Origin of the sequence: Rhodococcus sp. OK611 (assembly GCF_003050885.1) — a bacterium.
Lineage (GTDB): Bacteria > Actinomycetota > Actinomycetes > Mycobacteriales > Mycobacteriaceae > Rhodococcus_G > Rhodococcus_G oryzae.
The window spans coordinates 1-44,342 of sequence record NZ_QAOZ01000027.1 but is presented as its reverse complement, the minus strand read 5'-3'; the positions used below and the strand labels follow the sequence as shown (position 1 = coordinate 44,342).

Genomic DNA, 44,342 nt, shown 5'->3' with positions numbered 1-44,342 from the left:
TTGTCGTGGTGCAGCTCCATGATCTTGCCGGAGATGTGCGGCTCGAGGGCGGCGTAGTCGTAGGGCAGTTCAGGCAGCGAGTAGACAGACACGAGGGTCCCTTCCTTACGGGCGCGCACGCCCGGCGTGTACCAAGTTCGATTTTGGGTCGATCCTTCTCGGGCATAACCCAATCTCATTCGTACACCGTCCGCAAGATTTGCGACCAAGCGGGCGCGGATGCGAGTGACGCGTCCAGGGGTGGTCGCCGGACGCCCCGATTTCCGGCACCGGTTCGTCCGGTCGGTGAACAAAACCTTAATATTGGGTGGTGCTCCGACTGCAACACGTTTCCGTGCGCGCGTCATCGCCGCCTCGGATCGAGTTCGGCGGAGCCAATCTCCTTCGCGCGATCGCGGTGCTCGCCGTCATCTATTCGCACATCTCGTACTACCTGATCGACGACCTCGGCTCCGGCTGGTGGCTGATCGACGGCGTCTACACGGTGCTGGTGGCCGGTGGCGGACTCAACCAGCACCTTTCCTTCCTCGGTGTTGCGATCTTCATGATGCTCACGGGGCTGATGCTCACCGCGTCGGCCACCCGGCACACCCCTGGGCGGTTCCTCTTCAACCGGGTCGGCCGGCTGCTTCCCGCGCTGTGGGTGGCGCTCCTGATCGCGATCGTCCTGGTGCGCCTTGGCATCAATGGGATGTTCAGCGGCCAGGACGGGATCTCGAACTCCGAGGCGGCGCTCAGCTTCGTGCTCGGCGGGTTCTTCCTCACGCCGGAGGTCGCGGTGCTCGGGGTGACCTGGACCCTGGTCGTGCAGGTGCTCTTCTACCTGTACTGCGTCGCCGCCCGGCCGCTGCTGAGGACGATCCCGATCGCGGTACCCCTCGCGGGGGCGGCCCTGTGCAGCGCGGTCCTGCTCTACAACCTGTACGTGCCGCAGCCGTACGCAGTGCCGATGCTGTCCAAGGTCGCCGCGACCCTGCCAGCGGTGTTCATGGGCCAGATCATCTACCTGGGCTGGGCGCGGCTGGCGAACTGGCGCTGGATCATCGTGGCGACCATGGCGCAGGCCGAGGTGGTGCGCCTGGCCACCGACAGTCACGTCTACTGGGCGGGGGACCGCTACCTGTGGACGATGGTCGTGGTCACCTGCGCGGTGCTGGCCCTGGTGCGGTACGACGGCTACCTCGGTCGGCTCAGTGTCGTGCGCTGGACCGCGACCCGCAGCTACGCGATCTACCTGCTGCACACGCTGATCCTGTACCGGGTGTACGAGAACACCGTCGGCCACCTGGGCCGGACGGGAGCGGTGCTCGCCTTCCTGCTGGTGACGGCCGGGGCGGCGGAGCTGCTGTACCGGTTCGTGGAGGTGCCCTCGAGCCGATGGATCGGCGCGCAGTCACACCGCTTCGGGCGGTCCGATCAGAGCACGACGAACGCGACGGCGCCGGCGACCACGAGGACCAGCACACCGATCAGCACCGCGAGCGCGACCGACTGAGAGCCGGGCGCGGACTGTTGGTCGTGCCCGGCGGCGGGTTCCGGCGCGAGCCACGGCGGGCTGACCGGTGGCGCGCCGAACTCGGTGTCGGCCGACGGGGTCGCGGACTGGCTTGAGATCGCGGGCGCGGTCGGTGCCGGGATCACGGGCTCGGCAGGCGTCTGGGGAGCGGCCTCGGGTTCGGCGAGCCTCGGGGCAGCCACGGTCGGTGGCGTCGCGGGCTCGGCAGGAATCGGGGCCACGGTCGGCTCCGCGACGACAACCGGCGGCTCGGGGCGAGGACCCTCGGGTCGCTGCCGCGCGGGTTTCGGAGCAGGCCGCGCGGCGCCCCACTTGAACGGCGGCGGGAACGGCGATCCCTGCGCATCGCCCTCGGGTTCCTGAGGTGACATCTACGCCTCCTGCGACGACGGTCGGCCCCCCAACTGCACCGGCGAGCTTACCGAGGCGCGCGGCCTCCGAGCCCGCGCAACGACGATGGAACCGCCGCGGCTGCGGCCGCGCGTAGCATCGGATCATGTCCTGGTACGACGACATCCTCGGCCGCACGGCGGCGAAAACAGCGATCGTGAGCGCCGACGAGGCGCTGCCCGGCCGGACCCAGCCGCTGCGGGTTCCCGACGCCCACTACGTCAACGGACACCCGCTGACCCCGCCGTTCCCGGAGGGAATGCAGACCGCGGTCGTCGGCATGGGCTGCTTCTGGGGCGCCGAGAAGGAGTTCTGGCAGCTCGACGGTGTGTACAGCACCGCGGCCGGATACGCGGGCGGGTTCACCCTCAACCCCACGTACGAGGAGGTCTGCTCGGGCCGGACCGGGCACACCGAGGTGGTGCTCGTGGTCTTCGATCCGGCGGTCATCGGCTACGCGAGCGTGCTGCAGCAGTTCTGGGAGAACCACGACCCCACGCAGGGCCTGCGGCAGGGCAACGACCACGGCTCCCAGTACCGCTCGGCGATCTACACCACCGACGACGCGCAGCAGTCGATCGCGCACGCCACCGCGGAGACGTTTGCGGTCCGGTTGGCCGACGCCGGGTACGGGGCGATCACCACCGAGATCGCCCCGCTCCGCGAGTTCTACTACGCCGAGGACTATCACCAGCAGTACCTCGCCAAGAACCCCGGCGGTTACTGCCCGGTGCATGCCACCGGCGTCAGCTGCCCGGTCGGCCTGCTGAAGCAGGACGAGGTGCCCGCGCAGAAGGACATCCAGCCGCCGAGCTGACGCGTCGCCCTCAGCCGAGCTGCGGCATGACCTCCTTCGCGACCAACTCCAGGTGGTCGAGGTCATCGAGGTCGAGGGTCTGCAGATAGATGCGGCTCGCCCCGAGCTCGCCGTACCGGCCGATCTTGTCGACGAGTTCGGCGGGTGAACCGGCCGCTCCGTTCTCCCGCAGTTCGGCGACCTCCCGACCGATGCGCGCGGCGCGGGCGGCGAGCTCGCTCTCGGTGCGGCCGCAGCAGAGCACCAGCGCATTGGAGTAGGCGAGCTCGGCGGGGTCGCGGTCGATCGTGCGGCAGGCCTGGCGCACCCGTTCGAACTGGGTGGCGGTGCCCTCGAGGGAGACGAACGGCAGGTTGAACTCGTCGGCGTAGCGGGCCGTCAGTTCGGGGGTACGGCGCTTGCCCATGCCGCCCATGATGATCGGGGGCCCGGCGTGGTGGAACGGCTTCGGCAGCGCGGGCGAATCCTCGATGCGGTGGTGCGCGCCGTCGAACGAGAAGGACTCACCGACCGGGGTCTCCCACATGCCGGTGATCACCGCCAGCGATTCCTCGAGCCGGTCGAAACGCTCCTTCAGCGACGGGAAGGGGATGCCGTAGGCGAGGTGTTCCTCCTCGTACCAGCCTGCGCCGATGCCGAATTCCACCCGGCCCTCGCTCATCGCGTCCACCTGGGCCACGCTGATCGCCAGCGGCCCCGGGTAGCGGAACGTCGCGGAGGTGACCAGCGTGCCGAGCCGGATCGTGGACGTCTCGCGGGCGAGCCCGGCAAGGGTGATCCAGGCGTCGGTGGGGCCGGGCAACCCGTCGGAGTTCATCGCCAGGTAGTGGTCGGATCGGAAGAAGGCGCCGTAGCCGAGGTCCTCGGCGGCCTGCGCGACGCGCAGCAACTGCCCGTAGGTGGCGCCCTGCTGCGGTTCGGTGAAGATTCTCAGCTCCATGCGTGCCAGCCTGCCGTATCCGGCGCGGGCGCGCATGCACCACAACGCGGGCGCCCCGCGCGCCGGGGGAATCGTTTCCGCCTCCACCGACGAGCCGCCGTCGAACGTGACAGTATCGATGGTGTGAGCTTTGGTGACGTGCCCTCGGTGCCCGCTGCGGAGGTACCGGCCGAGCTGTCCGACTCGGTGATCCTGCTGGACGTGCGCGAGGACGAGGAGTGGGCGGACGGGCATGCGCCCGGTGCCCTGCACATCCCGATGGTCGACGTGCCCGCGCGGATGGCCGAGATCGACATGGACGCCGAGGTGTACGTGGTGTGCCGGTCCGGCGGCCGGTCGATGCGGGTGGTCGAATACCTCAACCAGGTCGGGTTCGATGCGGTGAACGTCGTTGACGGGATGGTGGCCTGGCAGAAATGTGGCCGGCCGTTGACCGCTGACGGCGGGCGGTCGGCAAAGATCTACTAGATGAGCACCGTTCAGGTCTGTGCGCGCTGCGCCGCCCGATGGCCGGTTGTCGGGGGCCCGGCGCAGTGGTGCCCACGGTGCCACGGCGTGCTGCTCTCGCCGACGGATCCGGCGCGCCCGGAACCGCCGAACCTGCGCAACTTCCGATGGGTCGCCCGTCGGCCAGGGGCGGCCACGAGCCGGGTCCGCCCGGCCCGGACCCCGGCCCAACCGGGCCCACCGTCCTACCGCGAGATCCCCCGATGGGGCCTGCGTGACGTGCCCCCCGCTCCCGACCGGGAACCGGTGGCCGGGCGTCGTGAGCAGCTCGCCGAGCTGGCTCCCGCGCTGCTCAGCGCGGCGGCGGCGCTGTTCGCGCTGGCCGCACTCGCCGAACTGTTCCGCTACGGGCTGCTGCTGCGCAACCGGAGCACCCTGATCGGGCCGGGGCTGCTCGCGGTGTCCGACGGGCTGGTCTCCGCGGCGGGTCTGCTCGCCCCGATCGTCGCCGTGTGCGCCGCCGTGGCCACTGTCGCCTGGCTGGTTGGGGCCCGGCGCCGCGCCTTCGCCCGCAGCGGACACGTCGACCCGCGCCGCCCGTCGACGCTCGCCCTCGGCTGCCTGGTCCCGGTGGTGAACCTGGCGATGCCGGGGGTTTTCCTGACCGAGCTGGACGAGCCGGACCCGCAGACACGCACGCTGTTCCGGGTGTGGTGGGTCACCTGGGCGTGTGGCGGCGTGCTGTTCGTGGTGAATCTGTGGTGGCGCACGCTCGACTCGCTGCAGGCGCAGGCCGACGGGGTGCTGCTCGCGGCGGTCACCGATCTGGTGGCGGTCGCGGTCGCGGTGCTGACGCTGTTGGTCATCCACCGCGTCGAGGGTCTGAGCCCGACGGGGAAGCAGCGCGAGCTGACCCGCTGGCTGGTCGCGGTACCCGAGTCGGCCACGTCCGCCGGGACTGCCGAGCCCGCCGGGACTGCCGAGCCGGCCGGGACTGCCGGGCCCGCCCGGACCCCGGAGCGCGTGGAAGCGGGGGCGCCGTGACCCCCGAGCCCCGCGTCGTCGCGCACCGCGGCGCATCCGCCGCCCTGCCCGAACACACCCTCGCCGCGTACGAGCTGGCCCTCGACCAGGGCGCCGACGGGCTGGAATGCGACGTTCGGCTGACCCGCGACGGGCACCTGGTGTGCGTTCACGACCGGCGCGTCGACCGCACGTCCACGGGCACCGGGCTGGTCAGCGAGATGACGCTCAAGCACCTCAACGAGCTCGAGTTCGGTGCAAACGGGGAGCCGGTGCTCACCCTCGCCCAGCTGATCACGCTGGTGCTCGATCACACCAGCCGCCCGACCAAGCTCTTCATCGAGACCAAGCACCCGGTCCGCTTCGGCGGGCTGGTGGAGAGCAAGGTGCTCGCGGAGCTGTCCCGGTTCGGGCTGTCCGCACCCGCGTCCGCGGACCACTCCCGCGCCGTCATCATGTCGTTCTCGGCGGCCGCGGTCTGGCGGATCCGTCGGTCGGCGCCGCTGCTGCCCACGGTGCTGCTCGGGGAGTCGTCGCGATACCTGGGCGGCGGCGCGGCGACCACCGTTGGCGCCACCGCGGTCGGCCCGTCCATCAAGTCGCTGCGCGAGCACCCCGAGATCGTGAACCGGGCGGCCGCGGCGGGCAGGGCCACGTACTGCTGGACGGTCGACGACTTCGAGGACGTGCAGCTGTGCCGGGAGCTCGGTGTCGGCTGGATCGCCACCAACCATCCGGGCCGGACCAAGGAGTGGCTGGCGCGCTGAGGCCGCAGCCGCGTGTCGGTCGAGGATTCCTCGTGCCTCCTCGACCGACACGGCGTTGAAGCAATCACCGGCTTCCGCAGCCCGGTGGCCGTGATGATCAGCCCCGGATGGCGCGGCGGTCGCGGTCCGGATCCGCAAGGATCAGGACCCCGATGGCGGCGACGGCGGCGAGGACGCCGATTGCCTGGAACGCCGAGCTGTATCCGGCGGCCGGGGTGGCGGCATGGTCAACGATGACGCCAGTGGCATAGGGCGCAATGAGGCCACCGACAGCCATCGTTGCGAGGAACACGCCCATGGTGCCGGCTGTCTGCTGAGGTGGGCACAGTTCGGAGATGGCGGCGTTGAGAAGCGGGAAGGCCATGCTCACGGACGCATAGCCGATCGAAAGGGCTATGACCGTCACGATGGGCACGTCGAAGAGGGGCAGAGCCGCCAGGATGGAACCGCCGACGAGTACTCCGACGCACGGAACGGTGATCCGTGAGATTCGGGACCGCCCCCCCGCTGCCATCGACCGGTCGGTCAACGTGCTCGAGACGATCATCAAGACGAGGGCGACGACGGATGGAATCGCGAACATGGACCCAGCCTGCATTGCGCTGTAGCCGAGACCCTTCTCGAAATACGAAGGGAGCCAGGTCAGCACGACGGTAGTCAATGCGTAGACAAAGATGGTCAGCACGGAGCAACTCAGGAACGTGCGGGTCAGGAAGATCTTTCGCCACGGAACGCTCGGCTCCGCATTCTCGTCGTCGTGGTGCGACTTCGACGTCTTCCCTGTGTAGGGGCCTTCCTGCCATCCGATCAGCCAGCAGACCGACCATGCAAGGCCGAGGAAGGTCAACGTGATGACAGCTGTCCTCCAGCCGTAGCTGACGGTGAGATAGGTGAGGACCGGGGCGAGCAGGATCTTCGCGACTGACCCTGATCCCATGAGGAACGCTCCTGGCAGGCCGCGCTTGGCGGGTGGATGCCAGGAGTAGGCCGCAGTGTGCATGAGCGCGGAACTCGGGCCCTCGGCGAGGCCAAGGAGCATCCGACCAACGATGAGGGTGACCAGACTGGCTGCGACCACCAGGGGTAGCAACACCACCGACCACACCGCGGCCAGGATCAGCAGTGCCCAGCGCAACGTCAGATACTTGTTCAACGGTCCCGCGAGGAACCCCCCGATCGTGAACGTCAGGAAGAAGAGTGAGCCGACCATGCCGATCTGGGTGGAACTCAGACCCAGTTCTCGTGCCAGCGGCTGGGCGATGATGCCCAAGATGGCCTTGTCGGCGAAGTTCACGACGTAGAGGAATACGACGAGTCCCGTCATGCTCCAGGCGCGTCGCCGGTTGTCGGCTCGGGCTTGGGCAACTATCGGATCTACAAGCTGTTCAGCGGTCATTCGGTCATTCCTTCGGGCTAACGTCTGGACCCTCGTGGGCTGAAGTTCTTGGATTCGGGTGCGTCGACCAATGCAGTTCTGGCGCGCCTCAACTGTGTCGCAGAACACGTTTCTGCTCACTAGAGGAGATTTATAGCAGAGTGGATGCAGGCCGACAAGACTCGACGCTCGCAAAACCGGACCTGGCCATCTGTTGAGCGGATTTCTCGAATCCGGCGATCGCCGATCGAGTAGATCGCTTGCGCGTTAACGGGTCTCGAGGCGGAAGCCTCAGATTTCGCCCCGGTTTCGCGCGTTCACCCTCCAGTGCTGCCATCTGCCGGATGGGGCCTCGGGGGGCGTTGGACGCCAGTGCTGCGTAGGTGGTCGTCGACAGAGCTCGCGGCCGACGGCAGCTGCGGGCCCGCGCTCGAGTCCTACCGGATCCACTGTGCTAGCCGACCGAAAGTAGTTGACTCAATCGGTGTCGCGGTGCAGAATCAATTTCTGTAAACCAGAAACTTTCTCTCTGAAGTGAGGTCCCATGCGCGACGCGGCCGACGTCCTCGCCAACGTCCGGCGGGGCATGCTCCCCGCCCACATCTACAACGACGCCGAGGTCTTCGAGGCGGAGAAGGAGCGCTTGTTCAGCCGGGCGTGGATGTTCGTCGCCCACGAGTCGGAGCTGCCGCAGGTCGGCGACTACGTCGTACGCCGCGTCATGGACAACTCGTTCATCGTCAGCCGTGACCAAGCCGGCGAGATCCACGCGATGTTCAACATGTGCCTGCACCGCGGCATGCAGGTGTGCCGCGCCGAACAGGGCAACGCCTCCCACTTCCGCTGCCCGTACCACGGCTGGTCCTACAAGAACGACGGCCGCATCGTCGGCATGCCGTTCCACAAGGAGGCATACGGCGGCGAGGAGGGCTTCGCGCGCAAGGGACAGCGACTGCTGCCGGCACCCAGCCTGGGCATCTACAACGGGCTGATCTTCGTGTCGATGGATCCGGACGCCGAGCCACTCGAGGACTTCCTCGGCGACTTCAAGTTCTACCTCGACTACTACACCAAGCAGAGCGCCAGCGGCGTCGAGATCCGTGGACCGCAGCGCTGGCGGGTCAAGGCCAACTGGAAGATCGGCGCCGAGAACTTCGCCGGCGACATGTACCACACCCCGCAGACGCACACGAGCGTCGTCGAGATCGGCCTGTTCCGCGAGCCGAAGGCGGAGAAGCGCAAGGACGGCAACACGTACTGGGCCGGCAAGGGCGGCGGCACCACGTACAAGCTGCCCCCGGGAACCTTCGAAGAGAAGATGAACTACGTCGGCTACCCCGACGAAATGGTCGAGCGAATGAAGGAGCAGTGGTCCCAGGAGCAGATCGACGTCATCGGACGCGACGGCTTCATGATCTCGGCTGCCTCGGTCTTCCCGAACATCAGCCTGGTCCACAACTGGCCGAAGGTCGCCGAGGGCGACGACGTCCTGCCCTTCATCTCGATCCGCCAGTGGCAGCCGATCAGCGCCGACGAGACCGAGGTCCTGTCCTGGTTCGTCGTCGACAAGGAGGCCCCGGAGGAGTTCAAGAAGCTCTCCTACAAGGCCTACCTGATGTGCTTCGGCTCCAGCGGCATGTTCGAGCAGGACGACGTCGAGAACTGGGTCTCGCTGACCAACACCGCCGGTGGGTCGATGGCCCGCCGACTGCTGCTCAACGGCCGCATGGGCATGCTGCACGACGACAGCCCCGTGGTGCAGCCCCTGACCGAGGACGAGTTCTGTGGTCCGGGCGTCGCGCATGTCGGCTACGGCGAGTACAACCAGCGGCACCTGCTCAACGAGTGGGCCGACTACCTGGAGAAGCCGGCGCCCGTGCCGGCCAACATCCACGTCGGCGCGCCGCAGGTCGACGGCGAGTGCAGCAGCGAGACCGCGGCGCAGTGCAGCAGCGAGAAGGCGGAGGCGTAGCCATGAGCACTTACATCCCCATCGATTCCGCCAGCTCCCCGCTGGGCCAGGCCGCGTCGACGACGACGGCCGTGGGCGCCTCGCTGGCGTTCGACGACCAGCGGCACCTGACGGCGCACCGCTGGCTGGTGGACGAGTCCTACCTCCTGGACCAGCAGGACTACGACGCCTGGCTCGACACCCTCGCCGAGGACATCCACTACTTCATGCCCATCCGCGTCACCACCGCGCTGGGCACCGGCTATGACACGGCCAAGGACATGGCGCACTTCGACGAGGACAAGTACTCGCTGAGCCGCCGCGTCGCGCGTTTCGACACCGGCCACGCCTGGGCCGAGGACCCCCCCTCGCGCCTGCGTCACCACCTGTCCAACGTCCGCACCTTCGCGACCGAGAACGAGAACGAGCTCGTCGTGGAGTCGGCAGTCCTGTTGTTCCGCAGTCGCGGTGACGTGCTGGAGCCCTCGCTGCTCTCGGTCGGTCGCGTCGACCTGCTGCGTCTCGAGGACGGCGCGTGGCGTCTGGCCCGTCGGCACATCGCCGCCGACGAGTCCGTGCTGCGCATGCAGAACCTGGCGGTGTTCCTGTGAAGCTCTCCTGGGAGGGCGAGGCGGAGGACGCCGCGGCGGCGGCCCGGGCAAACTCGCGGCTCGGTGTCCTGCAGGACCAGCGCGACGGCGAGACCATCGTCATCGCGAACGAGTTCTCGGACATGCGGATCTCGAAGGTGCACACCCGCAACGGCGTGCGGCTGCTCATCGAGTCGCCGAAGTCCGGTCAGTGGATCACCCTGGACGCGCTCGAGCTGGAGGCACTGACCTGGCAGAACGAGACGACGCTCTCGGCCATGGTCGGCAAGCCGTTCCAGTCGCTCATCGCCACCGAGGACGCCTCGTGACCGGCTGGCTCGACGGCAAGCGCGCACTGATCGTCGGGGCCGGCTCGGGCATCGGCCGTGGCGTGGTCGACGCCTTCCTCGCGGAGGGTGCCAGCGTCGGTGTGCTCGAGCTCGACGCGGCCAAATGTGAGGCCCTCGCGGCCGAGCACCCCGAGGTCGAAATCGTGCAGGGCGACGCCACCAAGGCGGCGGCCAACAATGCCGCGCTGTCGGCGGTCGTGGACCGCTTCGGCGGGCTGGACGTCCTGGTCAACTGCGTGGGCATCTTCGACTTCTACCGCAAGCTCGAGAGCATCGACGCCGACATGCTGGACCAGGCGTTCGACGAGATGTTCGCCGTCAACGTCAAGTCGCACCTGCACAGCGTGAAGGCGGCCATACCCGCGCTGCGCGAGTCGGGCGGCTCCATCGTGCTCACGGAGTCGACCTCGGCGTACTACCCAGGCCGCGGCGGCACGCTCTATGTCTCGTCGAAGTTCGCGGTGCGCGGGCTGGTCACCACCCTTGCGTACGAGCTGGCGCCGGACATCCGCGTCAACGGGGTCGCCCCCGGCGGCACCCTGGGGACCGATCTGAGCGGGCTCTCGACGCTGGGCCTGACCGACAACCGGCTTGACGGGCCGGACCGGGCGAAGGAACTCGCGGGCCGCAACCCGCTTGGCGTCGCGCTCGACGGCCTCGACCACGCCTGGAGCTACGTATTCCTCGCCTCCGAACGGGCGCGCGGCATCTCCGGCCGCGTCGTCCACTCGGACGGCGGTATGGGCATCAAAGTCTGAGCGCCGTGTTCCGCGCGACCTACTGAAGGAAGGATTCCAAATGGCAATTCTCAAGGCGAACCTCGAATTGTGCCAGGGCTACGCGAACTGCGTGGTCGCGGCTGACGACGTCTACGACATGGACGACGACGGCCTCGTGGTGCTGCTCAAGACCCGCGTGGACGAGTCCGACCGGCAGCGGGTCGAGACCGCGGCGAAGAGCTGCCCGGCCAACGCCCTCTGGCTGGAGGACGAGTGAGCGGCGGAGTTCTCATCGTCGGCGGCTCGGTCGGCGGCATCCGCGCGGCCCGCGCGCTGCGCAATGAGGGCTATGCCGGGGCCGTGACGGTCGTCGAGGCCGAGTCGAATCTGCCGTACGACAAGCCGCCGCTGTCCAAGGCCCCGCTCGACGGCGACGCACACGTTCCGCTGCTCACCGCGGAGGAGGCGCGCGAGCTCGACATCGAGCTCGTATTGGGCAGGGCCGCAGTCGAGTTGCGTCCGCAGGACAGGCAGGTCGTGCTGGGCGACGGGGTTGTTCTCGACTACGAGGAGCTGGTCATCGCGACCGGCGCGGCCGCCCGGCCGGCGCCGTGGTCGGGCCCCGGCGTGCACGTGCTGCGCACCATCGCGGACGCCCGCGCGCTGCGGGAGAGCCTGCTGGGCGCGAGTCACCTGCTGGTCGTCGGCGCGGGTTTCATCGGCGCGGAGGTCGCCTCCCTCGCCCGTAAACAGGGCATCGAGGTCACGATCGTCGACCCGGCGCCCACCCCCATGGCGCGAGTGATGGGAGATGAACTGGGCCAGCGCTTCTCGCAGCTGCACCGTACGCACGGGGTGGACACGCGCTTCGGTGCCACGGTCGATACCCTCGAGCATGTGGAGGGCGGCATCAGGGCCGAGCTCTCCGACGGGTCGAGCGTCCTTGTGGACGCCGTCGTCGTCGGTATCGGCGCGGTACTGAACACACGCTGGCTGGAGTCCTCGGGCCTGGCGCTGGAGGACGGCGTGGAGTGCGACGAGTTCGGCCGTGTGGCCGGCGCCGAGCACATCTTCGCCGTCGGCGACATCGCCCGGTGGTACCAGCCGCGACAGGAGAAGGCGGCCCGCGTCGAGCACTGGACCAACGCGGTAGAGCAGGCGAACTGCGTGGCGCGCAACATCTTCGCGCCCGATGCCCCCGTCCCGCACGACCCGGTGGCCTACGTCTGGAGCGACCAGTACGACTGGAAGATCCAGCTGTTCGGCACCCGCGACATCACGGGCACCCCGGTCGTCGTGGAGCAGGCGGAGCCCTTCCGGCTTGCCGCGATCTGGCAGGACGCGGATGGGCGGGCCAGCGGCGGGTTGACCGTGAACTGGCCCAAGGCCTCGGTCCAGCTGCGGCGCACCATCGCCGCCGGCGGCCCGGCCGACCAGGTCCATGCACAGATCGCCGGCACGGCGGTGCGGGCATGAGGCCCGGGGAACTCGACGAGCTCCGGGCGCTGGTCGCCGAGGGCTGCCGGGTGCTCGCCGCCCGGCAGCTGGCCCCGGGGATCTTGGGGCACATCAGCTTCCGAATCGACGAGTCGCGGATGCTGATCCGCTGTCGGGGGCCGCAGGAGCGCGGGCTGCTGCACACCACCCCCGAGGACATCCGCCTGGTGGGGTTCACCGGTGAGCCGGGTGCTGCCGGTGAACTGGACGGCGGCTACACCGTGCCGTACGAGTTGCCGCTGCACAGCCGGATTCTCATGCGCCGTCCGGATGTCACCTCTGTGGTTCACGCGCACCCGCACAATGTCGTAGCCGCCGATCTCGCGGGGCTGCCCATCCTGCCCATTGTCGGGGCCTACGACATCCCGGGAGCGGTGCTGGCGCACGGCGGAGTGCCCGTATTCCCCAGGGCCGCTTTGATTCACAACCCTGCCCTTGGCGACGATGTGGCCGATTCCCTGGGTGATCGGCCGGTTGTGCTCATGCGCGGCCATGGCCTCACGTCCACCGGCGCGTCGGTGCAGGAGGCGGTGCTTCGCGCCATCTCTGTCGACGTGATCGCCTCGCTGTCGTTGTCCATCGTCTCGGCGGGCGGCACGCTGGTGCCGATCGGTGCCGAGGATCTGGCGGACTTGCCGAACCTGGGTGCCGGTCTCAATGTGGGCGCCGCTTGGCGCCACGAGGTGTCCCGGCTCGACTAGCGCCTCGGGTGGCGCGCCGTTGGCCCGTTCGGGATCGCACCGGCAATTTCCTTATCGGCGCTGCCGCCGAATTCAGTTCAGCTTCGTTGCTGATCTGGTCTGCCTGCCCACGGCCCGAACAGGCGCTAGCAGAAGAAATATCCTCTGCACAAGGAAACTTCAATGTATCAGCGCAGGTTGAGCAACTGCTTCTTATGCTTATCGATCGCTAGTGAAGTCCTTGACTCGGCGGCCTGTATGGCTGTTCAATGCTCGAGACCGCCGGTTCGATGTGGGTCAGGCCACAACCTGAAGGGACGTACCGAAGATGCTGAGGAAAGCTGTTCCAGTCCTCGCAATCGCCTCGATGCTCGCGTTGACCGCTTGCCCTTCGGATCGCTGCCGCACGGCACGCAGAAGCGCATCGAGTTGGCGCGAGCGCTGGCGATGGAACCGCGGCTGATCATGATCGATGAGCCCGTCGCAGGTATGAGCCACGACGAGACCGCCGAGATGACCGAGACCATCGTGCAGGTGAACCGGGACCTCGACGTCGCCATCCTGCTCGTCGAGCACGACATGAAGATTGTCATGGGCATCTCGAACCGCGTCTGTGTCCTCAACTTCGGTCATAGAATCGCCCTCGGCAGGCCCGCCGAGGTCATCCGCGACGAGGCAGTCGTCGCGGCTTATCTGGGAGCTGCATGATGAAAGACGGAAAATTTGTAATCTGCGCGATTGCGGGAAGCCTCCGCGCAGAATCGTGGAACCGCAAGCTCCTCGAGGCGACCGCGGCAATGGCGCCAGAAGATGTCGACGTGCGGATCACGAGGCTGCTGGGCGAGATCCCGATGCTCAATGAAGACGATTTCGGCAAGGAGGCAGAGAGTGTCCACGCACTACGTGCCGAGGTCGAGGCCGCTGATGCTCTGCTCATCGCGACACCGGAATACAACGGTGGCGTCCCCGGTGTTCTGAAGAACGCGCTCGACTGGCTCTCGCTTCCGCTCGGACGCTCGGTACTCGAGCGCAAGCCGGTGGCGATCATGGGCGCGACGCCCGGCCGCCTCGGCACCGCGCGCAGCCAGTTCGAACTGCGTCACACCTTCGTCTTCTCGCGGTCCCCGGTGCTGCCGGGCCCCGAAATTCTCCTCAGCTTTGCGCCCAATCACTTTGACGAGCAAGGCAAGTTGACGGATCCCATCGTCCTCGAACGGGTCGATTTGATGCTCACGCATTTGAAGAAGTACGCAAGTCTCAATGAATACGAGGTTGTCTGACCATGACCGGCGCCACCACCAGCCCGACCGTCCACAAGGAATTTGTCAGCAGCGAGTCCCCGGGCGCGAAGCGCGCGGGGGCCGGCGGCTACCCGTGCCAGGGGCTCTACTACACGCCCGCCGGCAAGAAGCCGCGGATCGCGATGATCGCCACGCACTACCAGATCGACTTCTCGGAGCACTACATCGCCGAGTTCATGGCTGCGCGTGGTATTGGTTTCCTGGGCTGGAACACCCGCTACCGCGGCTACGAGGAGCTCTTCAATCTCGACCAGGCACTGGTCGACATCGGTGTGGGCATCCGCTGGTTGAAGGAACATGCAGGTGTGGATCAAGTTATCCTGCTTGGCAATTCCGGCGGCGGGTCGCTGATGGCGGCCTACCAGGCGCAAGCTGTCGAGTCGTGCATCCGTCCCGCCCGCGATATGGAACCCGCGTTGGGTATCGACGAGCTCATCCCCGGTGACGCCTACATCTCCCTCGCCGCGCACGGCGGCCGGCCCGATGTGCTGACCTCGTGGCTGGACGCGGCCGTCGTCGACGAGAACGACCCGACGCTGACCGACCCCGAACTCGACCTGTTCAACCCCGAGAACGGCCCGCCCTACTCCGAGGAGTTCATCGAGCGCTACCGCGCCGCGCAGGTCGCTCGCAACCACCGGATCACCGCGTGGGCCCGGGAAGAGCTTGCCCGGATCACCGCCGCCGGCTACTTCGACCGGCACTTCGGTGTTCCGCGTACCTGGGCGGACCCCCGCATGGTCGACGCGACGCTGGAGCCGAGCAGTCGGCCTGCGGGCGAGTGCTACCGCGGCCTGACTGCCGTGGCGAATCGCGGCGACCGCGGCATCGGTGCCGGGAGCACGCTGCGGAACTGGCTGCACATGTGGAGTCTCGAAGAATCCCAGTGTCGCGCGGAAATGCACATGGAGAAGATCACCGTGCCCGCGTTTGTCATCAACCCCGAGGGCGACACGGGGGTGTTCCCCAGCGATGCGGACGCGCTGTACAACGCCATCGCCAGCACCGACAAGCAGCGCAGGGACCTGCCGGGCGATCACTACTTCGTCGAGCCGGCCGGCGCCCGCGAGAAGGTCGCCGAGGTCATGTGCGACTGGATCGCCGAGCGCTTCCCCAGGGCGCACTGGGAATGAGCACCGAGAACGACGAGCTGGGGCTCGCACGCAAGCAGCACTGGGTCAACCAGGTTGCACGGCACGCCTTCGAGCGTGGCGACCTCCCGGCCATTGTGTTCGGCGACTGCCGGATCACCTGGGCGGAGCTCCAGCAGCGAGTGGTTGCCGTCTCTGCCGCCCTCGCCGAGCGCGGCGTTGGCCGCGGCGACCGCGTTGCGCTGCTGATGGGTAACCAGGCCGAGTACATCGAGATCATCATCGCCGCCAACCGGATCGGTGCTTTTGCCGTGCCGATCAACTTCCGGCTGAGCGTCGGCGAGGTGGCGTTCACCCTCGACAACAGCGGGTCTGTCGTCCTCTTCGTGGACAAGCAGGCGAGCGCCTCCGGAATCGCCGCGGCCGCGGAGGCCGAGGGCCAGGTCCTGGTCTTCCAGGTCGGTGAGGGAATCGACGAGAGTGCCGGCGGCGCAACGCCGTACGACGTCCTCGTCGCCCACCCCGGTTCGGGCGCCCCGATCGCCGTGACCGAGGAGTCGGAGCCTGCGCTGCTCATGTACACCTCCGGCACCACCGGACGCCCCAAGGGTGCTGTGCTCACGCATCGCAACCTGGCTGCGCAGGCGGCCACGAACGTGATGGCGTTCCGCTTCGAAACGCACGACGAGGTCAGCCTCTGCGCCGCGCCGCTGTTCCACATCGGCACCCTCGGCCTGGTGGCGCCGGCGATCCTGATGGGCGCCACGATGGTCATCCTGCCGAGCGTCTCCTTCGACGCGGGCGCCCTCCTCGACGTCGCGGAGCGTGAGCGGGTCACTTCGACATTTCTCGTGCCCACCCAGTGGCAGGCGGTCTGTGACGAGCAGGAGCGGATGCCCCGTGATCTGTCCCGGCTCCGTGTCAGCTCATGGGGCGCGGCGCCGGCAAGCGACACGTTGCTCCGCAGGATGGACGAGGTGTTGCCGGGTGCGTCGAGCCTCGCCCTCTTCGGGCAGACCGAGATGTCCCCGGTCACATGCGTGCTCGAGGCAAAGGACTCGCGCCGCAAGCTCGGCTCCGTCGGCCGCCCGGCTCCCGGTGTCTGGGCCCGCATCGTCGACCCCGACATGGTGGATGTTCAACCCGGCGAGGTCGGCGAGATCGTCTACCGCGGCCAGGGGCTCATGTCCGGGTACTGGAACAACCCGGAGGCGACGGCGCGGGCCTTCGCCGGCGGCTGGTTCCACTCCGGTGACCTGGTGCGGGTGGACGACGAGGGCTTCATCTATGTCGTGGACCGCGCGAAGGACATGATCATCTCCGGCGGGGAGAACATCTACTGCGCCGAGGTCGAGAACGCGCTGGCCGGCCACCCCGACATCGCCGAGGTCGCCGTGATCGGTAGGGCGCACGCGACTTGGGGCGAGACCCCGGTCGCGGTGGTCGCGCTGAAGCCGGGCGCGGCGGATCTGACCATCGAGGAGTTGCGAACCTGGGCCGGGGACAGGTTGGCTCGTTACAAGCTGCCGACTGACCTCGTGGTGGTCGATTCGCTGCCACGAAACGCCTCGGGCAAGGTCACCAAGAACGTGTTGCGCATCCCTGCCGCTACCCTACCTGCGTGACTGCAAAGGAAGATGCACCTCCGAATCGTCCGCAGTACCCGATCGAGTCCGTCGACAACGCGCTTCGGATCCTGTTGCTGCTCGGCGATCGTCGCAGCATCCGGCTGACCGAGGTGAGCGAGTATCTCTCGGTGGCCTCGTCGACTGCGCACCGGCTACTGGCGATGCTGCAGTACCGCGGTTTCGTTCGTCAGGTCGAGGGCTCGCGGGCTTACGAGCCGGGCCCGGCCCTGACGACGATTGCGTTCGCGGTCCTGCGCCAGACCGACGTTCGGGCGCGGGTGCATCCGGTGCTCGAGCGGCTCTCGGCCAGCCTGGGTGAGACGGTTCATCTGGCCCGGCTCGACGGGAACACGGTGACCTTCGTGGACTCGGTCGAGAGTGCTCGGGCGGTGCGCGTCGGGTCCCGCATGGGCATGACCATGCCTGCGCACTGCACGTCGTCGGGCAAGGCGCTGCTCGCCACGCTGGAAGACAGTGGGGTGCGCGAGCTCTACCCCAAGGAGAAGTTGACGGGTCTGACCACACACTCGATCACCAAGCGGTCGGTTCTGCTGCGCCAGCTCGCGGAGGTCCGCGTGGCCGGGTTCGCCACGAGCGACGAGGAGTCCGAGGACGAAGTTGCGTCGGTGTCGGTCTCGCTCGGGGAGTACGGCGGGGCGCGCTATTCGTTGAACGTCTCCACGCCCAAGAGTCGGATGTCCGACGTGACCCGCGAGGAGATCGCCGCCGCACTGGCCCAGGCGGTGGACGAGGTCGCCGCGTTCTTCCTGTGATCTCGGAATAGCGCGAATCTACCTGCGCGGCAAGGGCAAGGCATGAAAAAGCCCCGTCGATCGAATCGATCGGCGGGGCTTCCTCGATCGCGTCTCTATTCAGGCAAAGACCTTGCGAAGTTCGCCGGCGTCCAGGTATTCCTCGATGCGGCGGACCTTGCCGCCGTCGACGAACACCCGGAAGATGGTGGGGACGTTGACGGTCTTGTCCCCGATGGTCGCCCGGATGACGTGCTGGCGCACAAAGCCGTCCTCGATGGCGGTACAGCGGGCTTCGTCGTAGCCGAAGTCGTCGTAGCGAGTGGGGATGCCCGAGAGGATGCGGAGGTTGTCCTCACGGGACTGCTCGGCGTTGTCCCAGTTGTGCCAGATCTTCACGTCCGCGTGATAGATCTCGTCGAGGACGGCGATATCGCCTCGACTGAGGGCGGTGAACATCTTGTCTGCGAGCTCGAGCATTTCGCTCACCCGGCCGCTCCAATGGGGGCGCCGAGGCCGCCGTCCGCGGTCCGGGGCGCGTGTGCGACGTCGTCCTCGCGTAGCTCGCGGGTCCACGCCGCGAACTCGAGCAGGATGCCGTCCGGGTCGAAGAAGTAGATCGACCGCACGAAGGTGGAGTCGCTGTCCTCGAAGCTGATCCCGCGCTCGGACTTGTCGTGGTTGAGCATCGGTCCGGTCTGCACACCCTTGGCCTCGAGCTTGGCCTTGTACTCGTCGAACTTGTCGAGCGGGATCTTGAACGAGACATGGTTCATCGAGCCGTGTGCCGACGCGATCTCCTTGCCGATACCGGGGATGGCCGCGGGCGCCGCGATGCCGGGGGCGTGCGGGGCGGCGTCGGCGAACCAGAAGAACGCGATGAACTGGCCGCCTCCCATGTCGAAGAAGAAGTGCTGGCCGCCACCGGGCAGGGAGAGCGTCATCGACAGCTTCATGCCCAGGACGTTGGTGTAGAAGTCGACGGTGCGCTCCATGTCCTGGCACACCAGCGCCAGGTGGCACACGCCACCTAGTTCGAATTCCGTGTTTGTCATGTCACATTCTCCTCGCTGCGTGTCGGCCGTCTCGCCGGGCTCTCGGCTCGACGGTAGGTCCGAGTGTTCGGCTAGTCAAGATCTATCGACCGCTAAGTTGCGAACGGTCGGTGAGTAGTGGTGACCGGAGCCCGGTGTCACCAGGCAAAACCGGATTAATGGGAGGCCGACTGAAGGCCGGGTGGTGGCGGAACGACCTGGTGGATGCGCCACGTCCCACCGGGGCCGTCGGTGCGGGTCGGGTCAGCTGAACACGGTGCTGAGCTGGCCGCGGTCGAAGTACTCCTCGATGCGGTGGATCTTGCCGCTCTCGACGTACACGCGCAGGACCGCGGGGACGTTCACGGTCTTCTTCCCGACCGTGGCCTTGATGACGTGCTGACGGAGGAAGCCGTCCTCGAGGGCGGTGTGGCGGATGTCCTCGTAGCCGAAGGCGTCATAGCGGCCGGAGATTCCAGCGAGGGTCGCGAGGTTGTCCTCGCGGGACTGGTCGAGGTTGTCGAAGTTGTGCCAGACGGTCACGTCGTCGCCGTAGAAGCCGGCCACCGCGTCGATGTCGCCGTTCGAGACGGCATTGAAGAACTGTTCCGCGAACTCGAGGATGTCGCTCACTGGAGTACTCCTGACTGGGCGCCGTCGCCGGCGCTGAGCTTGTTTACGGGGGCATGAGAGATGTTGGTATTGCGCAACTTGCGGGTCGGGGCTGCGCACTCGAGCGGGATGTCGCCCGAGTTGACGAGGTGGATCGACGGCGCGCAGTGGTCCCGCTTCTGGGTTCTGTGGCTGCCGGCTCGCACTCGCCTCGTGCTGTGACGCGCATCGCTCGGACGTCTCACGGAGACCGTATTGCCGTCTGTTTGGTTCGTCAAGACCTAACGATCGCTAAGTTTCGAACGAAGAGGTGTTCGTGCTGGTGGCGAGAGGGTGCCGGTTCGGTCGCGGGATACCGTGGTGATCATGGAGCGGGTGGGACGAATCGGTGGGGAAGGCCTGGGCGCGAGGATGCGCGCAGCGCGTATCGAGCGCGAGGTCGGGCTCCGGCAGCTGGCTCAGGTGGTCGGCATGAGCCCGTCATCGTTGAGTGAGTTCGAGAACGGGAAGAGCCTGCCGGGTCATGAGCGCTTGCAGGCGCTCTCGGCCGCGCTCGAGGTACCGCTGGATCTGCGTCCGCCCGAGCCCGCGGGGCCACGGTTCGACGACTGGCGAGACTTCGAGCCGCTTGACCTCCCTCCGGTCTTTCGGACGGCGCTGGAGGTCTTTGTGGAGGTCGGCTACCACGCTGCCACCGTCAGGATGATCGCCGACCGGTGCGGCTTGTCGATGGCAGGCGTCTATTACCACGTGGAGAGCAAGGATGTGATGCTCACTGAATTGCTGCAAGGCGCGATGGCCGAGCTCATAAGTCGATGTGTGGCCGCAGACGCCGAAGCGGATTCACCCGATCAACGGTTGGCGAACCTCGTCGAGTGCGTGATCCTTTTCCATACACACCGTCAGGCCTCGGCGGTGCTCGCGTCCACTGAGTTACGGTCGCTCGACGAGCCCGGCCGATCGCTACATCTCCAGGCGCGAACGCAGGTCCGGGGCATTGTGCAGGCAGCCGTGGAGGCCTGCCGTGCTGCGGGGCGGGTCGGAACCGTGCCGGCGACGTCGACGGCCACAGCGATCGTCACGATGTGTGTTGCCGTGGCCGATTGGTACCGGCCGGGGATCGGTCAGTCGCCGCACGAGATCGCACGGGAGTACACGGACCTCGCGCTGGCAATGGTTGGTGCCGGCTCGACCGATATCTCGGGTTCGCGGGACTGACGACTCAACGCGCGGCGATCTGCTGGATCGACGCTGAAGTGCTCTACGCAGTGCCTTTGCCGACGGCTGCAGCTTTTGTGCCTCAAGCCTTGACTTGCGTTATCGGCCCGTGCAACTCTGAAACAGAGAGATGTTCTGCTTTGCAGAACGATGCGGTGCCTGGGTGATCAGTCCCGCGGAGAAGCTGTCGCCAGTAGAACTGGCCGGATCCGAGGAGCGCGCAGTTGACCGCGATTGTCAAGGGGCACCCGTCGACGAATGACGACTCGTATCAGCTCAACACGACCACGCTGATCCGTCATTCGGCCCGCAACTACCCTGAGCGCGAGATCGTCTATCGCACCGGCGACGGGGGATGGGGCCGCTACACCTATGCCGACGCGTACGCGCGCATCAAGCGGATTGCCAACGCTCTGACCGACCTGGGCGTGAAACCCGGTGACGTGGTGGGGATCCTGGACTGGAACAGTAAGCGGCACTTCGAACTCTACTGGGCCATCCCGGGCACCGGAGCGGTGATGCTGCAGATGAACCTGCGCCTGGCGCCCGAGGACGTGGGGTATGTCGCCACCCACGGTGGCGCGTCTGTCGTCCTGGTGGACGAGAGCCTGCTGAGCGTCGCAGAATCGGTGGCGCCATTTGCGCCGGAGGTCACCTGGGTGGTGATGTCCGACAAGCCCCTCTCGGAGATCGCCACCACGTTGCCGAACGTCCGTCATCTCGAGGACCTGGTGGCGAAGGCGTCCCCGGAGATCGACTGGCCGATGATCGACGAGAGTTCCGCGTACAGCGCCTGCTACACGACCGGCACCACCGGCCGGCCGAAGGGCGTGTACTACTCGCATCGAGCGATCTACCTGCACACCCTGACGCAGGCCTCGTCCTACGGGATGAGCGCCGCCGACGCGGTCATGCTGATCACGCCGATGTTCCACAGTCAGTCCTGGGGTCTTCCGCAGTCTGCCGTCTACGTCGCGGCCAAGATCGTTCTGCCCGGCCGCTATTCGGCAGAGGACACAGACTTGTTGGCGGACGTGATGATCGCCGAGAACGTGACGGTCGCGAACGGCGCCCCGGCGATCTTCCAGCCGATGCTCGACTACATCGAGACGCTCGACGTCAAACCGGACTTCAGTCGCACCCGACTGCTGTCCGGCGCCACCGAGCCCGCACTCTCGCTCATGCGTGGGTTCCACGACCTGACCGGCGCCGATTTCATCCATGCGTACGGGGCTACCGAGACTGCGCCGATGGCTTTCGTCAACTACGGCCGCAAGGTCACCTTGCAGGGCAAGGTGACGGAAGACGAGTGGTGGAGCATCAAGCGCTATCAGGGTCTTCCCGCGGGCGGTGTCGATGTGCGGATCGTAGATTCGGAGGGCAACGACTTGCCGCACGACGGCAACAGCAAGGGTGAGGTCCTGCTGCGGGGGCCGTGGATCACCGCGCGGTACCACAAGCTCGATGACGACGCCGACAGGTTCCTCGACGGTTACTGGCGAAGCGGCGATATCGGGACCATCGATCAGAACGGCTACCTCAAGCTCGCGGACCGGCTGAAGGATGTCATCAAGAGTGGCGGCGAATGGATTTCGTCGATCGATATGGAAAACGCGATCATTGCCCATCCTCGGGTGGCCGAGGCGGCGGTGATCGGTGTCGAGCATCCGAAATGGCAGGAACGGCCCGTCGTGATCATGGTGACCACGGACGGAGCGGAAGTCGAGCTCGCGGAGGTCCACGCGCTGCTCGAAGGCGCCTTTGCCAAGTGGCAGCTTCCTGACACGGTCGTGTATGTCGACAAGCTTCCTCGCACGAGCGTCGGAAAGCTCGACAAGAAGGTCATGCGCGTGGAGCACGGTGATATCTATCGAGCCACTCGGCGATGATCGACAGACAGGGCGCTGTGTGAGCGACTGACGTGCAGCGCACGCGAAAATTGTTTCCTCGCTGAAGAATTCAGACCACCGCGGAAGGTTGTCGGCCGAGAGTGCGTAGGCCGACGACCTTCCGCTCTTGTATGGAGCTGCCTGTCGTCGCCACGGGCTGAATCTACGAGTCTGATTCTGGTAGAGGGAAATTCGAACCTCATAGCTCGGCTCCTGCCCTCGATCGGCGTCCAGATTCCTCTTCTCAGAAGAACCGGTTTCTGATACCGTCCACGGAGTGACGGCGCTCACCTTCGCAATCGAGGAGAGTCAATTGACCAAGCGGATCGCATACTTGGACCTGAAGGGCGGCGCGCAGCGGGAGGGGACTCGGATTCCCGAGCACCTGATCACGCCCGGCTTCGCCATCGACGTGGTGGATACCGTGATTCGGGTTACCCCCGTCGATGCAACCGACCTGCTTCTCGCCGATCTGACGTACGCGGAAGCGGCCATCCGAGCCGACCGCGACGGGTATGCCGGGGTCCTGATCGGCGGGGTGCCGGACTACGGTCTCGCGGCCGCGCGTGCGGCTGTGGACATTCCGGTGATCGGTAGCGGTCAGGCCAGCCTGCTGGCGGCGGCAGCGCTTGGCGGCCGGTTCAGCATCGTCACGATCTGGCCGGAGACGATGAGCTTCGTCTACGAGCGACTCCTCCGTGAGAACCCGGTGGGGCAGCAGTGCATTTCGGTGCGCTACGTCTCGACTCCGGACGAGCAGGGCACGCTGGCCGACGAGGACAACTTCCTCACCCAGATGAGGTCCGGGCGCGAGCATATGATCGAGCGCATCCTCGCCGAGATCGAGCATGCGGTGCAGGACGGCGCCGAGTCGGTCATTCTCGGCTGCAACTGCATGAGCCCGGTCGCCGATGTGCTCATGTCGCGCGCGAGCGTCCCGATCGTGGACCCGACCACCGCCGGATATCGGCAGCTCGAATCGATGGTCGCGCTTGGCTTGCAGCCGGCACGCGATCATCGCGTGCCCAAGTCGGATCGCCATCACGTCCTGGCGGAGATGATGAAGGCGGCAGAACTCGCGTTTGGCGATGACCAGGAAGATTGCCCTGTCTGTGTGCTGAATGACGACGGAACCGCTTCCTGCGAACTGCCGGCGCGCGAGCCCGCCGAGACACAGGTGTGACCGACACATGCACGCTGAGTGCACACTCGAAACAGTAGCGACCTGCTGACATAAACGGTCTCCCGCAACCCGGGATCGCCGCAGGAGCGGAGCGTGCCGGCCGGAGAACAGCCGGCCGGCACGCGTGCATCGGCGAGTGATCGGCGTTGGGGGATTACATGAGCGAGTCGACGGTTCCCGTGGCGAGCGAGGGTCGACCGGCGAGCAGCGGACCGAGATCGGTGATGGCTCCCTCGCCGGCTCGGAACTCGCGGTACGCGGCGTCGTGTGCGGCCGACTCCCAGGTCTCGACGAAACGCCAGATGTTGGGTTCCTTGACGTCGATGATCGACTTCACATCGACGCAGCCGGGAAATCCCCGAGTCTCCTTCAGCACTCGCGTCATCACCTCCCGCGCGGTGTCAAGGGACTCCGGCTTGAAAGTCAATTCCAGAACTGCGATCACTTCCATGTCAACTCCTCGGTGTTGAGGCCAATGATGTTGTCTGCGATCCGCAGACAGTTCGGTCCGACGGCCCTCGGGCCTTCGAACCCCGTTCGTGTCAACGGAACTCGGAGGCGATGGCCCGCCCGATGATCTCCTTCATGATCTCGGTGGTGCCGCCGTAGATCGTCTGGATGCGGGTGTCGACGTAAGCGCGGCCGATCGGGTACTCCATCATGAACCCGTAGCCGCCGTGCAGCTGCACTCCGCGGTCCACCACCCGCTTCTGCAGCTCGGTGGCCCACCACTTCGCCTTGGACGCGTCGACGGCGGTCAGGTCACCTGCGTTCAGGGCGATCACGCAGCGGTCGATGTGCGACTCGGTGACCTCGATCTCGGTGAGCATCTCGGCGAGCACGAACCTCGAGTTCTGCAGGTCGCCGATCGGCCTGCCGAACGCCTTGCGCTCGAACGCGTAGCTCTTGGTCCATTCGTAGGCAGCCCTGGCGGCGGTGATGGCGCCGACGGCGATCCCGATCCGCTCCAGCGGCAGGTTCTCCATCAGGTGGATGAAGCCGCGGCCCTCTGTGCCGAGCACGTTCTCCGCGGGCACCCTGACGTTCTCGAAGACGAGCTCGGCGGTGTCCTGTGCGGCGAGGCCCACCTTGTGTAGCTTGCGTCCGCGGCTGAAGCCGGGGGTGTCGCGTTCGACGACGATCAGCGAGAAGCCCTTACTGCCCGCGTTCGGGTCGGTGCGGCACACGACGATCACCAGGTCGGAGTGAATGCCGTTGGTGATGAAGGTCTTCTGGCCGTTGATCACCCACTCGTCGCCGTCCCGGACCGCAGTGGTCTTGACGCCCTGCAGGTCGGAACCGGCGCCCGGCTCGGTCATCGCGATGGCGCCGATCAGCTCACCTGCGGCCATCCGCGGCAGCCAGCGCTCCTTCTGGGCCGGGGTACCCAGGTGCAGGATGTAGGGGATCGTGATGTCGTCCTGCAGGGAGAGGGTGGACCCGAACGATGTGGTGCCGGTGCGGGCGATCTCCTCGGAAACGACGTGCCGGAACCGGTAGTCGGTGACACCCGACCCGCCGAACTCCTCGGGGACGCCCAGGCCGATGATGCCGGACCTGCCGGCGGCGACATACGACGCGCGGTCGATCAACCGGTCTTCCTCCCACTGCAGGTAGCGGGGTTCGACCTCGCGGGCAAGGAACTCGCGGACGGTGCCGCGGTAGTCCTCGTGGTCGGATTCGAAGTGCTTGCGCTGCATTGTCTTGTTCCTTGCTGGATCAGGCGTTGACGGTGTGGGCTCCCGGTCGCTGCCGAGCGTTACGGGTGGTCAGGAAGCGGCGGGATGGCCGACGACGCGCAGGGCGATGGCGGTGTAGCGGTCGGCGACAGCGTCGGGGGTCAACGGACCGTCGATCTGGAACCAGCGGGCGATCGACTGACCCATACCGAGGAGCGCTCGCACGGTCTCCGGGATGTCGTCGACGACGAAGACCTTCCGGTCGACGCCGTCCGTCACCAGGTCGAGGGCCATGAGCTCGAGCCTCTTGCGGGTCGCCGCGTAGTTGCGGCGGTTCTCCGGCGAGACGTGCCGCAGCTCGGAGTCGAGCGCGGACTGTCGGGCGCGGTGCGTCATGTTCAGCACCACCGCGTCGAAGAAGTAGGCGAAGCGCAGGACCGGATCGTCACCGCCGTCATCGACCGCGGCGGCGCAGCGGTCGATCAGGTCGCGGACCGCGGTGTCGAGCAACGCCACGAGAACCGCTTCCTTGTTCTCGTGGTGGTAATACAGGGCGGGCACCGTGACCCCGACCCGCCGGGCCAGGTCACGGACCGTGGTGCCGTGGAAGCCGTTCTCGTGGAAGGCATCCAGGGCGTGGTCGAGGATGGGGCCGAGCTGCATCGGCTCGAATTCCCGCCAGTGGGTGATGGTTTCGGGCGGTGCGGACATCGGCCCCTCCTCGATCACGTGTGGGTCAGCGCGGTGCCATGCGGATGGCGCCGTCGAGACGGATGGTCTCGCCGTTGAGCATCGGGTTCGAGACGATGTGTGCGGCGAGGGCGCCGTACTCCGACGGATCGCCGAGGCGGGACGGGTGCGGCACCTGCTGGCCGAGCGAGGCCTGTGCGGCTTCCGGCAGCGAGCCGAGCAGCGGGGTCTTGAACAGGCCGGGTGCGATGGTGACGACGCGGATCAGCAGCGACGCGAGGTCACGGGCGATCGGCAGGGTCATGCCGACGACGCCGCCCTTCGAGGCCGAGTACGCGGCCTGGCCGATCTGGCCGTCGAACGCGGCGACGGAGGCGGTGTTGATGATGACGCCGCGCTCGCCGTCGATGGGCTCGGTCTTCGAGATGCGCTCGGCGGCCAGGCGAAGCACGTTGAAGGTGCCGACGAGGTTGACGTTGATGATCTTGGTGAAGCCGTCGAGCGGGAAGGCGCCCTGCTTGCCGACGGTCTTGACGGCGTTGCCGATGCCGGCGCAGTTCACCAGGACTCGCAGGGTGCCGAGGGACTCGGCCAGGTCGAGGGCGGCGGTCACGGCGGCCTCGTCGGTGACGTCCGCCGCGGCGAAGCGCACCCGGTCACCGAGTTCCTTGGCGACGACCTCGCCGTTCGAGCTGGGGAGGTCGACGATGACGACCTGGGCGCCGTCGGCGAGCAGGGCCTTGGCGGTGGCCAGGCCGAGTCCGGAGGCGCCGCCGGTGACGAGGGCGACGCTGTCATTGACGATCATGTGGTGTTCCTTTCGGGAAGTGTTGTGTCTCAGAGTCGTTCGATGATGGTGGCGTTGGCCATGCCGGCGCCCTCGCACATGGTCTGCAGGCCGTAGCGACCGCCGGTGGCCTCGAGGTGGTTGAGCAGGGTGGTCATCAGTCGGGTGCCCGAGGACCCGAGTGCATGACCGAGGGCGATGGCGCCACCGAGGGGGTTGAGCTTGGCGGGGTCGGCGCCGAACTCGTGGGCCCAGGCCAACGGCACCGGCGCGAAGGCCTCGTTGACCTCGTAGGCGTCGATGTCGTCGATGCTCAGGCCCGCCTTGGCCAGGACCTTGTGGGTGGCCGGGATGGGTGCGGTGAGCATGAGCATCGGGTCGTCGCCGACCACGGAGAACGAGTGGAACCGGGCGCGCGGGGTGAGCCCCAGCTTGGCGGCCATCTCCTCACTCATGATCAGCACGGCGGAGGCGCCATCGGTGAAGGGGGAGGAGTTGCCAGGGGTGATCTGCCACGGGGCGTCGGGGAATCGTGCCGCGAACTCGTCGGTGCGGAACGACGGACGCAGTCCGGCCAGGCCCTCCGCGGTGGTGGTGGTGCGGACCGTCTCGTCGACGGTGTGTGTGACCGTCTCACCGGCGGCGTTGGTGACGGTGATCGGCACGATCTCCCTGTCGAACGCGCCCGCGGCGATCGCGGCGGCCGCGCGCTGGTGCGACTGCGCGGAGAAGGCGTCGAGGGTCTCGCGGTCGAGCTTCCACTTCGCGGAGATCAGTTCGGCGGAGATGCCCTGGTGGATCAGGCCTTCCGGGTAGCGGGTGGCGATGCCGGCGCCGCCGGTGTCCTGGCCCATGGCGGACGTGCCCATGGGGATACGGCTCATCGACTCGACGCCGCAGGCGATCACGATGTCGTAGGCGCCCGCGATGACGCCCTGGGCGCCGAAGTGCGCGGCCTGCTGGCTCGACCCGCACTGGCGGTCGATGGTCGTGGCGGGCACGGACTCCGGGAAGCCTGCGGCGAGCAGCGCAGTGCGGCTGATGTTGAGGGCCTGTTCGCCGACCTGCTGGACGCAGCCGCCGATGACGTCGTCGACCTGGGCTGGGTCGAGGCCGTTGCGGTCGACGATCGTCCGCAGCACGTGGGAGAGCAGTTCGACGGGATGGGTCCCGGACAGGGCGCCGCCGGGCTTGCCTCGTCCGGATGCGAGGCGGATGGCGTCGACGATGACAGCGTTGGTCATGAGGGGAACCTTTCGGGGGAGGGAGGAAGGTGGTGCGACCCGGCGCTCCGGAGGCAGGGGCTCAGCGGAGCGCCGGGCCGAGATCGGGGGGTCAGCGGCCCTGCCAGACCGGCTGTCGCTTCTCGGTGAAGGCCTTCGTGCCTTCCTGCGCGTCGGCGCTGGCGAAGACGACCTTCAGGGCCTCGGCGTTCAGGTCCCACACGTCCTGTCCCCAGTCCGAATCGGACGCCGTCCAGTGGATCATCGCCTTGGATTCGCGCACGGAGAGCGGCGCGTTGGCGGCGATCTTCTCGGCGAGTTCGAGGGCGACCTCGAGTGCGGTCCCCGCCGGGGCGACGCGGTTGACCAGGCCGAGCTCCTTGCCCTGTGCGGCGCTGATCGGTTCACCGGTCAACGCGAGCTCGAGGGCGATCTTCTTCGGGATCTGCTGCTGCAGGCGGACGACGCCGCCCGCCGCGGCAAAAAGGCCGCGCTTGACCTCGGGCAGGCCGAGCTGGGCGTTCTCGTCCACGACCGCGAGGTCACTTGCGAGGACGAGTTCGGTGCCGCCGCCGAGGGCGAATCCGTTGACCGCAGCGATGGTCGGCTTGCTCACCCAGTGCTGGGTGTAGCCGGCGAAGCCCCATTCCGGATGGCCGTCGGCGTCGAGGGACTGGCCGGAGCCGAGTGCCTTCAGGTCGGCACCCGCGCAGAATGCCCGTCCGGAACCTGTGATCACGACGACCCGTACCTCGTCGTCTGCTTGGGCCTGCTGGAGCAGGCTGCCGATCGCCGTCGCCAGGGCCGCGTTGATCGCGTTCATCGCCCGGGGTCGGTTCAGCGTGATGAGCGCGACGTTGCCGCGGCGCTCGTACAGCGCGACGGGCTCGGGCGCGGTGGTCGACTCCTCGGCCATGGGCTGCTCCTCGGGGATCTTCTGCGAAACTGATTTACTGAACGCTCGCTAAGACAACTATCACGCGGACGGGGAGGTGGTCAACGGGCCCGGTTAGCTAGCGACCGTTAAATGGGTCTGGTACTGATGAAACGGCTGCGGCAAGTGGCGTGCACCTTCCGACCCCAGACTTCCCGAGAAGGACAGTTCATGAGCACCGAAACCGACGACGTCCTCGTCGACCTGACCGACGGCGTCCTGCGCATCACCATGAACCGGCCCGCCCGGATGAACGCCGTCACCGTCGAGACCCTCGATGCGGCGGCCGCCGCCCTGGACGAGCACGCCGGTGATCGCAAGGTTCGTGCCGTCGTGCTCACCGGTGCAGGCCGGGCGTTCTGCACCGGTGCCGACCTGTCCACCGTCGGCGACCTGTCCGCGCCGCCCGACCCGTCCACCATCGATGCCGCCAACCGGCTCGTCGCCGCTCTGCGCGCGTTCCCTCGCCCGGTCGTGGCGGCCGTCAACGGCCCGGCCGCAGGGGTGGGGGTCTCGCTCGCACTCGGCGCCGACCTGACCGTCGCCGCTGAGTCCAGCTACCTGCTGCTGGCGTTCACCAAGATCGGCCTGATGCCCGACGGCGGTGCGACCGCGCTGGTCGCCGCGTCCGTCGGCCGGGCCCGCGCCATGCGGATGGCGTTGCTCGCCGAGCGACTACCCGCCGTGGACGCGCTCGACGCGGGTCTGATCGCGCGGGTGTTCCCGGACGCGACGTTCGCAGACGACGTCGAGGCGCTCGTCCGGGGGCTCGTCGACGGGCCGTCGGACGCGTTCGCGGCCACCAAGACCGCGATCAACGACGCGACCCTCGGGCAGCTCGACCCGGCGTTCGCCCGGGAACGGACCGGCCAGCTCGAGCTGCTCGCGGCCGCCGACTTCGCCGAGGGCGTCGACGCGTTCCTGGGCAAACGGTCGGCGGTCTTCGGTCGCTGACGCAGCCAGGAGTCCCTCCGGTCCGCAGAGGGCCGGCTGGACACGCGGGGCGGAGCCCTCTAATGCGCCCCAACGGTTTTCAACGCGATCGCGGCGTACTTCTTCGCGACCTCTTCGGGAGACAGCGTGCCCTCCGCGTGGTACCAGCGGGGGATGGACTGGCACATGCCGAGCAGTGCGCGCGTGGTCTCCGCGGGATCGTCGACATCGAAATCCCCATGGGCCGTGCCGTCCTGCACGATCCGGAGCACGACCTCCTCGATGCCCTTACGGACCGCGCGGTAACGCTGCCGGTTCTCTGTGCTCAGGTACCGCACTTCGCCCTCGAGCGCCGCGAGGCGAGCGCGGGTTGTCATGCGCAGCACGATCGCCTCGATCACATTGGCCAGCCGCCGCACCGGGTCGTCGCCACCGTCGGTGTCCGCGGCGTGCGCGCGGGCCAGAACGTCGCTGGTGGACAGCTCGAGCAGGGCGATCAGCAGCCCTTCCTTGCTGTTGTGGTGGTAATACAGCGCCGGCACCGTCACACCCACCCGGCGCGCCACCTCGCGCACCGTGGTGCCGTGATAGCCGAGCTCGTGGAATGCGTCGAGCGAGGCCGACAGGATCGGCGTCAGCTCCAATTCCTGGAGCCGCCGCCAGTCCGAGTCGGACTCGTCGGAAGCCGCGGAGCCGGGGGGATTCGCCATTGCCTGCCACATCTGTCGATCGCAAATCGGTCGGATCGAGAGTACCGGGGTGGTGAGCGCATTCCGCACCACTGGACCTGTCTACGGCCGGACTGAGGAGTGGCTCGCCCAGTGGCCGCGACGTGTAGGTTTCCGGACGTGGGTAAGAGCAAAAGAAACAGTGGTCCGAAGCCCGGCAGCAACCGCGCGGCGAAGCTCGCCGAGCGCCGCGCCGCCCAGGAGAGCGCCGCGGCCGCCGCGGTGCCGCGCCCGTTCGAGGGGCTGGCAGCCGAGTGCGATCTCGTCGCGATGCGCGAGTTCGTCCCGTCCGCGACGGCGACGCTGCCGCTGACCGGCGGCGAGCGCACGGTCGTGGCAGCGACGGTGCTGCCCGGCGCGGTGGCGGGCCTCGTCCGCGACGAAACCACCGCGACATCTGGCGGCACCGCCGCCGCCGCAACAGGCTTCGTCGGCCTGCAGGTGCCCGGCCAGTCCGCCGATCTCTCGGCCGATCTGGCCGCCGCCGTCAACTGGGCCGCAGGCGCGGAGCCGGGGCAGTCCCTCGCCGCGACCGACGCCCAGCCGGGCGGACCGCGCCTCGGTGACGTGATCGAGGCGGGCACGCTGCTCGAGATCAGCGTGTACCAGGACTTCAACTGGTGGATCCCGGAGGGCGTCACGCCCGCCCCGGAGGTCGCCGCCACCGTCGAGCAGGCCAACTCGGTGATCATGCCGTCCGCTCGCCTCGACGGCGAGGGCATCGTCGCCGCGTGGTGGGTCGACGCGGGGGAGAAGGCGCACCTGCGCTGGGTGCGGCCCGAGGACGAGGACCAGCTGATGCTGGCCCTGGCCCGCGTGCATGCGGCCGGTGGACTGCACCTCGGCGAGGGATCGCGGTACGCCGGTTCGTTCCGGACCCACGGGCTGCTGGTGCCGGTGTTCGATCTCGACCCCGAGCGGCACGCCCAGGAGTGGGCGCCCGCGACGGCCGAGCTCGGAGTGCGGCTGGCCGACGCGCTGGCCGTCGACGCGCCCCTCACCTCCGACGAGCTGCGCTCGCGCGACGGTCTGCGCGCCCGCCAGGTCACCCTCCGCTGATCAGACGCGGCTGCGCCGCCCGTGAGCGCTTACCGAGTCCCTGGACTCCATGAGCACGCACGGGCGGCGCAGCCGCATTGGTCAGACGTCGAGGACGACCTTGCCGGGGATGCCCCGTCGCTTGGCGAGAAATGCGGTCCGTGCCTCGGCGAGCGGATAGGCGGCGCCGACGTGGGGGCGTAGTACGCCCCGCTCCGCCAGCCGCGCGAGTTCCCGGAGCTCCTGCCTGTCGGGCTCGACGATGAAGAAGACCGCACGACCGTCGACCGGCGTGACCGGGGGCGGCGCCGTGATCGACACCAGGGTGCCGCCGGGCCGCACGAGCGCGGCCGAGCGAGCCAGGACCTCCCCGCCGATCGTGTCGAACACCAGATCCACCGGACCGAACCGGGTCTCGTCGAGGCCACCGGAGTCGAGCGTCACGTAGTCGTCCGCACCGTGACCGCGGGCCGCCTCCTCGCCCGCCGCCCGGCCGGTCGCGATGACCCGAGCCCCCGAGGCATGAGCGAGCTGGACCACCAGCGAGCCGGTGCCGCCCGCGCCCCCGTGTACCACGACCGTCCGCCCGGACGCGTCGCCGTAGGTCAGTCCGCCGTGCCTGAAGAGTCCCTGCCAGGCGGTGAGGCCCGCCAGGGGGAGGGCGGCGGCCTCCCGGAACCCGATCGACTCCGGAATCGCGGCCAGGTTGCGGGCCTCCACGGCCACGAACTCGGCGGCGGCGCCGTCGCGATGCCAGTCGGTCAGACCGAACACCCGGTCGCCGACCTCGAAACCGGTGGTGCCGTAGGGGATCTCGCTGACGACACCGGCGACCTCGTGGGCCGGGATGCTCGGGGTCCGGTCACCGCCTGCCCGGTCCGTCCAGGTCCCCGGCCAGTCGAGTTCGTCCGGGACGAAGGAGGCGGCGCGCACCCGGACGATCACGTCGCCGGTGGCGGCCTGCGGGTACGGCGCCTCCTCGAGCACCAGGGCATTCGGGTTGTCCGCTCCGCGGTTCTCCTGGATCCGAACAGCTTTCACTTCTCGATTCCTCTCAGGGGCGCGCGCTCAGCGGATCGGTGGGACGCGGCGGGTGCTGACCGCGATCCGGTTCCACGCGTTGATGGTGAAGATGACGGCGATCAGCTGGGACAGCTCCCGCTCCTCGAACTGCTCGGCGGCCCGCGCGTACACCTCGTCCGGAACGAAGCCGTCGGTCAGCACGGTGACCGCCTCGGTGAGGGCAAGGGCGGCGCGCTCGCGCTCGGTGTACAGGCCCGGCACCTCCTCCCAGGCATTGAGCAGGTAGAGCTTCTGCTCGCTGATGCCGACCTTGCGGGCGTCCTGGGTGTGCATGTCCAGGCACCAGGCGCAGTGGTTGATCTGTGAGGCACGGGTGAGCACGAGCTCGACGAGGACCGGCTCGAGGCCCTTCTTGGCAGCGGCGTCGAGGGCGATCATCGCCTGGTAGACCTCGGGGGACTGCTTGAAGATGTTGACCCGCTGTGCTGTCTCGGTTGTCGTCATGGGAATGACTCTAGGCGGGTAATGGACCGAATGAGTGGTTCAATTCGGAGGTGGAATCATGGGCCAATTCTGGATTGGATCTACACCTCGACCTCCGCGGTCGCGGAGGTCTGCGCTCGTCGTTGATGGCCACCCTCCGGGAGGACATCCGCTCCGGGCGGTTGGCGCCGGGTGCACTGCTACCGCCCTCGCGCACGCTGGCCGCGGATCTCGGCATCGCGCGGAACACCGTCGCGGACGCGTACGCCGAGCTGGTCGCGGAGGGCTGGCTGACCGCCCGCCGGGGCTCGGGTACCCGGGTGGCCCCGAGGGCCGCGCCCGCGGCCGACCTTCGGACGCCGCGGCCGGCCCCGCCTGTCCGGCCCGCGCACAACCTGATGCCGGGTTCCCCGGACGCGGCCTCGTTTCCGAGGACCGCGTGGCTGGCCTCGACGCGGCGCGCCCTGACGGCGGCGCCGAGCGACGCGTTCGGCCCTGGCGATCCGAGGGGACGGCCGGAGCTGCGAAACGCCCTGGCGGACTACCTGGCCCGCGCCCGCGGCGTGCGCGCGGACCCGGACCGCATCGTCGTCTGCGCGGGCACCGCGCACGCTCTGACCCTGCTCGCCCCACTGCTGGGTGGGGCCGTCGCGGTCGAGGGCCATGGCCTGCACGTGCACCGGGAGCTGCTCGGCTCGGCGGGGGTGCGCACGGTGCCGCTGTCCGTCGACTCGGACGGCGCGCGGGTCGACGAGCTCGTGCGGTCGGGGGCGGCCACCGCGCTGCTCACGCCCGCCCACCAGTTCCCGATCGGTGGTCCGCTACATCCGGAACGCCGTGCGGCGGCGGTTGATTGGGCGAGCCGGTCGGGAGGGCTGATCCTCGAGGACGACTACGACGGCGAGTTCCGATACGACCGACAGCCGGTCGGGGCGATGCAGGACTTGGATCCCGAGCGGGTGGTGTACCTGGGCTCGGTGAGCAAGAGTCTCTCGCCCGCGCTGCGCCTCGGCTGGATGGCGCTGCCCGACCGCCTCGTCGACCCCGTGCTGGAGGTCAAGGGAATCTGGGAGCGGTGGGTCAGCGTGCCCGATCAGCTGACGCTCGCGGACTTCGTCGACTCCGGTCGATACGACCGCCAGATCCGGCTGATGCGCGGCCGCTATCACCGGCGCCGCGACCAGTTGGTGGCCACCCTCGCGGATCGGGCACCGGCAGTCCGGGTCACGGGCATCGCGGCGGGTCTGCACGCGGTGCTGGAGCTGCCGCCGGGCACCGAGGCGCGGGCCCTGTCGGCCGCTGCCGGGGAAGGCCTTGCGGTGGGCGCACTGTCGACCTTCCGGCACCCGGATGCGCGCGACGCCCCGCGGGACGGGCTGGTGGTCGGGTACGGAGCCCCCGCCGAGCACGCCTTCGCCGGGGCGCTGGAGGCGCTGTGCCGGGCGCTGGTCGTCTCCGCCCGGATCCACTGAAACGCGAAGCGGCCGAGGGTGTGTGCTGCACACATCCTCGGCCGCGATGCCGCGTCCGGCTCGACCGGGTCTAGATCGACCCACCCGCGGCCGGCGGCGCACCCGAGGTGTCGCCCACGCTGTTCATCTCGCGGGCGACGAAGTCCTCGAGGTGGAAGAGGTTGTCGCCTGCCCGATCGGCGATGGCGAGCAGGGTGGTCATGGAGGCGACCTCCTCGACCTGCTCCTTGAGGAACCACTGCATGAACTGCTCGCCGAGGTAATCGCCCTCCTCGCGGGCGGTGCTCGCGAGCTGGATGATCTGCTCGGTGACCACCTGCTCCTGCTTGAGGGCCAGCGCGATCGGTTCGCGGGTGTTCTCGAAATAGGACTTCGACGCGTCGACGCCACTCAGTTCCACGGTCATGTCCCGATCCAGGAAGTACTGGACGATCATCATCGCGTGGTTGCGTTCCTCGACGGCCTGCGAATAGAAATGCTTGGCCAGCTGGGGGAGATCCGCGTTGTCGAAAAAGACCGCCGTCGCGATGTACTGATGCGAGGCGTTGAACTCGTTGCGAATCTGATCGTGCAGGAGCGCATGGAATTTGGTCCGTTGAGTGTCTGCGGAATCGCTCATGCGGCGAAACAATATCGCTGGTCAGGCTGCATGTCATCCAAGTCGAACCTTATTGAGGGGAGTATTCCCTAATTGAGTGAAACCTAATTGAGCCGAGCCTAAATGGCGCCGCCGGCCGGTTTCGGAGCGCCTGAATCGGCCGCCACCGGCGACTTCATCTCCCGCGCGACGAAATCCTCGATGGCGAACAGGTTCTCGCCAGCCCGATCGACGATGGTGAGGAGGGTGGTCATGGAGGCGACCTCCTCGACCTGCTCCTTGAGGAACCACTGCATGAACTGCTCGCCGAGGTAGTCGCCGGTGTCGCGGGCGGTGCGGGCGAGCTTGGTGATCTGGTCGGTGACCTGCCGCTCCTGCTCGAGCGCCAATTCGACGGGCGCGCGCACCGAGTCGAATTCGGTGACCACGGCGTCGATCCCGGGGATCGTGACCTCCAGGTCGTTGTCGATGAGGTACTGGATCATCATCATCGCGTGGTTGCGTTCTTCGTCGGCCTGCCCGTAGAAGCGCGCCGCCAGCTGCGGGAGGTCGTACCCGTCGAAGAACACCGCGACCGCGATGTACTGCTGCGAGGCGGTGAACTCGTTGCGCACCTGTTCGCTGAGGAGGTCGTGGAACTCGCTGCGCTGCCGGGAGTTGGTCATGGTCGTGAAGATTACCGGCGCTGGCGCCGGAGTTGGTGAGCTCGCTCAGTGCCGGGTGGCCGTCGGGCGCGGGCCGTCAGCCCGTCGTCAACAGCTCGGGGGGAACGGGTCGATCCTCGGCGAGGGCCTCGAAGAACGACGAGGCGCGCTCGCGGTCCCACAACAGAACGTCGCCGACGTCGAGGACCTCGAAGCCGCCCACCGGCACGGTGGTGGTGACCAGGTCGCTGCGCATCGCCCATCCCAGGCCCGCCAGGTTCCACAGGTGGTCGCCCTCGTCGACCTGGATGGTGTCGGCCGTCTTGGTGACGAGCGGCCACAGCCGGAACGGGTTGATCAGGGTGCCGATGCTCGTCGACTGCGCGAGCAGCGCGGACATGAAGGCCCGCTGGTTGTTCATCCGGTCCAGGTCCGCCATCGGGGTGGCTCTGGTGCGCACGAAGCCGAGCGCCTGCGCCCCGTTCAGGTCCTGGCAGCCCGGCTGCAGGTTGATGCCCGCGAGCGGATCGTCGATCGGGTACGGCACACACAGGTTGACGCCGCCGATCGCGTCGACGATGCCGGCGAACCCGCCGAACCCGATCTCCGCGTAGTGGTCCATCCGCAGGCCCGTTGCCTCCTCGACGGTCTGCACCAGCATCTGGGGACCGCCGATCGCGAAGGCCGCGTTGACCTTGTTCTTGCCCTCGCCCGGGATGCTCACGTAGGAGTCGCGGGGGATGGACACCATCGTCGCGGCGCCGCTCTTGGGGATGTGCACCACCATGATGGTGTCGGTTCGGCCGTTTCCGGTGTCGCCACCGGTCGCCAGCGCGGCCTCCTCCTCGGGTGTCATCCCGGCACGGCTGTCCGATCCGACCAGCAGCCAGTTGGTTCCAGGGGTGTCCCCGATCCGGCCGGGGTAGTCGGCGAGCGCATCGACCCGGTTCAGCCCGCGATCCAGGTAGACGACCGAGCCGCCGACGAGGACCAGCAGTGCCGCAAGGACGAGCCCGATTCGGCGGCCCCAGTTCGCCTTCCGGCGGGTCTTCGCCGGCCGGGGTGGCTGCGGGGGAGGCGCCGCCGGACCGGTTCGGCGGGGCGGCTGGACCGGAGGGCCGACGCGGTCGGCCTGTCTGCGGTACGGGTCGGCGTACGGCTCCGGTTTCTGGGGCGGTGCGTAGGGCGACCCACCCTGGGGGCGGTGGGCCCTGGTCGGCTCGGTCGCGCCCGGGCGGACACCGTGTTGCGGCGACGGCTCGGGAGCCTGCGACCAGGCACGCGCGCCCTGCGTCGGCTCGGCGCGGCGACCGTCGCGGCGGATCACCTGGGTGCCCTCGGGGCCGGGGGGTATCGGCCTGCCCTGGCCCTGGGGCGGCGGCACCCGCCGCGGGGGCATCGGCTGACCCTGCCGCGGCTGCGGCGGTAGCGGGCGACCCTGCTGCGGGGGCATCGGACGGCCCTGTTGCGGCGGGACCGGACGGCCCTGCTGTGGGGGGACCGGACGGCCCTGCTGGGGCTGCGGTCCGCGCGGCGGCGCGCCGCGGCCCACCCGCGGATCGCGGGGGTCGCGGTACTGGGGATCCTCGCCGTTCACGGCTCGACTCTACTGGTCACGGCAGCCAGGAGACGTGGCCACGCAGGGCGGTGTACCCGACGAAGGCGACCGCGTCGATCAGCCAGTGCGCGACGATCAGCGGCCACAGCCGGTTGGTCCGCTGCCAGTATCGGCCGAGGACGAGGCCCATCGCGATGTTGCCGATGCCGCCGCCGAGGCCCTGATAGAGGTGGTAGCTGCCGCGCAGCAGTGAGGAGGCCAGCAGCGACGAGTTCTCGCTCCAGCCGAGCCTGCGTAGTCGCGAGATCAGGTACGCGACGACCAGCACCTCCTCGGCGCCGGAGTTCGCGAGCGCCCACAGCAGCAGTGCGGGCAGCCGCCACCAGTGCTCCTCGATGGTGCTGGGCAGCACGGTCAGGTTCGCGCCGATGGCATTGGCGATCAGGTAGAGAGCGAGTCCGGGCAGTCCGATCAGCGCGGCCAGCCCGACGCCCGGCAGCAGGTCGGCGCGGGCTCGCGGCCGGCCGAGCCCGATCTTCGCGGGGCCGAGGCCGCTGCGCCAGAGCAGGTACAGGCCCAGCGCGGCCCAGGCGCAGAGCCTGACGATGCCGAGCAGCTGGCGGCCGAGGTCGATCCAGCCGTGCTCGGATCGGGAGGCGTTCAGTGCGACCGTCTGGTCGGCGAGTCCGCCGGGCGCGAGCGCGTCCTCGATGAGCGAGAGGATGCCGGACAGTCCGCTGAGCCCGAAGGTGACCAGCAGCACGATGGTGATCTCGAGCCACAGTGCGCGACGGCCCGCGGCGTCGAGCGGCGGTTCGGTCTGCGGGGGCGGGGTAGGCCGGAGCCAGGCGTCGAACCGGGTCACACCGGTGAGGGTATGCCGCGCGTCAGCGTTGGGCGCGCAGGCCGTTCACGAACGGGCAGCCCACGAGCAGGCGCAGGGCGCGGCTCAGCTCGGACACGTCGTCCACCGGCTGGGCGAAGGCCATCCGCACGTCGCTGTCGCCCTTCTCGCCCTCGACCCGCAGCCGGATGCCGTAGCGGTCGATGCCGAGCGGGCGGACGCGGCCGGTCCGCAGCGCTCGCGGCAATCGGCCGGCGAGCTGGTCGACGAGTTCGCCGTGGTCGGACTCCAGATGTTCGAGCCAGGGGCCCTCGACCTCCCAGAACGGGTCGGGACGGGCGGCGAGCAGCGCGTCCACCGGGACCGGCTCCGCGCCGTGCGAATCCGCCACGACCGCCGAGTCCAGGATCAGGCGCAACAGGGTGGTGGTGTGCCCGACGTCGAGCAATGCGGGGTCCGGGCGCTCGTCGGCGACGGCGGCCGCCAGCGCGCGGGAGGCCTCGGCTGGCACCGGGTGCAGGGCGCCGCGCAGCCAGACCAGCGACCGCACCGGTTCCCGCAGGGAGAGCGGGGTCAGGTCGGTGAGCTCGAGCACCGCAGGCAGCCCGGCTCGCCCCGCCTGCCAGGTCAGTGCGGTGGCCACCGAGTCGGTGCGGACGGTGAGAACGACGTCGCCGCAGGCCCGCAGGTGGTGCACGGAGACCTCGACGGGATCGCTGCCGTCGATGGCCAGCACCGCCTGCTGGGCTCGGGCGCAGGCGCTGCGGACCCGCTCCGCGGTCGACGGACCCTGGGTGGTGGTGGCAGCAGTCATGTGGCGCTCGCTTCGTTCGGTCCGGGCAACGGAGATGCCGATCGCAGTAGGTTAGCCATGCCTAAGTTACGGCAGGACCCGATGGCCCGCAAGATCTCCGCCCGCGGCGACTACGGTTGGGGCCGTGTCCACCCTGCTCACCCTTCATCCGCCGACGCCGAACGATCGGCAGCCGCCCTTCAAGGGCCTGCTCTCGCAGCGATGCCCGGACGCGGCCGCGGTGTCGCGCAGGCGCCTCGGAGCGATCTTCGGTCCCCCGGTGCTGGCGGCGAGCGCGCTCGGTTCGGGCTCGGGCTCGGACGATTCGGTCGTCGTGTCGCTCGACGTCGCGCCCGACACCCTCGCGTCGGACGGGCCCGCGGTCGCGCGCTTCGACATCGACTGCAGCCTGGAACAGTTCGACGACGCCATCGAGCTGACGCAACCCGGGGAGTCGAACCCGCACCCGCTGTCGGCGCCGCTGGCGGTGTTCGTCGCCCCCGACGACGACGCGGAGGCCGGCTGGGCGGCCGAGGTCGCCACCCGGATCGCCGATGCGGGGGCGCACCCCGGGCTGCGCGCGGGTGCGAGCCCCGACGAGGTGGCCGACTTCCTGGCGGTCCTCGCGCACTCCCACGCGGGCTTCGTGGCCAGGGCGACCTCCGGGGCGGAGGCGCTGGCGATCCTCGCGGCCACGGTCGCGGCCCTGCGCGGCGACGACGTCCGGGCCGCGTTCGTCGCCCCCGACCCGACCCGGGTCGCCGGGCTGAACCAGGACGCCGCCGAGGCGCTTCGCACGGTGCTGCTGAGCATCGAGGTCGACGACGCCGAGGAGGTCGAGCGCCACCTCGCGGCACACGGGATCACGGCCACCGCTGCGCCCTGAACCCCGGCTCGTATCGCGGCAGGTGAGTAACCTTGTCGTGTGCCTCGTATCGCCTACTTCGGACCGTCCGGAACGTTCACCGAGATGGCCCTCGCCCAGATGGAATCGGGTGGGGCCTTCGACGGTCCGGTGGAGCGAGTGTCCGCACTCAGCCCGCCTGCCGCGCTCGCGCTGGTCCGGGAGGGCCGCGTCGACGGTGCTGTCGTCCCGATCGAGAGCTCGGTCGAGGGGCCGGTGCCGCCGACCCTCGACGCGCTGGCGTCCGACGAGCGGCTGCAGATCGTCGCGGAAACCGAACTGGACGTGAGTTTTACGATCCTCGGGCGCGCCGGGACCACCCTCGACCAGGTGCGCACCATCCGCGCATATCCGGTCGCGGGTGCGCAGGTGCGCATGTGGATCGAGCGCAAGCTCCCGGATGCCGTCATCGAGTCCGCGTCCTCCAACGCGGGCGCAGCGGAGGATGTCGCGGCGGGGATCGCCGATGCCGCGGTGTCCACGGCGCTGGCAGGCGAACGACTCGGGCTCAGCGTTCTCGCCGATTCGGTGGCCGACTTCGACGGCGCGCGAACGCGTTTCGTCCTGGTGACGCGCCCGGCTCAGGTCCCCGCGGCCACCGGCGCGGACCGCACCGCGGTGGTCCTGCAGCTCAACAACGAACCCGGCTCCCTCGTGAGTGCGATGGCGGAGTTCTCCACTCGGGGAATCGATCTCACCAGGATCGAATCCCGTCCGACCCGCATCGAGTTCGGCACCTACAGGTTCTTCCTGGACTGCATCGGGCACCTCGAGGACACCGCGGTGGCCGAGGCGCTCAAGGCCCTGCATCGCAAGCACGACGTCCGCTTCCTCGGTTCGTGGCCCGCCGCCACCCCCGGTGGGGTGCGGCCGCCGTCGGACGAGGAGGCGACAGAGTGGTTGCGCCGGATACGGTCCGGCGAATCGGACGGGAGGTGACGGCATGGGCAAGCTGATCCTGGTGCGCCACGGCCAGACCGAGGCGAATGTCGAACGGCGGCTGGACACCCGGCTGCCGGGGGCCCGGCTCACCGATTTCGGGGAGAGCCAGGCCCAGGCCTTCGGGCTCTCGGTGGCAGGCACGGCGCCGCGCGCCCTGGTGGCCTCGCCTGCATTGCGGGCGAGGCAGACCGCTCAGTTCGTCGAGCGGGAATCGGGCATCGCGACTCAGGTGCGCGAGGGCATCCACGAGGCGCAGGCGGGGGAGTTGGAGGACCGCTCGGACCGCGAGTCGCACGAGCTGTTCATGAAGGTCTATCACTCCTGGCACGCCGGCGACCTCGGCGTGCGGGTACCGGGCGGTGAGTCCGGGCACGACATCCTCGAGCGCTACGTGCCGGTGCTGCGTTCGTTGCGCGAGGAGTTCCTCGAGGAGCCGGCGGACGACGCCGAGCCGGGTTCCGGCGACGTGCTGGTTGTCAGTCACGGCGCCGCGATCCGGCTGGTCGCGGCGCATCTCGCGGGCATCAACGGCGCCTTCTCCGCGAACACGCACCTGGACAACACCCAGACCGTGGAGCTGGTGCCGACCGCGGACGGTGGCTGGCGATGCGTGCGGTGGGGGTTGCTGGTGCCGCCCTTCGAGCCCTTCGCCAGTGCCGGGCCCGACGACCCGATGGGCTGACGCGGTGCCCGAGTCCGATCGCGTGGACAAGCGCACCCTGCGGTACGCAGGCCGGCGGGACGAGCTGCTCGCGTCGGTGACCGAGTACGTGATCGCCAACGGGGTCGGGGAGTTGTCGATGCGCCCGCTGGCCAAGGCGGTCGGGGTGTCGCATGCGTCGCTGCTGCACCACTTCGGCAGCAAGGAGAACCTGCTCGCCGAGGTGATCGAGGGGATGCGGGGGGAGTCGATCCCCGCGGAGTTGCTGGCCGAGTCGGGTGCCGATCCGATTGCCTTGCTCACTGCCTGGTGGGAAGCGCGGACGGCGCCCGAGACGCTGCCGCGATTCCGGGTGATGCTAGAGATCTACGTGCAGGCCCTGCTCGACCCGGCTGGGCACGAGCGATTCCTCGAGCAACTCGTCGGCCAGTGGCTGGTCGCCCTCGAGCACGGCCTACGCGGGGCCGGCTGCCCGGACGAGCAGGTGTCGCAGGTGGCCACCCTGATCCTTGCCCAGATCAGGGGCCTGTCGATGGACCTGCTCGCCACCGGTGACCGTCCGCGGGTGGACCGGGCATTCGCGTTCCTCGTCGACGATCTCGCGGCGCGGGTCCGCGGCTGGAAGATTGCTTGACCGATCGGTAGGTCTAACTTTATGGTCTGTGTGCCCGGCGCTGAATGTGACCGGGCACACTGCCGTGAGGAGAGCGTGATGACCCACCGACTTCGTACCGCCCTGGTGGCCGCGGGCGTGACTCTTGTCGCCGCCACATGGGCCGTGGCGCCGGCCGTGGCCGCGCCTGTCGCCGGCGAAGGCGAGGCCCCGGGCTCCGTCGTGAGCAGCGAGGAGCTGCCGCACGATCGCTGGCTGCCGGGCACCGCGACTGCATCGCTGCTGACGTACTGGTCCCAGGGGCCGCAGGACAAGCCGATGCTCAGCACCGGCGCCGTCTACCTGCCCGAGGGGACGCCGCCCGAGGGCGGTTGGCCGGTGATCTCCTACGCGCACGGCACCACCGGGGTCGCGGACCAGTGCGCGCCCAGCGTCAATCCGCCGCCTGAGCGTGCGGTGACCCATCTCGGCCATTGGCTGGCGCAGGGCTACGCGGTGGTGGCGACCGATTACGTCGGGCTCGGCACCCCCGGCGTGCATCCCTACCTGGACGGGCGCTCGGCCGCGCACAGCGTGATCGACATGGTGCGCGCCGCCCGGGCGGTCACGCCCGAGTTGTCGAAGAAGTGGGTCGCCACGGGGCAGTCGCAGGGTGGTCACGCGACGCTGTTCACCGCGAACATCGCCACCCGCTACGCCCCGGAGCTGGACTACCGTGGCGCGGTGTCCACGAGCGCGCCCTCGAACATCGAGATGCTGCTGCCGCTGGGCGGCCCGGCGTTCCCGAAGCTGCCGCTCAAGGGCACCACCGTGTACATCGCCAACGTCCTCGACGGGCTGCGGGCCGCGCGGCCGGACGTCGACATCGACTCGTACCTCAGCCCTCTCGGTCGCAGCATTCTCGCCGATGTGGAGACCTCGATCTGCTACGGCGACGCGCGGACCAAGTACGCCGACGTCGGGATCGGGCAGCTGCTCTCACGGTCGGTGGACACCCCCGAGTTCATCGACGCGGTCCGCTCGATCCTCACCGTCCCCACCAGCGGCTATGACCGCCCGCTGCTCATCGCACAGGGTCAGCAGGATATGGACGTCCCGATCCCGCTGACGCTGAAGCTGGTCGCCGATCTGACCGCGAACGGGGTGGAGTTCGCGTTCCGCACCTACCCGACCGATCACGGCGGCACGGTGGCCGCCTCGGTGCCGGACAGCACACCGTTCATCGCGAAGCTGTTCGCCGGCGAGAAGCCGTGCATGGGGAGCTCCTGCTAGGCAATCGATCGCCGCAACACATTGCTCAGAACGTAACCGAGCGGGGCGCCACCGAATCACGGTGGCGCCCCGTGTCGTTGGGGTAGGACGCGGCGCCATGTCAACCCGTTTCTGGGTGGTGTCGGGCGGTGCCCTGCCGGTTTCGTCTTTTAGGCGGCGAAGGTGAGTTGGTTGCGCCGGTTGTGTGCCGGCATGGGTTGTCGTCGGGGGTCGATCCAGGTGGGTGGGGTGAACCAGGGGTGGCCGTCGGTTTTGCTGATGGTCACGGTCCAGTCGCCGCGGTGGATGGTGGTGTGGTGGAAGCGGCAGAGCAGTACCAGGTTTGACAGGTTGGTGGGTCCGCCGTTGGACCAGTGGATTATGTGGTGGCCTTCGGTCCAGGCGGCGGGTCGTCCGCAGCCGGGGAAGGCGCAGCCGCAGTCCCGAGCATTGAGGGCGCGGCGAAGCTTGCGGGGGATGAGACGGGTGGTGCGTCCGACGTCGAGTGGATTGCCGTCGGCGTCCATGGTGATGGGGGTGATGTCGGCGTCGCAGGAGATCTGGGCGGCGAGGTCGAGTGAGATGGGCCCCAACCAGGGCATCCAGGCCGGTCCGCGGCGACGACCGCGGTGGTGGTGGCTGTGGTGATCGTGGTTGTCGGTGGTGGCGGCGAGGTCGGCGGCGTCGACGAAGACGTTGATGTGGGGTCGTTCGCCGCCTTCGCTGGGTGCCTGCCCGGAGTCGAGAAAGCTGCGGACGATGTGGGTGAGGGCG

The 44,342-nt window shown here is 68.5% G+C and carries 48 protein-coding genes and 3 pseudogenes; 29 read left to right on the top strand and 22 right to left on the bottom strand.

The features are described from left to right. Nucleotides 1-92 (bottom strand): annotated as a pseudogene (locus C8K38_RS26475) (superoxide dismutase); the annotation flags it as partial. Between the two features lie 266 nt (nt 93-358). Between C8K38_RS26475 and C8K38_RS26470 the strand changes: the two are divergent. Continuing rightward, nucleotides 359-1,495, top strand: coding sequence for an acyltransferase family protein (locus C8K38_RS26470; RefSeq protein ID WP_097214405.1), 1,137 nt, complete (start codon nt 359-361; stop codon nt 1,493-1,495). Here C8K38_RS26470 and C8K38_RS26970 read toward each other — a convergent pair. After that, the gene (locus C8K38_RS26970; RefSeq protein WP_143548539.1) at nt 1,417-1,887 is read right to left on the bottom strand and encodes a hypothetical protein; all 471 of its coding nucleotides are present in this window, start codon (nt 1,885-1,887) and stop codon (nt 1,417-1,419) included. The two genes, C8K38_RS26470 and C8K38_RS26970, sit on opposite strands and share 79 nt — an antisense overlap. Nucleotides 1,888-2,012: 125 nt before the next feature. On the opposite strand from C8K38_RS26970, the gene msrA reads away from it, so the two are divergent. After that, nucleotides 2,013-2,723, top strand: a complete 711-nt coding sequence (gene msrA, locus C8K38_RS26460) for a peptide-methionine (S)-S-oxide reductase MsrA (protein WP_097214396.1) — start codon at nt 2,013-2,015, stop codon at nt 2,721-2,723. A gap of 10 nt (nt 2,724-2,733) precedes the next feature. On the opposite strand, the gene C8K38_RS26455 is transcribed toward msrA, so the two are convergent. After that, complete coding sequence (locus C8K38_RS26455) at nt 2,734-3,663, bottom strand: LLM class F420-dependent oxidoreductase (RefSeq protein ID WP_097214404.1); 930 nt, start codon at nt 3,661-3,663, stop codon at nt 2,734-2,736. 123 nt (nt 3,664-3,786) lie between these two features. On the opposite strand from C8K38_RS26455, the gene C8K38_RS26450 reads away from it, so the two are divergent. The 3 genes from C8K38_RS26450 to C8K38_RS26440 are packed head-to-tail and all read left to right on the top strand — an operon-like array spanning nt 3,787 to nt 5,900. Then, complete coding sequence (locus C8K38_RS26450) at nt 3,787-4,131, top strand: rhodanese-like domain-containing protein (RefSeq protein WP_179800726.1); 345 nt, start codon at nt 3,787-3,789, stop codon at nt 4,129-4,131. After that, the gene (locus tag C8K38_RS26445; RefSeq protein WP_097214395.1) at nt 4,132-5,154 is read left to right on the top strand and encodes a DUF4328 domain-containing protein; all 1,023 of its coding nucleotides are present in this window, start codon (nt 4,132-4,134) and stop codon (nt 5,152-5,154) included. Continuing rightward, the gene (locus C8K38_RS26440) at nt 5,151-5,900 is read left to right on the top strand and encodes a glycerophosphodiester phosphodiesterase (RefSeq protein WP_097214394.1); all 750 of its coding nucleotides are present in this window, start codon (nt 5,151-5,153) and stop codon (nt 5,898-5,900) included. The genes C8K38_RS26445 and C8K38_RS26440 overlap by 4 nt, the downstream gene beginning before the upstream one ends. A 97-nt stretch (nt 5,901-5,997) precedes the next feature. Here the strand turns inward: C8K38_RS26440 and C8K38_RS26435 are convergent, their stop codons facing one another. Continuing rightward, entirely contained in the window at nt 5,998-7,296 is a 1,299-nt protein-coding gene (locus C8K38_RS26435) for an MFS transporter (protein WP_257017855.1), read from the bottom strand. 523 nt (nt 7,297-7,819) lie between these two features. Between C8K38_RS26435 and C8K38_RS26430 the strand changes: the two genes are divergently transcribed. The 13 genes and pseudogenes from C8K38_RS26430 to C8K38_RS26375 all read left to right on the top strand — a co-directional run bounded on the left by C8K38_RS26430 (nt 7,820) and on the right by C8K38_RS26375 (nt 17,855). Further along, nucleotides 7,820-9,247, top strand: a complete 1,428-nt coding sequence (locus C8K38_RS26430) for an aromatic ring-hydroxylating oxygenase subunit alpha (protein WP_097214392.1) — start codon at nt 7,820-7,822, stop codon at nt 9,245-9,247. Between the two features lie 2 nt (nt 9,248-9,249). Further along, nucleotides 9,250-9,837 carry a 3-phenylpropionate/cinnamic acid dioxygenase subunit beta gene (locus C8K38_RS26425; protein WP_097214391.1) on the top strand — a complete coding sequence of 196 codons (588 nt, stop codon included), beginning with the start codon at nt 9,250-9,252 and terminating at the stop codon, nt 9,835-9,837. Continuing rightward, nucleotides 9,834-10,145, top strand: a complete 312-nt coding sequence (locus tag C8K38_RS26420; protein WP_072844410.1) for a hypothetical protein — start codon at nt 9,834-9,836, stop codon at nt 10,143-10,145. The genes C8K38_RS26425 and C8K38_RS26420 overlap by 4 nt, the downstream gene beginning before the upstream one ends. Further along, nucleotides 10,142-10,924, top strand: a complete 783-nt coding sequence (gene hcaB / locus C8K38_RS26415) for a 3-(cis-5,6-dihydroxycyclohexa-1,3-dien-1-yl)propanoate dehydrogenase (RefSeq protein WP_097214390.1) — start codon at nt 10,142-10,144, stop codon at nt 10,922-10,924. The genes C8K38_RS26420 and hcaB overlap by 4 nt, the downstream gene beginning before the upstream one ends. A gap of 40 nt (nt 10,925-10,964) precedes the next feature. Further along, nucleotides 10,965-11,162 (top strand): ferredoxin, encoded by a 198-nt coding sequence (locus C8K38_RS26410; protein WP_031940479.1) that lies wholly within the window; start codon nt 10,965-10,967, stop codon nt 11,160-11,162. Continuing rightward, nucleotides 11,159-12,361 (top strand): NAD(P)/FAD-dependent oxidoreductase, encoded by a 1,203-nt coding sequence (locus C8K38_RS26405; protein WP_097214389.1) that lies wholly within the window; start codon nt 11,159-11,161, stop codon nt 12,359-12,361. The genes C8K38_RS26410 and C8K38_RS26405 overlap by 4 nt, the downstream gene beginning before the upstream one ends. Continuing rightward, nucleotides 12,358-13,083, top strand: a complete 726-nt coding sequence (locus C8K38_RS26400; RefSeq protein ID WP_097214388.1) for a class II aldolase/adducin family protein — start codon at nt 12,358-12,360, stop codon at nt 13,081-13,083. Before C8K38_RS26405 ends, C8K38_RS26400 begins: the two co-directional genes overlap by 4 nt. A 162-nt stretch (nt 13,084-13,245) precedes the next feature. Then, nucleotides 13,246-13,494: pseudogene (locus C8K38_RS28160) on the top strand (hypothetical protein); the annotation flags it as partial. Nucleotides 13,495-13,623: 129 nt separating this feature from the next. Beyond that, nucleotides 13,624-13,770: pseudogene (locus C8K38_RS28155) on the top strand (ABC transporter ATP-binding protein); the annotation flags it as partial. Beyond that, complete coding sequence (locus tag C8K38_RS26390) at nt 13,767-14,342, top strand: NADPH-dependent FMN reductase (protein ID WP_097214386.1); 576 nt, start codon at nt 13,767-13,769, stop codon at nt 14,340-14,342. The pseudogene C8K38_RS28155 and the gene C8K38_RS26390, both read left to right, overlap by 4 nt. 2 nt (nt 14,343-14,344) lie before the next feature. Further along, nucleotides 14,345-15,496 (top strand): alpha/beta hydrolase, encoded by a 1,152-nt coding sequence (locus C8K38_RS26385; RefSeq protein WP_097214385.1) that lies wholly within the window; start codon nt 14,345-14,347, stop codon nt 15,494-15,496. After that, nucleotides 15,493-17,079, top strand: coding sequence for a long-chain-fatty-acid--CoA ligase (locus C8K38_RS26380; protein WP_097214384.1), 1,587 nt, complete (start codon nt 15,493-15,495; stop codon nt 17,077-17,079). Before C8K38_RS26385 ends, C8K38_RS26380 begins: the two co-directional genes overlap by 4 nt. Next, entirely contained in the window at nt 17,076-17,855 is a 780-nt protein-coding gene (locus C8K38_RS26375) for an IclR family transcriptional regulator (RefSeq protein WP_097214383.1), read from the top strand. Before C8K38_RS26380 ends, C8K38_RS26375 begins: the two co-directional genes overlap by 4 nt. Before the next feature lie 99 nt (nt 17,856-17,954). Here the strand turns inward: C8K38_RS26375 and C8K38_RS26370 are convergent, their stop codons facing one another. The 3 genes from C8K38_RS26370 to C8K38_RS26360 all read right to left on the bottom strand — a co-directional run bounded on the left by C8K38_RS26370 (nt 17,955) and on the right by C8K38_RS26360 (nt 19,501). Then, nucleotides 17,955-18,323 carry a nuclear transport factor 2 family protein gene (locus C8K38_RS26370; protein WP_143548538.1) on the bottom strand — a complete coding sequence of 123 codons (369 nt, stop codon included), beginning with the start codon at nt 18,321-18,323 and terminating at the stop codon, nt 17,955-17,957. Beyond that, nucleotides 18,320-18,889 carry a VOC family protein gene (locus tag C8K38_RS26365; protein WP_097214381.1) on the bottom strand — a complete coding sequence of 190 codons (570 nt, stop codon included), beginning with the start codon at nt 18,887-18,889 and terminating at the stop codon, nt 18,320-18,322. Before C8K38_RS26365 ends, C8K38_RS26370 begins: the two co-directional genes overlap by 4 nt. A gap of 243 nt (nt 18,890-19,132) precedes the next feature. Next, the gene (locus tag C8K38_RS26360; RefSeq protein ID WP_097214380.1) at nt 19,133-19,501 is read right to left on the bottom strand and encodes a nuclear transport factor 2 family protein; all 369 of its coding nucleotides are present in this window, start codon (nt 19,499-19,501) and stop codon (nt 19,133-19,135) included. 345 nt (nt 19,502-19,846) lie between these two features. Between C8K38_RS26360 and C8K38_RS26355 the strand changes: the two genes are divergently transcribed. The 3 genes from C8K38_RS26355 to C8K38_RS26345 all read left to right on the top strand — a co-directional run bounded on the left by C8K38_RS26355 (nt 19,847) and on the right by C8K38_RS26345 (nt 23,770). Continuing rightward, the gene (locus C8K38_RS26355) at nt 19,847-20,698 is read left to right on the top strand and encodes a TetR family transcriptional regulator (RefSeq protein ID WP_143548537.1); all 852 of its coding nucleotides are present in this window, start codon (nt 19,847-19,849) and stop codon (nt 20,696-20,698) included. Between the two features lie 224 nt (nt 20,699-20,922). Continuing rightward, on the top strand, nt 20,923-22,587 hold the full coding sequence (locus C8K38_RS26350) for a long-chain-fatty-acid--CoA ligase (RefSeq protein WP_097214378.1): 1,665 nt from the start codon (nt 20,923-20,925) through the stop codon (nt 22,585-22,587). A 277-nt stretch (nt 22,588-22,864) separates the two neighbouring features. Continuing rightward, complete coding sequence (locus tag C8K38_RS26345; protein WP_097214377.1) at nt 22,865-23,770, top strand: aspartate/glutamate racemase family protein; 906 nt, start codon at nt 22,865-22,867, stop codon at nt 23,768-23,770. A 154-nt stretch (nt 23,771-23,924) separates the two neighbouring features. Here C8K38_RS26345 and C8K38_RS26340 read toward each other — a convergent pair whose 3' ends face one another. The 6 genes from C8K38_RS26340 to C8K38_RS26315 form a co-directional block, all read right to left on the bottom strand. Next, nucleotides 23,925-24,221, bottom strand: coding sequence for a putative quinol monooxygenase (locus C8K38_RS26340; protein ID WP_097214376.1), 297 nt, complete (start codon nt 24,219-24,221; stop codon nt 23,925-23,927). A 91-nt stretch (nt 24,222-24,312) separates the two neighbouring features. Then, nucleotides 24,313-25,470, bottom strand: coding sequence for an acyl-CoA dehydrogenase family protein (locus tag C8K38_RS26335; RefSeq protein WP_097214375.1), 1,158 nt, complete (start codon nt 25,468-25,470; stop codon nt 24,313-24,315). A gap of 69 nt (nt 25,471-25,539) precedes the next feature. Further along, complete coding sequence (locus C8K38_RS26330) at nt 25,540-26,160, bottom strand: TetR/AcrR family transcriptional regulator (RefSeq protein ID WP_097214402.1); 621 nt, start codon at nt 26,158-26,160, stop codon at nt 25,540-25,542. A 25-nt stretch (nt 26,161-26,185) separates the two neighbouring features. Then, entirely contained in the window at nt 26,186-26,947 is a 762-nt protein-coding gene (locus C8K38_RS26325) for a 3-hydroxyacyl-CoA dehydrogenase (protein ID WP_097214374.1), read from the bottom strand. A gap of 29 nt (nt 26,948-26,976) precedes the next feature. Beyond that, nucleotides 26,977-28,170, bottom strand: coding sequence for a thiolase family protein (locus C8K38_RS26320; protein ID WP_097214373.1), 1,194 nt, complete (start codon nt 28,168-28,170; stop codon nt 26,977-26,979). 91 nt (nt 28,171-28,261) lie between these two features. Beyond that, the gene (locus C8K38_RS26315) at nt 28,262-29,065 is read right to left on the bottom strand and encodes a crotonase/enoyl-CoA hydratase family protein (RefSeq protein WP_097214372.1); all 804 of its coding nucleotides are present in this window, start codon (nt 29,063-29,065) and stop codon (nt 28,262-28,264) included. 189 nt (nt 29,066-29,254) lie between these two features. Between C8K38_RS26315 and C8K38_RS26310 the strand changes: the two genes are divergently transcribed. After that, nucleotides 29,255-30,037, top strand: a complete 783-nt coding sequence (locus C8K38_RS26310; RefSeq protein WP_097214371.1) for an enoyl-CoA hydratase — start codon at nt 29,255-29,257, stop codon at nt 30,035-30,037. Nucleotides 30,038-30,096: 59 nt separating this feature from the next. Here C8K38_RS26310 and C8K38_RS26305 read toward each other — a convergent pair whose 3' ends face one another. After that, nucleotides 30,097-30,726, bottom strand: a complete 630-nt coding sequence (locus C8K38_RS26305) for a TetR/AcrR family transcriptional regulator (RefSeq protein ID WP_097214370.1) — start codon at nt 30,724-30,726, stop codon at nt 30,097-30,099. A gap of 138 nt (nt 30,727-30,864) precedes the next feature. Between C8K38_RS26305 and C8K38_RS26300 the strand changes: the two genes are divergently transcribed. Further along, nucleotides 30,865-31,803: a DUF5926 family protein gene (locus C8K38_RS26300; protein ID WP_097214369.1), complete on the top strand. Its 939-nt coding sequence runs from the start codon at nt 30,865-30,867 to the stop codon at nt 31,801-31,803. An 81-nt stretch (nt 31,804-31,884) separates the two neighbouring features. On the opposite strand, the gene C8K38_RS26295 is transcribed toward C8K38_RS26300, so the two are convergent. Both C8K38_RS26295 and C8K38_RS26290 read right to left on the bottom strand, forming a co-directional pair. Continuing rightward, nucleotides 31,885-32,823 (bottom strand): NADP-dependent oxidoreductase, encoded by a 939-nt coding sequence (locus tag C8K38_RS26295; protein WP_179800725.1) that lies wholly within the window; start codon nt 32,821-32,823, stop codon nt 31,885-31,887. 27 nt (nt 32,824-32,850) lie between these two features. After that, entirely contained in the window at nt 32,851-33,309 is a 459-nt protein-coding gene (locus C8K38_RS26290) for a carboxymuconolactone decarboxylase family protein (RefSeq protein WP_097214368.1), read from the bottom strand. A gap of 50 nt (nt 33,310-33,359) precedes the next feature. On the opposite strand from C8K38_RS26290, the gene pdxR reads away from it, so the two are divergent. Then, entirely contained in the window at nt 33,360-34,760 is a 1,401-nt protein-coding gene (gene pdxR, locus C8K38_RS26285; RefSeq protein WP_218840999.1) for a MocR-like pyridoxine biosynthesis transcription factor PdxR, read from the top strand. A 70-nt stretch (nt 34,761-34,830) separates the two neighbouring features. Here pdxR and C8K38_RS26280 read toward each other — a convergent pair whose 3' ends face one another. From C8K38_RS26280 to C8K38_RS26260, 5 genes are all read right to left on the bottom strand, one after another. Further along, nucleotides 34,831-35,379: a ferritin gene (locus C8K38_RS26280; RefSeq protein ID WP_097214366.1), complete on the bottom strand. Its 549-nt coding sequence runs from the start codon at nt 35,377-35,379 to the stop codon at nt 34,831-34,833. A gap of 98 nt (nt 35,380-35,477) precedes the next feature. Continuing rightward, nucleotides 35,478-36,035, bottom strand: a complete 558-nt coding sequence (locus C8K38_RS26275; protein WP_306455759.1) for a ferritin — start codon at nt 36,033-36,035, stop codon at nt 35,478-35,480. A gap of 64 nt (nt 36,036-36,099) precedes the next feature. Further along, nucleotides 36,100-37,329 carry an LCP family protein gene (locus C8K38_RS26270; RefSeq protein ID WP_097214400.1) on the bottom strand — a complete coding sequence of 410 codons (1,230 nt, stop codon included), beginning with the start codon at nt 37,327-37,329 and terminating at the stop codon, nt 36,100-36,102. A 286-nt stretch (nt 37,330-37,615) separates the two neighbouring features. After that, nucleotides 37,616-38,425, bottom strand: a complete 810-nt coding sequence (locus tag C8K38_RS26265) for a CPBP family intramembrane glutamic endopeptidase (RefSeq protein ID WP_097214364.1) — start codon at nt 38,423-38,425, stop codon at nt 37,616-37,618. Nucleotides 38,426-38,447: 22 nt separating this feature from the next. Further along, on the bottom strand, nt 38,448-39,218 hold the full coding sequence (locus C8K38_RS26260; RefSeq protein WP_097214363.1) for a DUF2470 domain-containing protein: 771 nt from the start codon (nt 39,216-39,218) through the stop codon (nt 38,448-38,450). A gap of 124 nt (nt 39,219-39,342) precedes the next feature. Here C8K38_RS26260 and C8K38_RS26255 point away from each other — a divergent pair, with 124 nt between their 5' ends. The 5 genes from C8K38_RS26255 (at nt 39,343) to C8K38_RS26235 (ending at nt 43,589) form a co-directional block, all read left to right on the top strand. Next, a complete protein-coding gene (locus C8K38_RS26255) occupies nt 39,343-40,083 on the top strand; it encodes a hypothetical protein (protein ID WP_257017852.1) in 741 nt (246 codons plus the stop codon). A gap of 39 nt (nt 40,084-40,122) precedes the next feature. Next, nucleotides 40,123-41,040: a prephenate dehydratase gene (gene pheA / locus C8K38_RS26250; RefSeq protein ID WP_097214362.1), complete on the top strand. Its 918-nt coding sequence runs from the start codon at nt 40,123-40,125 to the stop codon at nt 41,038-41,040. Between the two features lie 4 nt (nt 41,041-41,044). Continuing rightward, the gene (locus C8K38_RS26245; RefSeq protein ID WP_097214361.1) at nt 41,045-41,725 is read left to right on the top strand and encodes a histidine phosphatase family protein; all 681 of its coding nucleotides are present in this window, start codon (nt 41,045-41,047) and stop codon (nt 41,723-41,725) included. A gap of 4 nt (nt 41,726-41,729) precedes the next feature. Further along, nucleotides 41,730-42,338 carry a TetR/AcrR family transcriptional regulator gene (locus C8K38_RS26240; protein ID WP_097214398.1) on the top strand — a complete coding sequence of 203 codons (609 nt, stop codon included), beginning with the start codon at nt 41,730-41,732 and terminating at the stop codon, nt 42,336-42,338. 78 nt (nt 42,339-42,416) lie between these two features. Then, on the top strand, nt 42,417-43,589 hold the full coding sequence (locus C8K38_RS26235; protein ID WP_097214360.1) for a lipase family protein: 1,173 nt from the start codon (nt 42,417-42,419) through the stop codon (nt 43,587-43,589). A gap of 149 nt (nt 43,590-43,738) precedes the next feature. Here the strand turns inward: C8K38_RS26235 and C8K38_RS26230 are convergent. Continuing rightward, on the bottom strand, nt 43,739-44,342 hold a 604-nt coding region (locus C8K38_RS26230), incomplete at its 5' end, for an HNH endonuclease signature motif containing protein (RefSeq protein ID WP_143548536.1).

What these genes read in the sequence shown, in the direction of transcription:
- C8K38_RS26260 (WP_097214363.1), bottom strand. Translation starts at nt 39,218, where the DNA reads ATGACTGCTGCCACCACCACCCAGGGTCCGTCGACCGCGGAGCGGGTC.
- C8K38_RS26340 (WP_097214376.1), bottom strand. Translation starts at nt 24,221, where the DNA reads ATGGAAGTGATCGCAGTTCTGGAATTGACTTTCAAGCCGGAGTCCCTT.
- C8K38_RS26430 (WP_097214392.1), top strand. Translation starts at nt 7,820, where the DNA reads ATGCGCGACGCGGCCGACGTCCTCGCCAACGTCCGGCGGGGCATGCTC.
- C8K38_RS26310 (WP_097214371.1), top strand. Translation starts at nt 29,255, where the DNA reads ATGAGCACCGAAACCGACGACGTCCTCGTCGACCTGACCGACGGCGTC.
- msrA (WP_097214396.1), top strand. Translation starts at nt 2,013, where the DNA reads ATGTCCTGGTACGACGACATCCTCGGCCGCACGGCGGCGAAAACAGCG.
- C8K38_RS26385 (WP_097214385.1), top strand. Translation starts at nt 14,345, where the DNA reads ATGACCGGCGCCACCACCAGCCCGACCGTCCACAAGGAATTTGTCAGC.
- C8K38_RS26380 (WP_097214384.1), top strand. Translation starts at nt 15,493, where the DNA reads ATGAGCACCGAGAACGACGAGCTGGGGCTCGCACGCAAGCAGCACTGG.
- C8K38_RS26445 (WP_097214395.1), top strand. Translation starts at nt 4,132, where the DNA reads ATGAGCACCGTTCAGGTCTGTGCGCGCTGCGCCGCCCGATGGCCGGTT.
- C8K38_RS26435 (WP_257017855.1), bottom strand. Translation starts at nt 7,296, where the DNA reads ATGACCGCTGAACAGCTTGTAGATCCGATAGTTGCCCAAGCCCGAGCC.
- C8K38_RS26455 (WP_097214404.1), bottom strand. Translation starts at nt 3,663, where the DNA reads ATGGAGCTGAGAATCTTCACCGAACCGCAGCAGGGCGCCACCTACGGG.
- C8K38_RS26315 (WP_097214372.1), bottom strand. Translation starts at nt 29,065, where the DNA reads ATGGCCGAGGAGTCGACCACCGCGCCCGAGCCCGTCGCGCTGTACGAG.
- C8K38_RS26320 (WP_097214373.1), bottom strand. Translation starts at nt 28,170, where the DNA reads ATGACCAACGCTGTCATCGTCGACGCCATCCGCCTCGCATCCGGACGA.
- C8K38_RS26280 (WP_097214366.1), bottom strand. Translation starts at nt 35,379, where the DNA reads ATGAGCGATTCCGCAGACACTCAACGGACCAAATTCCATGCGCTCCTG.
- C8K38_RS26390 (WP_097214386.1), top strand. Translation starts at nt 13,767, where the DNA reads ATGATGAAAGACGGAAAATTTGTAATCTGCGCGATTGCGGGAAGCCTC.
- C8K38_RS26410 (WP_031940479.1), top strand. Translation starts at nt 10,965, where the DNA reads ATGGCAATTCTCAAGGCGAACCTCGAATTGTGCCAGGGCTACGCGAAC.
- C8K38_RS26245 (WP_097214361.1), top strand. Translation starts at nt 41,045, where the DNA reads ATGGGCAAGCTGATCCTGGTGCGCCACGGCCAGACCGAGGCGAATGTC.
- C8K38_RS26305 (WP_097214370.1), bottom strand. Translation starts at nt 30,726, where the DNA reads ATGGCGAATCCCCCCGGCTCCGCGGCTTCCGACGAGTCCGACTCGGAC.
- C8K38_RS26400 (WP_097214388.1), top strand. Translation starts at nt 12,358, where the DNA reads ATGAGGCCCGGGGAACTCGACGAGCTCCGGGCGCTGGTCGCCGAGGGC.
- C8K38_RS26365 (WP_097214381.1), bottom strand. Translation starts at nt 18,889, where the DNA reads ATGACAAACACGGAATTCGAACTAGGTGGCGTGTGCCACCTGGCGCTG.
- C8K38_RS26335 (WP_097214375.1), bottom strand. Translation starts at nt 25,470, where the DNA reads ATGCAGCGCAAGCACTTCGAATCCGACCACGAGGACTACCGCGGCACC.
- C8K38_RS26330 (WP_097214402.1), bottom strand. Translation starts at nt 26,160, where the DNA reads ATGTCCGCACCGCCCGAAACCATCACCCACTGGCGGGAATTCGAGCCG.
- C8K38_RS26970 (WP_143548539.1), bottom strand. Translation starts at nt 1,887, where the DNA reads ATGTCACCTCAGGAACCCGAGGGCGATGCGCAGGGATCGCCGTTCCCG.
- C8K38_RS26290 (WP_097214368.1), bottom strand. Translation starts at nt 33,309, where the DNA reads ATGACGACAACCGAGACAGCACAGCGGGTCAACATCTTCAAGCAGTCC.
- C8K38_RS26425 (WP_097214391.1), top strand. Translation starts at nt 9,250, where the DNA reads ATGAGCACTTACATCCCCATCGATTCCGCCAGCTCCCCGCTGGGCCAG.
- C8K38_RS26355 (WP_143548537.1), top strand. Translation starts at nt 19,847, where the DNA reads ATGGAGCGGGTGGGACGAATCGGTGGGGAAGGCCTGGGCGCGAGGATG.
- C8K38_RS26235 (WP_097214360.1), top strand. Translation starts at nt 42,417, where the DNA reads ATGACCCACCGACTTCGTACCGCCCTGGTGGCCGCGGGCGTGACTCTT.
- C8K38_RS26325 (WP_097214374.1), bottom strand. Translation starts at nt 26,947, where the DNA reads ATGATCGTCAATGACAGCGTCGCCCTCGTCACCGGCGGCGCCTCCGGA.